Origin of the sequence: Bacillus sp. AFS040349, assembly GCF_002577655.1 — a bacterium.
Lineage (GTDB): Bacteria > Bacillota > Bacilli > Bacillales > Bacillaceae > Metabacillus.
This window is the reverse complement of sequence record NZ_NUMC01000021.1, coordinates 1-57,671: the sequence shown is the minus strand read 5'-3', so window position 1 is coordinate 57,671 and position 57,671 is coordinate 1. Positions and strand designations below refer to the sequence as shown.

Here is a 57,671-nt window from a genome sequence, read left to right as displayed (position 1 = left end):
TGAATTTTGCCTTTATTTGTTCTAATCATTCTTGCTTCAGGTTGAAGTTTGCGTAGTACCTTTTCTAGATGTGTTAATTCTTCTTCATTTACAAGATCACATTTATTGATAATCAGAACATCACAAAATTCAATTTGATCCAGCAGTAAATCTGCAATTTCACGATCGTCTGCTGCACTCAGTGCTTCTTTTCTATCAAGCAGACTTTCTCCTGATCTAAAATCCTTCCAAAAGCGGTTCGCATCAACAACAGTGACCATCGTATCAAGCTTACAAAAACGGGTCAGATCAATACCCAGTTCCTCATCTATGTATGAAAAGGTTTGAGCAACAGGAACAGGCTCGCTTATCCCTGTTGACTCGATCACGATGTAATCGATGTTCCCCTCTAACGCCAGTTTTTCAACCTCTACAAGCAAGTCTTCTCTGAGGGTACAGCAGATACAACCATTTGACATTTCCACCAATTTCTCTTCTGTTCTTTTTAATCCTCCGCCTTGCTTGATGGTTTCCGCATCAATATTTACTTCACTCATATCATTTACGATAACAGCTACTTTCAAGCCTTCACGATTTTGAAGAATGTGATTTAGTACAGTTGTCTTTCCGGCTCCTAAATAACCACTTAAGACTGTTACAGGAATTTTTTTCATGTATGTAACCTCCTAAATATTTTTATAAACAATCTCCTCTGCAAGAAAAAATCTCTCCTTAAGTTTGTTTCACTCAAGTTTTGAATATATATCAAGATAAAAAAAGCAACTCTTCAAACCTATCTTGTTACGTCATGTAGAGACGTTTCTTTCCTTAAATAAATAGTAGATTTACCTTTACCTTTACAAATCGTTATAATTACGTTTTAAAACCGATGAGTATTTACTCTCTTTCATTATCCCGGAGCTACTTATAAAATGATTCTTCCAATCAAACTACTAAAAAAAAATTAATAGTTTAATTGGAAAAACATTTCGCATGACTCCTGCTTCTATTGACTTACACTTTGGCAACTCTTTTTAGCTATTTATGATACTTCCATACCTTACCTGACAGTTGAGAAATCGATTTATTTGAAGGGGAATCACAAGAAAAAGCATGCGAAGAAATCATTTATTCTCATTTTATTAAAAGTTTATACTATTTATTTACCAGCTTTAAGACAGAAATAACCTGTACTCTTTATCCTCATTCCTAACCCACAAATATTTTTCTACGATCATACGCAAAAAAAATCATCATCACACCTAAGCCGGCACAAATCATGTACATAAATGAATAAGAGTATATATCAGCTATCGGTCCCATTATGAAACTGCCTAATGATACACCTAGGTCTGCCATCGCAATAAATAACCCCAATAACACATTTCGATTATTATGAGGTAATACAAAGCTTAAATACGTGGTTAACGTAGGATACAAAAGAGCCTGAGCAATCCCCATTAAACAAGCACCTACATAAAAAAGAATAGTTCCTCCATTTAAAGCTAATCCCACACACAGTGACGCTATTACTAATAGAAGCATATTTCCCATGATAAAAGATGAATGCCATTTCCCATCAGAGGGGATTTTTTTTCTTAAAGTAAAACGGGAAATGACAACAGTTCCAGCCATAAGCATTAAAAAAACACCAGCGCTACTGCTTTTTAGTTGTGCAGCATATAAAGGTATAAAGGTAGTTATTGCTCCAAATACAATAGAACCTACTAACATCAGAACACTACATTTTAATAAATAAGGATTTTTCACTAACTGACCAAATGAACTGAACATGTTAACGCCATGAACAGGATCTTCTTTTTTCGTTTCTGTCTTGGCTTTATCTATTTTTGTACTATAGCCCACAACCCCAGTAAAGACCGCAATTGATACCATCACTATTGGAAAGTATCCCATTCCCCCGTGCCAAATCCCCAATGCAAGTAGAGGGCCAATAATCCCCGGTATATAGGAAAATAAAGAATAAAGGGAAATTCCCTGAGAGCGATCTTCTTCCGGCAATGCATCAATAATCCCTACCTGTAATGCCATTGAAAAAAAAGCTGTTGAAACACCTTGCAACATACGTGCGACCAAATATCCACCTAGTCCAGTTATCGTATATAAGATTAAAGCTAAACCATTGATAATCAGTATAATTCGTAATATTTTTATCGATCCATGCTTTTGAATAATATGACCTGCCCATGGTCTAAAAAACATGGTCGTAAACATATAAGCTCCCATAATCAGCCCGATTGTTGTATTAGTAGCTCCTAATGATTCTCCTTTTAAAGGAATAAGGACATTTAATAGAGAATTTGCACTAAAATAAAGAAGCACCAATATATACAATCTTAAAAAAGGCCAAGATAATGCTCCATTCACAATTGGTTCCCCTCCGGTTCTATACCAACTCAGACTAGACAGTTGCCACAATTAAATCGTTATAATGGATTGTACTAGTTTTTTTGCATACGCTGACTTAACATCCTTTAAATGTTCAGTTTTAATTATTTCTTCAATCTGACCATCCTTAAAAATGATGACTCTATCACAAATGTAGGCAGCAGCCTGTATATCATGCGTTATAAAAATGTAGCTCATGTTATATATTCTTTTTAAATCCTTTAGTAAGTCAAGAACTTGTATTTGAACTGATACATCCAGAGAACTGATTGACTCATCTAATAAAATGCAGGCTGGTACTGTTGAGATGGCTCTAGCAATACATACCCTTTGAACCTCTCCTCCTGATAGTTCATGGGGGTATTTGTCTCGATAAGACGAAGGCAACCCAACTTGCTTTAGTAGATTAATAACTTTTTCTCTCATCTCTTGTCTACTCTTGTTTTGAATTTTCATCGGCTCCATTATGGCCTCTTCAACAGTAAAGAATGGATTAATAGAAGATTTGTAGTCTTGAAAGACAGCACTTATATAACCTGATCTTGCTCTTCTTTCTACTACATTTTTTTCATTTTAAAAAACATGTCCACGATCAGACCTTTCAATTCCCATGATCAAGCGCCCTAATGTTGATTTTCCGCTTCCACTTTCTCCGATAATACCAAGACATTCGCCACTGTAGCATTCAAAGCTGACATTCTTTAAAACATTTTGCCTTTTTACAGAAAACAATCCACCCTTTTTATAGGATTTCTCAACAGAATCAACTCTGAGCAACTATAACGCCTCCCCCATTATCTTCTTAAAGTGATTGCTTAGAGACACTCTTGTAGATATCAAATATTTCGTATATTCATGTTCGGGTTGAACAAATAAAGCCTCGGTTTTACCTCTTTCTACAATTTCTCCATTCCTCATGACTAGCATGTCATCCGCGATTTTCCTTACAACACCCAAATCATGGGAAATAAATATCATTGAACAACCCATTCTTTCCCGCAATTTCATCAATTGCTCAACTACTTCAAATTGTGAAATTGTATCAAGTGCTGTTGTTGGTTCATCAGCAATAATAATATCAGGCTCCAAGCAAATAGCTAATGCGATCATGATGCGTTGCAGCATTCCACCTGATAATTGATGTGGATATTTGTTCATAATATCTGTTGGATTTTTCAACATCACACTCTTCATAGCAGCTGTTATGTTTTCTTCTATTACTTTTCTACTCCAACCGAAATGTTCTGTTAAGGTTTCTCTTAGATGAACACCAATCACACAGGAGGGATCAAATGCACTCATTCCATTTTGTAAAATCATGCAGAGGTTTCTTCCCCTTTTCTTTCTCATCTCTTTTTCAGAAAGCTGACTGATGTTTTCGCCATTTAACAGGATGTCTCCTGATTGGTGGATAGTGGGCCTATTTAATCTCATGATAGCTCGACAAGTAATAGACTTTCCGCTCCCACTTTCTCCTACAATTGCCAGGCAGTTTCCGCGCTTCAAGTGGAATGAGCTATCTTGGATAATCTTTTTACCAGAATGAGCGTCCCATACTTTCAAGTTGTTTACCTCTAAAATATCCATGATCTAATTAGCCACCTTTTTTTCTTGAACATTCATCTTAGATAACCGCAATTTATGTTTATTAGTGTTTTTAGAGTTTACTAATTTCGGATCTAAAACAACTTGAAGTGCATCAGAAAAGAAATTAAACACAGATACGACAATTATAATAGCTAAACCTGGGGCTATCATTAATTCTGGTCTAGTAAACATTACTTCTCTGGCCTCATTTAACATCATACCCCATTCAGCATGAGGGGCTTGAATTCCTAACCCCAAGAATGAAAAGCCGGAAATTTGCAAAATCATCGATCCCATAGATCCACTAGAAATCACAGCGATATCAGAAAAAGTAACCGGAATAATATGTCTGTAGATAATGTTGATTTCACTTAAACCTGATGCTTTGGCAAATTTGATATAATTTAATTCTGAATATTGCATAACAGAGGTTCTAATAATACGAGCAAACCAAGCCCATTTGATTAATGCAAATGCAATAAGGATGTTTTCAAGACCTACTCCTAAAATACCAATAACAGCCAGCGCCATAACATAACCTGGAAAAGAAAGCATGATATCACATAATCTCATAATGATACCATCAACTTTCCCTCTAAAATATCCAGCAACAAAACCTAAGATTGCTCCGATTAATACGGATATAAAGAGAACAACCAAAACCCCTATTACACTTGGCCGAATACCATAGATTATTCTGGACAGGACACACCTGCCTAGGTGGTCATTTCCAAACAAATATTCCCACGAAGGAGATGCATAGCGCAAGCTCATCTTGACTTCATTAGGATCATGCGGAGCAAATACCGGGGCAAAAATACCAACAATAATGGTCATCAAAATAACAATTAAGGATAGGAAAGCTACCTTATCCTTACGAATGTTTTTCAATATTCTCATTTACACATCATTCCTTAGCTTAGGATTCATTGCAACATTGATAATGTCGGAAAGTGTATTAAACAAAACAAAAGATGCCGCTAGAATGAGAACATACGCCTGAATAATAGGGAAGTCCCTGCTTAGAATGGCATTCACACTCAACGTTCCTAATCCCGGCCAGGCAAAAACATTTTCTACAACAACGGTACTTCCTAATATAATAGGTATGGCCATACCAAATATAGAAATGGTTACTTGCAATGAATTCCTAAGAATATGACTCGTGATTTTCTTCTCTGATAGCCCTGATGCCCTTCCATACAAAACATAGTCCTCATTTAAATTGCTCAGCATAGAGGTTCTTATATTTCTAAAGTAAATACCCGCATAACTAATGGTGATGACAGACACTGGTAAGATATAACTTTTATAAGAATCCATTCCATTTGTTGGCAATAAGTCTAATTTGACTGAAACACACCAAATCAGAATGGATGCTAACAAATATGAAGGCATTGCGGTTAAAAAAAATGAGAATCCTCTGATCGATTTGTCAATCATTTCCCCTTCTTTCAATGCACATGTAACACCTAATAGAATAGAAATAAAAATGATTAAAGACGATGATACGATTGTTAATTTTAACGTGTTTAAAAATGCAGGACCTATTAATGACCACACTGATTCACCATTAATATATGAATCTCCAAAATCCAACTGTAAGGAAGCAAAAAGCCAATCAAAATATTGAAGGATAAATGGCTTATTCATCCCAAACTCTTCTCTCGTTTGCTCTAATAATTTATCTGTTATCTGTGGCACACCTTGAGCTTGTAATACAACTTCAGCAGGATCTAAAGGAGAAAGATTCATTAATACAAACGTCAAAAACGAGATGATAAAAAGTAAAGGTACAGACATGAGTAACCTTTTTATAATATAACTTCCCATAGACAACCTCCTTTTCCATTAAATCTCAACATTTAAATGTATTCGTTTTCTAAATATAGAGAGGGGAATTCCCCCCCTTTCTATTTAAACTCCATTAACTCAAACGGCAGCTCATATTGAGTTTGTTTGAATGATAGTCCATGTAAGCTTTTTGGAGCAACTACGGTCACACTTCCATTTGAAATAGGAATAAAAACAGCTTCTTCATGTACCATTTTAAAAATATCAGCATACAATGATTTTCTTGTTTCCTCATCTGTTGACACCATTACTTCATCAATTTTCCTATACAGTTCGTCTGCATTTTCCATACCTTTGGTCGTATGTAAGTAGGAAGAAGGAGATGTAAAAGCAGCAATTGTACTTTGCGGATCGTAAGCTAGTCCCCACGTCTGATTGAATAATAAATCATAGTCACCCGTTGCCCTTCTATTCGCAATCGAGGTTGACTCCTCACCAATAATCTCCAATCCAACACCAATTTCTTGTAATGAAGCTTGGATAAATTCAGCCTGAGTTTTTTGAGAAGACGAATTGCTATCATAATAGAGGTTCATCACTAACTTTTTGCCAGCTTTTGTTCGAACAACACCACCATTTTCTATTTTCCATCCAGTATCTTCGAGAATCGTTTTCGCTTTTTCTACATCATAGTCTCGTTTCTTTAAATCAACATCAGCATAATTGACGTTCTTAGAAAATAATGTATTGGCTACCGTTTCAGTACCACTCAATATATCCTTTGCAATGGTTTCTCTATCAATTGAATACCAAATTGCTTCACGAACAGCTTTTTCCGTAACAGGATGATCCTTTTTACTACTATTGGCTACAATCATTTTCGTATTCATTGGTTCACTTCTAACAAGTTGGTAATCACCTGAATCAACTAATTGATTCATAGCTTCAACATCAAGGCTATCTGCACCCCGATCATCCGTAAAAGCAAAGTTGACTTCTCCTTTTTTCAAGGCTAAAAACGTCGTTTCCCCTGCTGGAAGAACTTTAGATGTGATCGTCTTTATTTTTGGTGCTCCACCCCAGTACTGTTCATTTGCTTTAAATGTTGCATACTCATCTGTTTTATGTTCAGCTAGAATGTATGGTCCTGTACCGTTAAAACCACTTACCCCATCTTTCGTTCCATCATTAATGAAATCTTTAGGGGATATAAATACATAAGGCCTTGTCATTGATAATTCGACCAAAGTAGGGTAATAAGATTCAGTTAGAACAAGTTCAACTGTATACTCATCTACCACATTCACACGTTCAATTTTTGTAGATAACTTTATCCAAGCATGTTTTTCTGCATTATTTTGTACAGCATCGAAATTTTTCTTCACTGCCTCTGCGTTAAACGGTTCGCCATCATGAAATGTGACATCTTCTCTTAAATGGAATGTGTATGTTTTTCCATCATCTGAAATCTCCCAAGATTCAGCCAGCAATGGTTTGATCCCGTCTTCTGTATTTTCAACCAATGATTCATAGACCTTTCCTTGAGCAGGCATTGAACCAGTGTACAAATGTGGGTTCATATCGTTAACATCTTTTGCAGAAGCATAGACTAGTTCTGCTAAGCTATTATCATCCTTAACACCTTCCTCTTTCTCACTAGAAGAATTTTGTGCAGAGCAGGCAACTAGATTAGAAAAAAACAATACTATTATGGATGCAATCTTTAATTTTTTAACTCTCAATATACTTCTCTCCCTTTTATCGTGGCAAGCTTTAGAGTGATCACTAAAAAATTTACACTAGTAAGAACCCATTCACCTTTATTAAGTAGCAATTACATCTTTAACCTACTTATTATTCCTTTCATAGCCCTCCTTTTCATTCCTTAAACCAAAATCATTACGATTTACCTTATAAAGATCGATAATTATCATAGGTAATCTACAGAATAAATCGTAATGATTACTATTAAAAATGGTACTAATGAATAAAAAATACGTCAACTACTTTTTGTTACTTTTACCATTTATAACATTTAAAGGGATATTCCATGACCGGTAAATTTTCTAAACTATAAACTCATTAACAATTCGTTCTGCTGCTTTTCTTGCTCCTGAAATATTTCTTGATACCGGGCCAATTTCCAGTTCTGCTAATGGTCCTGAGACAAATAGATGAGAACACCATTCGAGCTTTTGATTGACAATTGGATACCCACAAGTAGCACATTTCAAATTTTCTGTTTCAATCAATGATTTTAACCAGCCTTCTTCCGGAAGATTGGAATCGAATCCCGTGGCTAGTAAGACTGTTTGAGCAGCGAGCTGAGTACCGCTTTTAAGGTGTAAAACACTAGTCTGCTCCTGGGAACTAGTCGTTAGCACTTCATCATACATCACTTGTAATACCCCTTCTTTTTCTAGTCTGATTATTTTTTGATAAACATCATTTGGCATGGAGCCTCTGTTACGAGCATGCCTAATATGTTCTCTACGCAAACCATAGTCAGTTATCTTTAAAAATGAATTCATATACTTTGGACCTAACCATCCCGGATCACTATCAAAACCGTGAACACGTATATTATGCCTGCTAAGAAGTGTAACTTTTCCTGGAAACATGCTACAAAGACTAATAACTGTGTGTGCTGCTGTAATTCCTCCACCCACTACAACGATAGATGGTGTTAATTCACTTAGGTTCTTAAGTTCCTCACTAAAAATATGTAGAACGTCATTCGATGATGCTTTTGCCCACTCAGGCATATGCAATTTTTCATTCACGCTCACACTAAGAACAAGATTTTTCGTCATAAATGATTCACCATCATCTGTTTGAACGATCCAGTTATCAGAATCTCGATAAACAGAAATCACCCTTCCTTGCTTCCAAGCTTTTTTTAACTGAACTTCCTGAAAAACCATATCACAATGTTCATCAAATAAATGAAGTGAAGGCCGTTTATATTGACCATAAAAAGCTCTATAGTCATTTGGTTTCTTAAAATGTTGCAGACTAAATACAGGAACATCAATATGATGGACAGATGGTGAACGCAAATACTCCATACCAATTTTTCGAGTATTTGTCCTCCATTTCTCCATCGGCTCTTGATGAGGATCAATGATAAGAAGTTTTTCAATTGTTGTTTTTTTATTTTTAATTAAGTAATTCCCAATTGTACAACCATGAATTCCTCCACCTATAATTATCCACTCATACATAATAATTCTCCTTTAAATTTAAACCGTAATCATTACGTTTTGAATTGTACTATATTTGTTAAGATAAGAGCAAATTTTTATCATCAACTCCTAAACGATGTCTATAAAAAATTGGCTCTGTTGATTCCTATTCTTGAGGTACGAAATGTTATATTTGCATTTTGTTCAAAGATAGAATAAGATAAAACTCAAATCGTAATCATTACGTTTTAATAAGTTGTATAAGGAGTTGTTTACTAATGGCAAAAAAGTCGAAAATTGCAAAAGAAAGAAAACGGCAAGACATGGTTAAAAAATATGCAGAAATACGAAAAGAGTTAAAAGAAAAGGGCGACTATGAAGCATTAAAAAAGTTACCAAGAGACTCAGCCCCTTCCCGATTGCATAACAGATGTGAAATTACCGGAAGACCTAGAGGTTATCTTCGTAAATTTAAGATGTCTCGAATTGCTTTTCGGGAATTAGCTCATAAAGGTCACCTACCTGGCATCAAAAAATCAAGCTGGTAACATCAATTAAAAAGAATTTAATTAATAACTCTATTAGAAACATTCTAAAATTCGTACTAACAGCTACTGTTATGGAGGTATATATTTATGGCAACATGGAATTTAAACAACACTATTCATCATGTTCTTATTTGTAATGGTAGCAGTTGCACTCATGTTGGCGCTGAGGACCTAACCCAGGAAATACGAAGAGAAATTTCTGAAAGAGGCTTAGATGATAGAATTCACACAACACGAACTAGATGTAATGGGAGATGCCACGATAAGTGTGTTGTTATTAACTACCCTCATGGACATTGGTATAAGGACTTGCTACCAGATGATGCTCCTTTGTTTATTGACTCCCTGCTTTATAATGAGGATTATACAGGAAAAATTAGTCATTCTTATAATGGTCAAGGATTTGACCGTTCACCGGAAGTAGTGACCGGTATTTCTAAAGATCGGGAAAAAGCAAACAAAATGTCAAAATAACAGAAAGAATATGAATCGTTATCAGGAAGAAGGTGAAGACTTTTCATGCTCGACCAAATGTATCGACAGGTTATCTTAGATCATTATCGACAAAAACGCAATTTCAAAGAATTATTAAGTGAAAATGTTCTTAAAGTGCATTATAAAAACCCAACTTGTGGGGATGTGATCACCCTGTTTATTGAAATCGAACAGTACTTTATAAAAAATGTAACCTTCCTTGGTGAAGGGTGCAGCATAAGTATGGCATCTTCTTCTATGATGACAGAGTTGATTCAAAACAAATCAATAAGAGAGATTACCTTAATAAGAAGAGAATTTGAAGGGTTGATTCGTACTGGAAAGTTGACAAATGAACAAATTGATTTTGGAGATAGTATCTCCCTGCAGGGTGTTCATCAATTTAAGGCAAGACATAATTGTGCGTTAATGCCTTGGCAAGCATTAGATAAAGTTTTTAAAGATGAGGCGGAATACCGTCCGTTCCAATAAACCATGAAACAAGGACAGTCCCACAGGTATTCTTATAGACTGTCCTTTGAAAAAACTATGAAAAAATATAGGGGTTTTTGGGCGAATCTATGTTATTCACCGCTTTTATATGAATAACTGGTATATACTCTTGATTCTCTTCCAAGACCTTCAATGTCCCCTTTATCCGAACCCATGTATTATTCATTAGGTCAAACTCATTGCTATTCTCAAGAATAAATCCACTTGCATGTGCATCAGCTACACAGTGTGTAACTTGAAATCTAGCAATCACTTTTTCTCTTTTGGACATGAATTGATCTTCTGCTATAAACCCTTCTATCTCTATTTCCTTTCCCTCAAAAACTTCAGGGTATTCCGATATCACCCCCATATATTCAGTAAAACCGGTATGATCCATACGAATGAGATGCTGACTCATAAGAGTTTTTATGCGACCATTCGCTAGTTCATTTCCACTAGGCCTCTGATGATCAAGACCGGAGTATTGAATGCCACGCTTCAGTGCTTCCTCAGCCCCAAAGGTTTTATAAGGCATCATAAACCCTGTTAAAAGTGGAATCGAAATAATTCCTATAGACAATATCATTTTAAGAGAAACATCCTTTTCTTCGTGTTGACATCCCCAAGGGCCGCAATTACTATGATCATCCTCAGCTTCAAGTGGTCTAAAAATACGGGGAACTTGAAAGAAAAAAAGAATCAAAAAGATAACAGAAACGAACTGACTAAAACGAAGATAATTAGGATGGATAAAATGAGTCACTTCACCCGATTGATGCAAAATGAAAATAAAACTGGCAAATAGCAATAGAATAATAGCCTTTATTGCTTGTCTCTTTTGTAGGGTCATGAAGTAGCCTCTCCTTTATATAAATCGGTGTGCTAGTAATAATACAGCAAGCACAGTAGCCGAAATGAGTATCGTCAACGTTATGACGAAACGAAAGTTAAAAACAGACATTAACATGATTGTATTCTTTAAATCTAGCATGGGACCATAGATTAAAAAGCCAAGTAAAGAGGTTTTCGGAAGAAGGTGATCAAAAGATGCTGCAATAAATGCATCCGCTTCAGAACATAGAGATAATAGATAAGCAAGTCCCATCATGACGAGAGTTGATCCTACTAAACCATCTCCTAGTTCTACAATAGACTTTGTTGTAATAAACGTTTGAACAAAGGCTGCTAATACTGCTCCAATAATTAAAAACTTCCCCATATCAAAAAATTCATCAATAGCATGTTCGACCATAGACCGTAATCGCATTAGTAATGGTTGCTTTACCTGTTCTTGAGCTTCAGAATGAAAAGAATTCTTCGTTATTTTCAATTGATTTTTTTTAAACAGTACACAGATCATAGCTGTTATCATTATAGCAGTGATTAATCCTAATACCATTCGTAATAAAGCCATTTTTGGATCCTCACCAAAAGCCATATAGGTAGAGAAAATAACAATTGGATTAATTAATGGTCCTGTAAGCAAAAAACCAACACCCGCAAAAAGAGGCATTCCTTTTCCAACCAACCTGCGAACAATTGGAACAATTCCACATTCACATGCGGGAAATAATGCACCTACAAGACAACTCATGATAATTGCTAGAAACTTGTTACGAGGGATGAATCTCCTAATTTGTTCTTCTGATACAAATACCTGAATAATTCCTGAGATCATAACACCAAGTAAAACAAACGGAAGTGCTTCTAGTAAGATACTAATAAAAACTACATTGAAGGTTAGTAAAGAGTCTAAAAAAAAAGATTCACTTAGCTTTATCCCCTTTTGAAAATAAAAGAGCAAAAAGCAAGAGCCAAGAAAAGCAAAGCCTATTAATTCACTATTGGCTTTTGTCCTCATTTTATAAGTCCTCTGCTTATTATCTTCACAGATAATACCTCCCTAATTTCATCCTCTATTCGCCCCGATTACTGCGAACTATAAAAGAAGAAGCCAACCATTTTATGTTAGCTCCCTTTTGTCTCGTAAAGCTCTAGTCACTTTTATTTTTCAACATATATCGGTTCTTTAAATGATTTTTCCCAATCTTGTTTTATTTCTTCCGCATTAAGATTGACTCCGATCATGACTAGATAACATTCACCACTAAATGTTGAAGGCTCCCAATTCACTCGGTTCATAACACATTGCATTAAATATGTGCCTTCTTTAACAGAAAGGTATCCCTTTGCTCGAAGCAACTGATTTTTCCATCTTTTTAAAAACTTCTCTATTTGTTTTGTTGTTGCTTGTGTTGTAAGTGGAAGAGAGATGCTTTTAATTCGGGAAAAGGATGGTCTTGTATCGTTTTCATTTTGCATCTCTTCATTTCTTGTTATTTTCTGCCTCTTTATTCCCGAACTGTTACTGAAAAATAATTCGTTTATATCTACTTTACTAAAAGTTGTGTAAATCATAGGTGATGTTGTATTTTCCTTTCTTACAAGCTTTTCTACCTTTTTCTTCTTAGCTTCCGATACTAAATCCGTCTTATTGATAATAAGAGTATCAGCCACATTTATTTGTTTTCTTGTTGTTCTAACAAGATCACGGTCCGACTCAAACACATTATTATAAGCAAGTACATTTTCCGCATCCACAATAGTTATGACTTTTTCTAAGTAAAGAAGATGAAGAAGATCGGGCTCTGTTAAAGAATCTACAACCTCTTCTGGATCTGCCACTCCTGTTAGCTCAATAAAGAGCACATCTGGTTTACGACTAAGAAGAGTCTTTAGATAATCAGTTACTTCATTTTTTTTATTACAGCACATACAACCATCTAGTAATTTTTCTAGATGACTATTTTTTAACATAGTTGATATACTTTCTCCATCTGTATCTGTTTTACCAATTTCATTCATTAAAACTGCTGGGTTTATATTCTTTTCACTGCATGTATGTAGTAATCGCTTTAACAAAGTTGTTTTTCCACTTCCTAAAAATCCACTTACTATATAAACTGGTATTTTCCCCATCACTTTCCCTCCTATCTAACACTCTACATATATACCAAACACAAATCGAAATTATTCCTATTAGAGTAAAGTTTCTGTTTAATATTAGAAGAAACATGCTACAAATAAGAATGGAAAAAAAAGAAGCTGATTCACATTAAGGAATCAGCTTCTTTTTAAGAAAGAAAGAGATAATACTTTTTGTCTCTTTCATTATTTGTGTTGAATTGTCGGGTATAATCAATCCACTTGTATCTATTCATTTTCTCTTCTAGTTTAGAGTTTATTTCATCCTCAATTTGATGCATGAGCTTTAGTGTTTCATCAATGGTTAGATGAAAACGTTTAGCTGCTTGATGGTGTGGGGACTGTTCTTTAAGAAGAGTTAAAAACTGTTCCTTTGAATTCGATTGCTGTGCCAAGCTATCCTCTACACCTTCAATGAATTGATATAGCTTTCTTTTCTTGCTTGGAAGAGAAGCAATAATACTTTTCGCAAATAGCTCCATCATTTTATCGTTCATCAATATTTCCCTATTAGTTGTTCTTCTTCATACTGTATTTTTGTAAGAATCGATCCACTCTTCCACCTTTATCAGTGAATTTTTGTACCCCTGTATAAAATGGATGAGTGTCAGAACTAATCTCCACCTTTATTAGTGGGTATGTATGTCCGTCCTCCCACTCAATTGTTTCGTTTGAGCGTTTTGTAGAACCTGTTAAAAATTTAAAGCCACTGTTCGTGTCCATAAATACCACTTTTTGATAGTCAGGATGTATATTTGGTTTCACTATAATCACCTCATCTATTATTCAAATCGAAATCGTTACGATTTAATTAAATTATAATACCATGCGATCCTAAAGTCAAATGTCCTTAGTTGTAAAGTTCCAGCTCCCGTGACAATGTCATAACTACATTCACTACACACTTAAGGTTCTGTTTTTTATAGCAGTGAGAAAATGAATCATACTTATATTGTTTACATAACCGAATTTTGAGTGTAGAATACAAATCGTAATCATTACTATTTACAAACATTAAATAAACTATTAACTGTGAAGTAGCTATCAATTCTTCAATTTTTGAAAGCTAGTATGTTATCCAAGACATATAAACCAAATTATTTTACAAAACCAAATGTTAGGAGTTTTAACCATGCATACAAAACCTTATTTATTAACCTCGATGCTGACAGTAGGTCTTCTATTAACAGGATGCGGCAATCAAGAAAATCAATTAACAAACGCTACAGAAAGCAACGATGATAACAGTAATAAAATTGAAGTATACACAACCATTTTCCCATTAGAGGATTTCACGAAAAAAATTGGTGGGGATGAGATTACAGTCACTAGTGTTTACCCTCCAAATGTTGATGCTCATATATATGAGCCAACAGTTAAAACAATGAAAAACATCGCTGACTCTGATCTATTTGTCTATACAGGTGCTGGTGTAGAAGGTTTTGTCGAACAAGCTGAAGAGGCGTTACAGAAAGAGGACGTTCTCATATTAAAAGCAGCCGAGGGTATTGAACTACTTAAAACAACTGAACACTCACATGAAGATAACGCTACTCATGAGGAAGAACATTCACATGAAAATGAAGCTGCTCATGAGGAAGAACATTCACATGAAGAGGATGCCGCTCATGATGAAAAACATGCACATGAAGAGGATGCTGCTCATGATGAAAAACATGCACATGAAGAGGATGCCGCTCATGATGAAGAGCATGCACATGAAGAGGATGCCACTCATGATGAAGAGCATCACCATCACGGAGATCAAGATCCACATGTTTGGCTTGATCCAATGCGCTCTATTAAACTAGCAGAAAACATTAAAAATGCACTAATAGAAATAAAGCCAGAATCAAAGGAAACATTTGAGGAAAATTTCACAAAACTAAAAGCCGATTTAACTGCTCTAGATCAAACATTCCATGAAACTCTCGAAAATTCAAAAACAAAATACATTTTAGTTTCTCATGCTGCTTACGGATATTGGCAGGATCGATATGGCCTTGAACAAATTGCAATAGCTGGTCTTTCTCCTTCCCAAGAACCTAGTCAACAACAACTTACGGAAATTATTACAGAATCCGAAGAACATGGTCTAAAATACGTTTTATTTGAACAGAATGTACAATCTAACGTAGCAAAAGTCATCCAAGATGAAATCGGTGCTAAGTCGCTTACCCTTCATAATCTTGAATCCGTTACAGAAGAAAACATAATAAATAAGGAAGATTATTTTAGTATTATGGAGAAAAATGTTGAAATACTTGAAACAGTGTTAAATTAATAAAGTGATGAATTATTAAAATTATGCCTAGATACAATATTTATTTATTATCCATGTTTATATAAGTCACTATTATCCTATTCAAGAATGGGAGATTTAATTGTTAAATTAGTGAACTGTATATTTCTAATAACTTAAAAAAGCTTTAGTTCCTTACATACCAAGGAACTAAAGCTTCTCACTCTGATGATTCGAGAGGGATTCGAACCCCCGCCCCTACCCTGTCAAAATTGGGTGGGGAATTAATAGAGTTAAATGTAGTAAAACTTAGTTAAATAAGTATTGATATATCAACGTTTTGGCTGGTGGTTATAAAATAAATTAATTAAAATCAATGAAATAAAATAAGTCTGTGCAATTTTTGTGCAATTTGGAGTATGTGGTCAGAGCTCAAATTTATCTACTAGCATATAAGCGAAGCGCCTTGCATAATTGGGAGCACTCTTTACAACACAAACTACTTATAGATAGACAAAAATATTCAATTCATATAAAAACACAGTAACTTCCTCAAAAACTTAGTAAAAATATTTAATATAAAAATGAAGAAGCTGCCCAAAATAGGCAGCCTTTTCCATTTTCATACTTGAACTTGAAGTTCATGAAGTTCATTCTGTTTTTGTTCATGTCTAATCTTAGCCTGAGCCGCTGCTAGGCGTGCAAGCGGTACACGATATGGTGAACAGCTTACATAATCCAAGCCTACATCATGGCAGAATTGAATTGATTTCTTTTCTCCTCCATGTTCTCCGCAAATACCTGTTTTTAATTCCAGCTTCTTTCCCCTTCCTAGCTTAACACCCGTTTCAACTAGTTTTCCTACTCCTTCTTGGTCAAGGGAAACGAATGGATTTGCTGGAAGTACCTTGTTTTCAATATAAGTTTGTAAGAATTTTCCCTCTGCGTCATCACGACTGTATCCAAATGTTGTTTGCGTTAGGTCATTTGTTCCGAATGAGAAAAAGTCTGCTTCTTCAGCAATTTGGTCTGCAGTTAAGGCTGCACGTGGTACTTCTACCATCGTACCGATTAAGTAGCTAAATGTTAGCCCCTTTTCTTCCTCAACTTGCACTCCAGCATTGACCACTAATTGCCTCATTTCTTTTAACTCATTCACATGACCAACTAATGGAATCATGATTTCTGGTTTTACATCGATTCCTTTATCCATTACGTTCGCAATGGCATAAAATATCGCTTTTGCTTGCATCACGTAAATTTCCGGAAAAATCATTCCTAATCGGCATCCACGATGACCTAGCATCGGATTAAATTCATCCAATTGTCGTACTTTTCTTAATAACTGTTCTTTTTCTTTTAACTCCCTTGAACTTGAATTGGTTAATTGAAGTTTGGTAACCTCAACTAACAGTTCTTCCTTATCAGGTAAAAATTCGTGAAGAGGCGGATCTAATAAACGAATGGTGACAGGATTTCCTTGCATCGCTTCAAAAATTCCCTCAAAGTCCTCTTGTTGCATTGGTAATAACTTGTCTAATGCATGTTCGCGTTCCTGATTAGTTTCTGCAAGAATCATTTCTTGGACAATTGGGATTCGACTAGCATCCATAAACATATGCTCTGTTCGGCATAATCCAATTCCACCTGCTCCAAATTCAAGAGCTTTTTTGGCATCAACTGGATTGTCCGCATTTGCTCTAACACCAAGTTTTCGTTCCTGATCTGCCCATGAAAGCAACAATTGAAATTCATCTGAAAGCTGTGGTTCGATCATCGGAATTTCTCCTAACATGATTTCACCTGTTGAACCATCAATTGTAATGATATCACCTTGTTTTACAATCGTTTCTCCTACTTTAAATTGCTTTGACTTTAAATCAATCTTTAATGATTCACATCCACAAATGCATGCTTTTCCCATACCTCTTGCCACAACGGCTGCATGGCTTGTCATTCCTCCGCGGCTAGTAACAGTGGCTTCGGCTGCAACAATTCCATGAATATCATCAGGTGTTGTTTCTGGACGAACAAGAATGACCTTCTTTTTCTCATCTTTCGCCATTTTCTCAGCTTCATCTGCATCAAATACGACTTCTCCAGTTGCTGCACCAGGGGAAGCTGGTAAACCTTTCGCTAATTGCTTTCGTACATATGAATCATCGATGCGACGATGGAGAAGTTGATCAAGCTGATCAGGATCTACACGTAGAATCGCTTCCTGCTTGCTAATGATTTGTTCTTTTACTAATTCAACAGCTATTCTAATTCCTGCTTGAGCTGTTCTTTTTCCGGTACGTGTTTGTAGAATAAAAAGTTCTCCCCGTTCCACAGTAAACTCAATATCCTGCATGTCTTCATAATGGTTTTCAAGGAGGTGACATGTTTGGGTAAACTGCTGATATACGTTTGGCATCTCTTCTTGAAGAGAAATAATTGGTTGAGGTGTACGAATTCCGGCAACTACGTCCTCACCTTGAGCATTGATCAAATATTCACCGTAAAGCTTTGCTTCCCCTGTAGATGGATTACGTGTAAAAGCTACTCCAGTGCCAGAATTGCTGCCCATATTTCCGAAAACCATACTTTGAATGTTCACTGCAGTTCCAAGATGACCGGGAATATTCTGAAGACGGCGATATACAATAGCACGTTGATTATTCCAAGAATCAAAAACAGCACGAATGGAAAGGAATAACTGCTCTTTTGGATTCTCAGGAAAGGCCCTTTTCGAATGCTTAGCAACAATTCTCTTGTATCCTGTAATGACCTCTTTCCAATCTTCTGCAGACATTTCAGGATCTGAGTGATATCCTTTTTCTTCCCTAACTTCATCCAAGAATTGTTCAAAATAAAAGCTATCAACTTTTAGGACAACATCACTAAACATTTGGATAAATCGACGGTAAGAATCATACGCAAAGCGCGGGTTATTCGTCAGATTTGCCAGTCCCACGACCGTTTCGTCATTTATTCCAAGATTTAAAATCGTATCCATCATTCCCGGCATCGAATGAACGGCTCCAGATCTTACAGAAACTAGCAACGGATTTGCTGGATCTCCGAACTTTTTACCGGTTTTTCCTTCAAGGGTTGTAAGCGCTTGTAAAATTTGAAAATCAATCTCTGATGAAATTGATTTTCCAGCTTCATAGTAAGTATTGCAGGTCTCTGTTGTAATGGTAAACCCATAAGGAACAGGTAAACCAATCTTTGTCATTTCAGCTAGATTTGCTCCCTTTCCTCCTAGTAGTTCCCTTTTTCCACTATCCCCTTCATCAAACATATACACAAACTTACCCATGAAATACAGCCCCTTTCTTTTTTAACATCTCTAATATCAAATCAGCCGTCTCTTCGATTGCTTTGTTTGAAACATTAATAACGGGACAACCGATTTTTTTCATAATTTTTTCTGCATATTCTAATTCTGTAAGAATCCGGTCATAATTCGCATAATTCGCTTGGGTTGTTAATCCTATATTTTTTAATCGCTCCATGCGAATTTCATTCAGTTTATCTGGTGTTATGATTAACCCAACACATTTGTTCTTGGGAATATCAAAAAGTTCATCAGGAGGTGCTACTTCTGGAACTAAAGGTACATTTGCCACCTTAAACCGCTTATGGGCCAAATACATTGAAAGCGGTGTCTTTGATGTTCTAGAAACGCCAATTAAGACAATATCTGCATGCCTAATTCCTCTAACATCCTGACCATCATCATATCTAACTGCGAACTCAACTGCTTCTACTCTACGAAAATAGTTTTCATCTAATTTCCTCATTAGTCTTGGTTGATGTACTGGGTCTGTATTTAAATTTTTTATAAATGCATCCATTAGCGGATTCATTAAATCAATAGCACGAATTCCTGCTTCCCTTGCTCGCTCATCAAGATACTGCTTCAAAGATGGAATGACAATTGTATAGGCAATAATGGAGTGATTATATTTGGCGGCAATAATGATATTATCAAGATCTTTCATATCTTCAACATAAGAAATATGCTTGATTTCAACTTCTACACTATTAAATTGAGATGCAACTGCTTTTACCATCAGCTCAGCTGTTTCGCCAACAGAATCAGATACTACATAAACTATTTCCTTTTTATTCACATCCGACCTCCTATTCACTCTTTTAATTGTTTAACAGAACAAATGTGTTATACTAATAAATAAATATGTCATACCATTTGATTAAATAGTATTCTACCATTAAAAATAATAAGTTACAATCCTTTTCTTTCATTCTAACTAAGAAAATTCATAATTATTTTTCAAGTAATAAAAGAAGTAAATAAGCGACATTGAGATGCTAATACAAATAACAAGGTCGCTTATTGTTGTTACTATTTTTGTTTTATTATGAAATGTAAAACCTCAAAAGCTACCATATAAATTTTCATAACCAATCTCGCCGTTATTTATCGTTAACTAAAATATACGTTGCTTTAATTGGCCCATGAACGCCCACTACTAAGTTCATTTCAATATCAGCTGAGTTACTTGGTCCTGTTATGAAATTTACGCAAGAAGCAATTTCTTCCCCCTTGTTAATGTTCTCATGAATTTCTTGGGAAACTTGAGTTATTCTTGGCACAATCGTACTCTTCGGTATGATTGCAATGTACGTAGCCGGTAACAGGCTTACGGAACGACCCTTCCCAGTGTCGCTAAATAGGACAACGGTTCCTGATTCTGCAAGTGTTTTATCACTGAAGGTAATCCCCACGTTTGCTTGTTCTGCTAACTCGATATTTTTCTTTCCAAGCGATGGATTCCATAAACTAACATCGACATCTTCACTTGGCCACTCCTCATGTAGTAAATGAGTCAGCCCAAATTCAGTAAACCGATCGTCATTCCACGTTATAATAGGACCTCCTCCAAATTCTTTAACAACGTTTTTTAAAACGGTTACTAAATCTACTGACGTTGTTTCAACAAATTGAGTTTGGATCCGCCGGCACTGCTCCTTTAAAACATCAACAAGCTGATCTTGTGACAAACCTTGTAAAACATCCCATTGCGGTTGATGCTTCCATTCTGGTAGCGTTACACCTTCCGTTCTTTGCTCTCGTCCAAGCTGTGAGGCAATCTTATTTAAAAAAGTTTCTTGATTTTGAATTGATCCTCCTGTCATTGCTCGCCCCCCTCCTTATCACGGTTCTTAAACCAGTCACGGAATCTCTTATTTTCAGGAGCCGGAAAATCCCGAATCTCAGTCCACGCCTTTAGTGGACCAGGACCTTTCGAAATTTTTGCATTCACTGCAAAAGGGCTCATTGCAGTAGGTGCTAGTCTTGAACCTAAATTGTAAAGAGGAGTTGACGCAGAACCTAGTCCAAAAGCCTTCATCGCAAATTTTTCAGAAATCGGTGCTTTCCCTTCTCTTTCAACAATAACCTGACGATGTTTGTGGAGTAATTCGTGCAATGGAATCTTGACTGGACAAACTTCTGTACAGGCTCCGCAAAGTGTAGATGCATATGGAAGCTCCTTATACTCTTCGTAGCCACCGAGTAGCGGTGAAAGAACCGCTCCAATTGGTCCTGAATAAATTGAACCATAGGAATGCCCTCCGACATGACGGTAAACCGGACAAACATTCACACATGCAGCACAACGGATGCATTGTAAAATAGATTGGAATTCTGTTCCTAATATTTTTGAGCGACCATTATCCACAATGACAACGTGAAAATCTTCAGGTCCGTCTACATCTCCAGCTTGCTTCGGACCTGTTAATGCGGTTACATAACTTGTCAATTTCTGCCCTACAGCACTTCTGGTTAACAAGCTCACTAAAACTTCAAATTCAGCAAAAGTTGGTACAATCCGCTCCATTCCCATAACAGTAATTTGTGTCTTAGGAAGGGCTGAGACTAGTCTTGCATTACCTTCATTTGTCACAAGACTTATCGAACCTGATTCCGCTATCGCAAAGTTACAACCAGTCACACCGATATCAGCTGATAAAAATTCTTTTCTTAACATTTCACGTGCATGTAATGCAAGCTCCTCAGGCTTTTCTGTTTTTGTATAGGCTAATTTTTCTTTAAATACATCACGGATTTGTTCTTTGTTTTTATGTAGTGCAGGAGTAACTATATGGGAAGGCGGATCATGGTCATCCACCTGTAAAATATACTCTCCTAGGTCTGTCTCAATGACTTCACATCCCTCTTCTTCTAAACATTGATTCATATTAATTTCTTCCGTTACCATTGATTTGGATTTAACAATCTTTTTACCATTCTTTTTCTTAATAACATCTTTTATATATTGATTTGCTTCATCAGGAGTTTCTGCAAAAAAGACATGTCCTCCACGTTCAGCAACCTTTTCACTAAATTGCTTTAAATAGTAATCAAGATTATCGAGCGTATGTTGGCGAATTTCTTCACCAAGTGCCCGCCACTCTTCCCAGTTACCGAGTTCTTTTGCCGCTTCAATTCGTCTTGTGCTAAGGCGTTCTTGTGCACCAGAGACTGCCCCGCGCATAAACGTATTATTAATGCCATTCTCAACACGTTCTTTAAACTCGCCTGTTCCGATTTTCATCGCCATTAACTTCCATCTCCCTTCTTATTTGCTATTCAAAACTTCTGCGATATGCATTACCTTAATTGGCTTGCCTTGTCGTTCAATTCGTCCGCCGATGTTCAGCAAACACCCGCAATCTGCGCCAATTAAATAGTCTGCTTCAGTCTCCTCAACCTTTTTAACCTTCTCATCAACCATTTGCTCAGAGATATTACCCATTTTCACTGAAAAGGTACCACCAAACCCACAGCAATCATGACTATTACTTAGTGGTATGTATTCTAAGCCTTCTACATTTTCTAAAAGTTTAGTAGGTGCTTCCCTTACTCCTAATAAACGAGTCATATGACATGATTTGTGCAATGTTGCTTTCCCCTTGAGCTTTGCCCCAACATTTTCTACTTTCAGTACATCAACAATAAACTGTGTCAGCTCATACGTTCTATTAGCAAGTTTGATGGCTCGTTCCTCCCACAAAGCATCCCCTGCAAAAACATGTGGGTATTCACGAAACATTGTTGCACATGATCCAGAAGGGGTTACAACATACTCCGAATTCTCAAAGGTTTGTATCATTCGCTTCATCGCTTCCTTCGAATCTTTTACATACCCACTGTTATATGCCGGTTGTCCGCAGCATATTTGTTTTTCTGGAAAATCAACCTCACAGCCTAATCTCTCAAGCAGTTCAACGGTTGCTCTTCCAACCGATGTTTCAAACATATCTACTAAACAAGTAACAAATAATGTCACTTTCATGATTATCACCTCACCAAAATAGAAAACGCTTTCTATTAATCAATTTAATATATTGATAATGATATGTCAACCGGTCATCTGATGACCTGAAATTTCAGTACAAAAAAATAAGAAGCTCCTCTACAATTAGGAACTTCCTTTTTTGTCTTGATAATATTTTTTCAACACGTTTTCAACATTTTCTAAGTGCTCAATGATAAGCTTTTGAGCTTGAATTGCATCCTGATCCTTAATGGCTTGATAAATTCTCGAATGGTCTTGATACAGCCGTTCAGTCGTTGCTTGCTTTGAAAAAAGCCACAATCGACGCGTCTCCCTCATAGATTCAACCATCATTCCAGAAACATTGCTCATTAATCCTTTTAATATTGGATTATGCGTTGCATCTGCTATGGCAAGATGAAACTTAAGGTCCGCTTTTTCACCGAGTTCCTCATCACTGAGTCCTTCTCTCATTACTTCTATTAGCTCAGACATTATTTTCAAATCTTCTTCTTTCCGATTTATAGCTGCTGAACCCGCTGCACCAACCTCTAAAATTTTACGAACCTCTAATAAATGAACGATATCTGTTTCATTCATTAGAACTGCCGTTGATAAAGGCAACGTTAGCATCATCGGATCAAACTCTCGAATATATGTGCCTTCCCCTTGCTTCATTTCAACTAAACCCATCGCTCGTAATGCACTAAGTGCCTCACGAACTGCTGACCGTCCCACATTAAAGCTTTCAGCCAACTGTTGAACAGAATTCAATTTATCTCCAGGTTTTAGCTCTCCATTTTTGATCATTTCTAAAAGAGCTTCTGCAACTTCTTCATTTATCTTTCTAGGTTTAATTTGTTTATATTCCATTACTTCACCCCTGTTAAAATCCACAATTATACCAACTATTTAAATTATACTATTAAATTGTTACTCAAATTAATAATATGAGAAAAAATTTTACCTATTCAATAACTACGATAAGTTTACACTATCATTATTTTTAAAAATTTTTGTTGATTTTTGGTTACGCTTACATTAATATTAAGTCATCCGATGACTCTATGATCAGTTATTTACATAACGATAATTATCTTATTACATTTTTGACCTAACAGATTTTAAATCAAGGTAAGATTAAAGGAGGTAAGATGGATGAACGTTGGAATTTTATCTTTAATTGCTTTAGTACCTATTTTTTCGATTTTTTTATTTCTGGTTATTTTGAAATGGCCAGCAACTCGCGCAATGCCTATTTCACTTATTGTAACCGCTTTAACAGCTGTGTTTTTCTGGGGAACAAAAGCAAATGTTGTAGCCGGAGCAGCTCTTAATGGTGTTGGTACCGCGATAGATGTCATGTTTATTGTATTCGGTGCCGTTCTTTTATTAAACACAGTAAAGGAAAGTGGAGCCATTTCTACAATCCGCCAAGGATTTATTACGATCTCTCCCGACAGAAGAATTCAAGCAATCATTATCGCTTGGTTGTTCGGGGCATTCATCGAAGGTGCAGCAGGTTTTGGTACACCTGCAGCTATTGCAGCCCCTCTACTAGTAGCCATTGGGTTTCCAGCTATGGCAGCTGTTTTAGTTGCTTTAATCATCCAAAGTACACCGGTGTCTTTTGGAGCAATTGGAACACCGCTTCTTGTCGGTGTTAACGGTGGTCTAATTGATCAACCCACAGTATTAGCATCAATTGGTTCAATGGAATATAGTGAATATTTATTACAAATTGTCGCTAATGTAGGACTTTTTCATGCCATTGTAGGATTTTTAATTCCACTTATTATGGTTGGAATGTTAACTCGTTTCTTCAGTAAAACCCGTTCGTTTACGGAAGGCTTAAAGGTATGGAAGTTTGCTTTATTTGCTGGAATCGCTTTTACGGCTCCATATTATTTTATTGCCCTATTCCTTGGTCCAGAGTTTCCCTCTCTAATAGGGGCATTAATTGGATTATTAATCGTCATTCCATCGGCAAAAGCTGGTTTATTTATGCCAAAGAAGGAAGAGATTTTTGATTTTGAAGATCGTAGTCAATGGGAAAAGGATTGGATTGGTAAATTAAACCATGAACAACCAAAAGTCATAGAAGGTAATAAAAAGATTTCGTTAGTAATGGCTTGGGTTCCATATTTGTTAGTTGCCGTTTTATTAGTTATGACAAGGGTTATCGAAGAAGTAAAAGCTTTAATTACACATACTAATGTAACGATTTTAATTGAAGATGTATTTGGTTCAGGAATTGCAATTAAATCTACTCCGCTATATTTACCGGGTGCTATTTTTATCGTCGTATCTATCATTACATATTTCTTACACGGTATGAAAGCAAAAGATTATATGAAAGCATGGTCAGATTCGTTTAAAACAGTTGTAACTGCTGGAGCGGCCTTAATCTTTGCTGTACCAATGATTAAAATCTTTATTAATACACAAACAGAGGAATTAGCAAGTATGCCACTTGTTTTAGCGGAAGGTGTATCGAATTTAACCGGTTCATTATGGCCTGTATTCGCTCCAACAATAGGGGCACTTGGAGCTTTCATAGCAGGAAGTAATACCTTTAGTAATATGATGTTCTCATTATTTCAGTTTGGAACTGCTGAGAGCATTGGCCTATCCGCTGATGGGGCAAGCTATGTGGTTGCCCTTCAAGCAATTGGCGGTGCAGCAGGAAATATGATTTGCGTTCACAATGTAGTAGCTGCATCTGCAACAGTTGGTTTAGTCGGTCAAGAAGGGGCACTAATTCGAAAAGCACTGATTCCAATGACATACTATGTATTGGCGGCTGGAACACTGGGTATGGCGGTGATTGCAGGAGGCTTCAGCTTCTGGTTCTTTATCTACGGAGCAGTCGTAATTGGTTTTATTCTTCTAATGATCTCAAATAAAGGAAAACGTACAAAAGATGCAAAAAGTCCGAAGTCATTCACGGCGTAGAAAAAAAATAAATAAAAACGATATATAGGACACACCTATATATCGTTTTTTATTATTAAAAAGCAATATTTAATAGATATGGAGAGTGAACAATGTTACGACCTTCATTAGCCAAAAACATAATTTCAGAAGTAAGAAGGTTACTAGATGAAGATTTAATAGTTGTTGATATAAATGGCATTATTATTGCTAGTACTGATGAAAGCAGAATCGGTTCATTTCATGAGGGGGCCCTTGCCTCTTATCGTGAACGAAATAAAGTGATTATAACAGAAAAAGATCAAAGTATTTTAAAGGGCGTTAAGGCTGGTATCAATTTACCTGTTTTCTTTCAGCAACAAATTGTCGGTGTAATAGGAATTACAGGAAATCCGAAAAAAGTTTCACAGTATGGTGAAGTTCTAAGAAAAATGACAGAGTTACTCATTAAAGAAAGTTACTATTCAGAACAAATAGAATGGCAGTCACGCACACTTGAAGCTTTTGTTTTTGATTGGATTCAACAAAAAGAATGGTCAAAAGCTTTTAAAGATCAAGCAGAATTACTTGGGGTGGATTTAAGTATCGATAGACAAGTAATTATGGGTCATTATTTGCATGATAATGAAAACTTAATCCAGCGAAATGTCTGGCAGGATGTCATGCAGACATTTATGACGGACAGCAAGGATGTCTTTGTACGATGGGGCAATGAACGATTTATTTTATTACATGGAGTAACAGGAAAAGAAAAAAAAGAAAAAATCCTTTATTACACTCAACAACTAAAAACATTTTTCAAAGAAAAATATAACCAATCTATTTCAATCGGAATTGGTCATGTTGTCTCAGCAAGTTATGTTTATCAATCATTTGAGCAGGCTGAAAGAGCCTTAGCTGTTGCTAAGCGAACAACTGGCATTGTTTTTGATGATGATCTGCGATTAGAAATGTGCATACAAGATATTAAAGAGCAAACGCGTATTGAATTTGTTAACCGTACAATTGGAACGATCGTAGAAGACAGTGAGTTATTAGATACGCTCAAAACTTTCATCGTCAAGAATCAATCGTTTAAAAATACGGCGGATGAGCTTCATATTCATATCAACACCCTTCACTACAGATTAAAAAGAATTGAACAAATAACAAATCTAAACCCGAGAGATTTCCATGATATGACAACATTATACCTTGCTACTATATTTTTGGATAATCATCCAAAAATAAGTTTTGAAAACGTTTAAATTTAAGAGGATTAACTATATTTAATTATACTTTTTTCTTTTATGATTTAATTAAGCTATTTGAGAAAAAGTCGTAATTTCTTCACTTTACTACCGGAAGGATTGGTTTTTTTGATAACAAATGAAATAAAGTTAAAACTATGTAAAATAGTAGGTTCCGAAAACTATGATGACTCAAAAGTAGGCAGACTCGTTTATTCCTATGATGCTACTCCACAATTTCAGTCAATGCCTGACGCGGTAATTGCCCCTCGGAATACTCATGAAGTTTCTGAGATTGTTAGAATATGCAACGAAAATAGCATTCCTATTGTCCCAAGAGGATCGGGAACAAATCTTTGTGCAGGTACTTGTCCAACAGAGGGTGGAATTGTCATCCTTTTTAAACATATGAATTCAATTGTAGAAATAGATGAGGAAAACCTTACTGTAACAGTACAACCCGGGGTCATAACGTTAGATATGATTCATGCAGTTGAAGAAAAAGGCTTATTTTACCCGCCTGATCCTAGCTCTATGAAAATATCAACGATTGGCGGCAACATTAATGAAAATTCTGGAGGGCTTCGTGGTCTTAAATATGGTGTAACACGCGACTATGTGATGGCGTTAGAAATTGTATTAGCAAACGGAGAGATCATCAAAACTGGAGGTAAGCTTGCAAAAGATGTTGCTGGTTATGACTTAACCCGTCTATTTGTAGGGTCAGAAGGTACTCTTGGGATTATTACGGAAGCAACACTTAAACTAATCCCAATGCCTGAAGCTAAGATGACGATGCTTGCACTTTATCAAGATCTTGAAGCTGCAGCAAAAACAGTCTCAAAGATTATTGCAAGTAAAATCATACCAACAACACTTGAATTCCTAGATCAGCCAACACTGGAGGTAGTCGAGGCGCACGCTCAAATTGGCCTACCGACAGATGTAAAAGCTGTCCTCTTAATGGAACAAGATGGTCCAATCGAAGTTGTGAAACGTGATATGGAAAGAATGGCGACTATATGTGAACACGAAAATGCTGTATCTGTAAAAATAGCTGAATCTGAAGCAGAAGCTGACGGTCTTAGAACAGCACGTCGATCTGCACTTTCTGCTTTAGCAAGGCTGAAGCCAACAACCATTTTAGAGGATGCAACGGTTCCACGCTCTGAAATTGCAAAAATGGTAAAAGCTACAAATGAAATTGCTGAAAAGTACAACGTCAACATCTGTACCTTTGGTCATGCTGGTGACGGAAACCTCCATCCTACATGTTTAACAGATGTTCGTAATCATGAAGAAATTGAACGTGTTGAAAAAGCATTTGAGGAAATTTTCCAAAAAGCTATTGAGCTCGGAGGAACGATTACAGGTGAACACGGTGTCGGGGTGATGAAAGCACCATACTTAGAATTAAAGCTTGGTGAGACTGGCATTGCAGCAATGAGGGCAATTAAAGATTCCTTTGATCCTAATAATATTATGAATCCTGGTAAAGTATTTGCAAAAGACACAAGAAAACGAGTGGTGGTTACAAGATGACAACAGTAAAAGAACGCGAAAACATTCAACAACAATTCAAAGAGAGAATGAATGAAGACGACCTTCTAAATTGCATGCGTTGCGGCTTTTGTTTACCTACTTGCCCTACTTATATTGAATCGGGTTATCAAGAGTCACATTCACCGAGGGGACGTATTGCTGTAATGAAAGCAGTTGTAGATGGGATCATCGAACCTGATGAAGATGTAGAACGTTCACTTAACATGTGTTTAGGCTGTAGAGCTTGTGAACCGGTTTGTCCATCAGGAGTAAACTACGGCCATTTACTTGAAGAAGCGCGCGATATTATTAATCAAAACAAAAAACACTCTTTACCGGTCAGAACGATTCGCAAAGCAGTATTTGAAGGACTTTTTCCTTTTCCAAACCGTATGCGTACATTAACAGGACTAATCGGCTTCTATCAGCGCTCTGGCTTACAGCGTGTTGTCCGGACTAGCGGAATGATGAAGGTATTACCCGATAGCTTGTCATCAATGGAAAAGGTTCTACCGGAAATTCCAACTATAAAAGAGATGAAGAATCGTCCTTCTTACCTTCCAGCTCAAGCATCTGTAAAAAAGCGTGTTGCCTTTTTCTCTGGCTGCTTAATGGATACAATGTTTATGAGAACAAATGATTCTACAATGAAGCTTTTACAGTTAGTAGGTTGTGAAATTGTCATACCTACAGAACAGGCATGCTGCGGAGCCTTGCACGGACATAGCGGGGAAAAAAACACAGCAAAGGAGCTTGCAAAACGTAATATTACTGCCTTTGAAGAGTTGAATGTTGATTACATTATTACGAATGCCGGCGGCTGCGGCGCATTTTTAATAGATTATGGTCACCTTCTAAAAGACGAAACAGAGTGGGCAGAACGGGCTAAACAATTTTCAAGTAAGCTAAAAGATATTTCAAGTATTTTAGTTGACTTAGAGTTCCATAAGCGGAATTTAAGTCTACCTTCACAGGTGATTACTTATCAAGATTCATGCCATTTAAGGAATGTGATGAAAACATCATCACAACCTCGTACCCTATTAAAATCTATAAATAATATTGAATATCGTGAAATGCAGAACGCTGATCAGTGCTGTGGTTCAGCTGGAATCTATAATATTGTTGAATCTGAAATGTCGATGAAGATTCTTGACTCTAAAATGAAAGCAACTAAACAAACAGAAGCAGCGACAATCGTCACCGCAAATCCCGGATGTTTACTGCAAATGAAACTCGGTATTGAACGAGAAGGCCTTACAGGTAAAGTGCGTGCCGTCCATATTGCGGACCTGCTGCTTGAAGCCGAGCAGTCTTCTGTCAGATAAGAAAGATGTCATATTTAGTTCTGGTGTAATGAAAACATAGAATTGATAGATCATTTGCGCCAGAACTAAATAAAGAATTCTGTTAAACATCTATAGATAAAATGAAACATCTTGATTTCCTGTCTTAAGTGAGTGTTCCCCATCAAAATTATTTAGAGACTTAACAAAAATGAAAATAACACTGGAGCAAAAATAGATGTGAAAATCGCCGCTAATACCATTGCCATACCTGCAACAGCGCCTTGTAACTGTCCTTCCCTGGCAATTTCTGCTGTTCCTTGTCCATGAGCAATCGCTCCCATAGACAATCCACGTGATAATGGATCTGTAATTTTCGTTGCATCTAAAAACCATGGCCCAATCATTCCACCGATGATTCCAGTCGCAACAACAAAGGCTGCAGTCAAGGATAAATCTCCATATATCATATTCGCTACTTCAATGGCAATTGGAACAGTTGCTGACTTTACACTAAGAGATGCAATGATCGTATCCGTCAACTGAAATTGTTTGGCAATCCACACAATTGATAAAATCGTCGCGACAGTTCCAAGTACAAGCCCAGCACCAGCTGCAAGGCTATATCGTATGATCAATTTTCGATTTTTATATAATGGAACAGCTAAAGCGACTGTTGCGGGTCCTAAAAGGTATGTAATAACCTTCTTTGCCGGTTCATATTGTTCATATGGGATTCCTGTAGTAAGCAGAAGCAAAATAATCGTCGATGCACTAAAGAAAACAGGTGTTGTAAAAGGTAGTGGATATTTTCTTGCAATTATTCTTGAAAGTAGGTAGACCCCTATAGTAATAGTAATAAAAATTGGGGTTACAATCATCATCATAAACTTTTCTCCCCCTTCCTTTTAGATAAAAATTGAGTAACAAAACCTGTTACATATATTCCAACCAATGCACTTATCGTAATGGCAATCCCCAACAAAATACCGTACTCTAAAAATAAATCACCAAATTGGATTAATCCAACTGCTATTGGGATAAAAAAGAAAGCTAAATGTTTGATTAGAAAAGTTGCTGCTTTTTCTATAAGTGATAACGGGAAAATACCAGTCCCTAACAAGATAATTAGAATAAGCATCCCCATCACATTTCCTGGTAATGGAAGCTTAGTCCAACTTACTATGAAATAGCCGAGTTGATTAATTCCCCACAATATAACAAGTTGAAAAATAATGCCTCCAATATTCCGTATCAACCCGTTCTCCTCCCAATATAAATGTAATAATTTTGACTCTATAACAACATTTTCTTTAAAGGCATAATGGGTTGAAAAAGCCGTTTAAAGAAACGGAATGTTTCCAGCCTATTATGCCTAGCTAAAAGTTTCTCTACGTACACTTTGTATTATTTTAGTTACCAAGATATCCCCATCATTTGCTTCAATTGTTGTTAATTGGATCCGACAAAACGGTTTCACCCTGCATTCCAAACAACGCCTAAAGCAATCGACGACGACGACATCTACTTCGTCTTGATAATCACGCCGAAGAATATCTTTTACTTTACCAGCATCAGTTACTTCAATATTGCGTTCACAAAACTTAGCTACTTTCATTTTCATTCCTCCTCTTTAGAAAAGCGCAAGGCGCCCCTAATCGTCGACAAGCATAAGCCGAATAGGAATAAAAGGTGCTCAAATTTACCTTCAATTCCTATTTGACTAGACCTAGAGTCGATGGCGCCTGGAGCTAGACACCAAAACTAAGTTGAAAATTATATACTTTCTTACCTCTCTAAAAAAACACCCTAAAGGGTGTTTTTGGTGTCTTTATCCTTGATCATAGTGAGTAAATTGGATATCCAACGTACGAAGATATGTTTGCAGACCTGCATCTTGGATTGGGATAATGTAGGCAGGCTCCCCGGATTCATTGTGATGAGAGTGCCATAATCCCGGCGGAGTAACAAACGCCTTTCCTGTTTCCCACTCGATACGAATAGGGTCAATAATTTGTTTTGTAACAGGATCAATCTTATCTCCAACTAATGTATAAGTTCCCGGTGCAGCATAAGCAACAAAATCAAGAGCTACCGACTTATGGCTATGAGGAGCTTGATTGGATCCGACAGGCACAATACCAAACATTGCCCATAATACATGTGTAATCGTTAATGTTTGATCAAATTTTTGGTTGTTTAATAGGATAGAAATACGATTTTTCAAATGAGCATCTGGTGCATTCGCAACTTCATTCAATTTTTCCTTCGCTTGTTCAGCGGTAAATACCGTTGGCTTAAAACGTGCATCTGTAGCTTTTACCCCTAAATAATCAAGAAGTGGAGTATCTAAAATATAGTAAATCGTTGTATCTTGCATCGCTGTGTGAGTACTTACTGAACCAGATGGAAGAGTTACGAAATCTCCTTCCTTCCAGTCAATTGATTCTCCATTTACCTCTGTTGTGCCTGCACCAGAAATAATATAATATAATTCACTAGTTGCATTCGGTTGTGTTTTGATGGAATCTCCAGCATTAATTCGAATAAAGTTTGCTAGAAGTGATGGACTTGTTGCTGGGTATTTTGTTCGTAAATCACTAGATAGATCCAATTGAATGATACGTGTTTCACCTGAGTTATATATTTGAGGTCCAAACTCCTTAGCTGGGATCGGACTAATGATACTGCTTCCAACCGGATCAGCAGCTGTCGTATATTCATAAAAACGAGCATCACCAGTCCAGTTTTCATTGATCGTTCCAACAGAAAATTGTCCAGGTTGTTTATTTGTAGTCATATGTAATCCTCCTCATCACCTTTATGCTTTAATTTTATCCCGGTAGAATATATTTGTAAAATATATAATTTATATTACAATGATATAAAAAACATATAACTGTAAAGCAGGTGATAATCAATGGAGCTCCGCCAACTGCATTATTTTCTTACTGTAGCTGAAGAATTAAATTTTAGCCGCGCGGCTGAACGTCTTCGTATCACACAACCGCCCTTAAGCTTACAAATCCAAAATTTAGAAAAAGAGCTAGGGATTGACCTTTTTTATCGAAATAACCGACATGTAGAGTTAACTGATGCTGGGAAAATATTTTCAGAAGAAGTTCGCAAAATAATCGACCATATTGATCATGCTGTGGAGATTGCCCAACGTACACATCGCGGAGAAACCGGAAAACTCAGAATAGGCTTTGTTGGATCTGCAACCTATGACATCCTTCCTTATGTTCTACGAGAATTTCGAAGTTTGTATCCAGATGTCCAAGTACAGCTTCATGAAATGGCCACACCCGTCCAAATTGAGGCATTACGACAGGAGGAAATTGATGTAGGTTTTGTACGTCCTCCTGTTAATTACGATATAATACGTACTGAAATTGTATCCACTTCCCCTTGCGTGTTGGCGGTTCCTAAACAACACCCATTATTGGAGAAGAAAACCATTTCCCTTTCAGATCTTAATCACTACCCATTTGTCATGCTATCTCGGAAAACATGGGACGGACTCTATAACGACATTCTGAAATTATGTAACCCTGTCATTCACCAAGAAGCCCTCGAGTTCCAAACCGTCATTGGTTTAGTTGCAGCTGGTTTAGGAATCGCAGTGGTTCCAAAATCGGCAATAAACTTGCATACTCAAGATGTTGTATACATGGATCTCAAAGATCAATTACCTGTTGCTTCCATGGGTGTTTCTTGGCGACGAAACGATCAATCACCTTTAGTGAAAACCTTTATTAAGATGGCGAAGGAAATGGGGTGAAATATTGTATATTCCTAGTTTTGTACAATTTAAAATATTAGGTGCAATTTTACCTATTGCTCCCCGATACTAACGGTATTTTTTCATCCGAACTAAACACTTTAATCCCAAATTCATTAAGCGACGGACTGTTTTATGATTTAGGATGATTTTCTGATTACGTAATGCCAACGTAATACGACGATAGCCATATCGCCCTTAATTTTCTTCATAAATCTTTTGAATTTCTTTCTTTACTTCACTATATTTATCTGGACATCTATTTGTTTTATCCAATAATAATAATATGTGCTACGTGGAATATCAGCGATTTTTATTAATTCAATAATTTTATATTCATGCCTTAATTCATAGATCACTTGCGCTTTGTCTTTATCTGTAAGTTTTTCTTTATTAAGGCTTGTAACTTTTTTAAATATGCATTTTCCATCTTAAGCTTTTCTATTTCAGCACGTAGTGCTTCTTCTGATCCCTCTACTGGTTTATTATTAGATTTTTTCCACATAGATGTTGAACGCTCCTTTTCCTTTTGTTGAAGAGCGTCAATTCCCTGTGTTTCAAATAAAACCTTCCACCGGTACACGGCAGAAGAGGAAGAAACATTAAATACTGCGGTAGCTTCTTCGATGGACGCTCCCATCTCGTTCATGTAGTTAAGTACGTTCATTTTAAACTTAACAGAATAATTTGTATAGGATTCTTGTAAGCCAGCTACGCCATGAATTTCACTACCCACCTATGCAACATGGATTTACTAACGTTGTACTTTTTAGCTATTTTCCTTATAGATTCTACACCTTCAAGGTAGGTAGTAACAGCTGCTAGTATTATTTCTAAGGGATATTTCTTCATGAAAAAAAGCACCTCCAATTGTTAAGTGTATCAAACAATTGGGGTGCACTTCAGGTAACTGTCCCTATGTCCCTCTATAGGATGGTCGGCAAAAAAACGCCTCAAACCCTTGCATAAAAATGATTTTAGACGTTTCATTTATATCCGTTTAGTTTGGCCCCTCCTCTTTTAAAATTGGGTAGCGATAAATATGGATTAAACTAATGAAAAATCAACGTTTTCGACTTTTTATAGAAAATAAGTTAATAAAAATTAAAGTAATAAATTCTGTGCAATTAGGAGTATGTGGTCAACTACTTAACATTATCAAATAGCGCAATATTAATATAGTTATTAGAATAAAACGGTCTTATTATTAGGTTTGACTAGTTTTACCGGTTAAATTTTTTATATTTCCAGGTAAGCCCTAATTTGTTGTAGTTGTTATTCAACAAAACTCCGTATCAACTTTTTATACCTCCTTAATTAAAAAACCGACCTTTTCTCGTTCGAAGGTCGGTTTATCTACATGATTAATTTTTGGAATTATCTATTTTATTTTGATTGAGCGTTTTCATTTACAATTTGTGTAAGTGCCTCTTTGATTGGCGTAATTGGGCGACCAAGAACTTTTTCAAAATCATTGCTTTCAATTTCAAGTGAACCATTTCGAATGCTTTCTTGAATTCCTACTACAATCGGAATGACAAATTCAGGTAAACCTAAGCCTTTCATCATTTCGGCATATTCTTCGTCACCAACTTGTTGTACCGGTATTTCTTTGCCTAATACAGCACCAATAGCTTTTACTAATTCTTCTTGAGTTAAAAGAGGGCCAGAAAGTTCATAAACTGTATTTTCGTTCCCTTCACCTAAAAGAACTGCTGCCGCTGCATCTGCATAATCTTGTTGTAGTGCCCAACCAACTTTACCAGCTCCAGCAGAAGTTATCCATGGAGCTCCTGCCATAACACCTTGAATGCTACCAATTTCGTTTTCCAAATACCAATTATTACGCAAGAAAGAATACGGAATACCTGACTTCATGATGGCTGCTTCTGTCGCAACATGAGGTGGAGCCATTAAATTTTTGCTTTCTGTTGCATTTGCGATACTCGTGTATGCAATAAATTTTATCCCTGCACGTTCAGCTGCTTTCACTGCATTTGTATGTTGACGAATTCTTGTATCATTATCACCATCTGCAGAAATAATTAATAAACGATCAATCCCTTTAAAAGCATCATCTAATGTTTCTGGATGGTCAAAATCACCTTTTCGAACCTCTACTCCACGAGCTCGAAGTCCTTCTGCTTTCTCAGGATCTCGAACACTCACCGCCAGCTCACTCGCAGGTATGGATGTTAATAATGTCTCCACAACCTTAGATCCTAATTTTCCAGTAGCTCCTGTAACTAATATTTTCATTTATATTCCTCCAGTTCGGTCTCACTTGTAACAAATTTGATTACATGTATTTATTTTAGTTACATGTAATCATTTTGTCAACAGGTAAGGTTCCATATATTATTTTCTTCGTAATTTGGTATAATAAACTTGTAATCAAATTAATTACACTTAAAATTAGTAAACAGATTTGTTCGCAAGGGTGGTGACTGAACATGTCCATCAGCAGCAGATTCGCTGTCGGCATTCATATATTAGCTTTAATTGAATTAAATAAAGAAGGGATAACGTCTTCTGAATTTTTAGCATCCAGTGTGAACACAAACTCAGCAGTGATCAGAAAACTCATGGGAATGTTAAAAAACGCTGGTTTAATCGAGGTAAAACCAGGTATTGCAGGGGCTAAACTCTCAAAAGAATTATATGATATTACACTGTTTGACGTTTATAAAGCAGTGAATGTAGTACAGGAAAAAGAGCTATTTAGCATCCATGAAAACCCAAATCCAAAATGTCCTGTAGGTAGGAACATTCAGAATACAATCGAACCATTGTTCACATCAGCTCAGTTAGCTATGGAGAATATGTTGAGGAGCGTAACACTAGAGGATGTTGTGAAGGATATTGCTACGAATGAGAATAACTAGTAAAAAGGCATTCCAAAAATGGGATGTCTTTTTTAGCAGAGAGTTTGACCTATATTGAGTAAGAATACTTGAAATATTCCCCGCACCCACCTAGTTTGGCATCCATGATATCACTCTTTTGCATATAATAAACCTCAACTAATCCTTATTTTAGTACAATATAAAGCCCAGAAATAGCATTAAAAAAACCGCCAGAAATTAATCCCTGGCGGTCTTCGATGTAAAAACTTAATTTGTTTTTACAGGTGATTTTTCAAGATTCACCCACTGACCTTTTTCAGCTGATTCAAGAATCGCATCACTAATAACAGCAATTCGATATCCATCGTCAAAGTTAGGAGAAACTGTTGTATCATCCACAATTGATTTAATAAAGTCATACGCTTCAATAATCTTTGTTTCACCGTAACCAATCCCTAATGCAGGAATTGGCCATAAGCCTTCACCGTATGGATGAGCTGGTCCAGTGTAAACTGTTCTGAACCCTTTTGCATCTCCTGGATCGTCTGAGAAGCATACTTGGAGCTCATCACGACGCTCATAGTTAAAATAGATAGAACCCTTATCACCGTGGATTTCAAATGTTAGGAAGTTATTGCGTCCCCATGCATTACGAGTTGCTTCAATGCTTCCAACTGCACCATTTTCAAATTTGACTAATGTTGTGATTTCATCATCTACGTCTACTTTACCTTTAGGAACATCTCCTGCACTTTTTACTGTACCTAATTTGTCTGCGCCGCCTGATTGAACTGGTCTTTCTGGGATCCACGTTTTTGATACGGCATTGACATCTGTGATTTCCCCAACTAAGTAGCGGGCAAAATCAATAACATGTGTACCAATGTCACCTAGTGCACCTGATCCGGCAATTTCCTTTTGGAAGCGCCATGATAATGGTGAGTTAGGATCTGCAGACCAATCTTGAAGATATGTTCCACGGAAGTTTAAAATGTTTCCAATTCTACCTTCTTCAATATATTTTTTCGCAAGTGCAACAGCTGGTGTTCTTCTGTAGTTAAAAGCGACCATATGCTTTACACCTGCTGCTTCTACTGCATCTAACATTGTTTTTGTTTCGTCAGCATCTCTAGCTAAAGGTTTTTCACAGATTACATGTTTACCAGCTTTTGCTGCAGCAATGGCAATTTCAGCATGTGAATTATTTGGTGTCACTATATCAATAATGTCGATCTCTGGATTTTCAACTACCTCTCTCCAGTTAGATGAGTAGTTATCAAAACCTAATTTCGCTGCTGCTTCTTTTGCAATTTCATCTGTCACGTCAACAAGCGTGTGACGATGCGGGACAGCAGGTGCCGGCCAAAAAAACATTGGCATTCCCGCGTAAGCAAGAGCATGTGCCTTTCCCATAAATCCTCCGCCAATCATTCCTACGTTTAATTTTTTCATATTTATTCCCTCCAATTATTTAGTCTTCTATTATTTTGCAGCTTCTTGAATCGTATTTGGAGCTTCTTTTGAATATACAAGTTTCCAGGAATCTAATACATTATCCGGTGTTACTTTTAATGCGGGAACTGCTACATATGCAGGTGCTTCTTTTCCAAGCAAACCATATCCAGCTAAGATCGCTTCTGAGATTCCTTGATCATATGGAAGTTGTGCGCCTAAGCCTTTAATCATTCCATCTGATGCAATATCAATGGCAACTGTTGTTCCTAAGTCAATTGTTGTGATTACTAGGTCATTCCTTCCAGCGGTACGTGCTGCTGCTAATGCCCCTTCAGCAGGAACATCCCAAACGACGAACATTCCATCAAGATCTGGATTTTTTGTTAACATACCTGAAGCAACCTTCTCTCCATCGTTAGGTGCCACAATTCCTCCACGCTCTACGATCTTTATGTCAGGATATTTTTCTGTTATTGTTTTCTCAAATGCTTCAACACGTTGCTTTGTAACAAAATAATCTGCATCATGATAAACAACACCGATATTTCCTTTTCCACCTAATTCTTCTGCCATGATTTCAGCTGCTTGAACTCCATTGCCATAGTTATCAGCAGATACAACACTGACATAATCTTTACCAGCTTCTAAATTATTTGGCTTATTATCCATAAAGACTACTTTGACACCCGCATCAGCCGCTTTCTTAAATGCCGATGCTGTAGACACAGGGTCAACAGGGATCCCAACGATGATATCTGGATCTTTAGCTAATACTGTTTCAATATCTGATACTTGTTTTTCTGCTTTAAATTGCGCGTCTGTTACTGCTACTATCTCAATTCCCATTTTGGAAAATGTTGCTTTCAACCCTTCAATTTGTGCTGTAGCCCAGTCATTTCCAGCATAGTGCATGACAATAGCTGCCTTATAGTTACCATCTTTAATCTTTTGAACTTCCTCTTCTGTTAGCTCAAGTGTTTTTGCGGAGACAGCCGACTCTCCATCAGGCCCTTTACTTAAGATTTCTTGATCAGGAATTTCCTGGTTAATGACGATAGGACCATATGCTTCTGTTGTGTCTTGTTCTTCTGAACCTTGATCTTGATCACTTGTTTCAGAGGTAGTAGAACTTCCTTGACTGCATCCTACAAGACCTAGCATTGTTGCTAACAAAACCATAGATAAAATAGAAAGTAACTTTTTCATATCGAGTCCCCCTTGTTTTGGACAATCTTTAATTTGATGTCAAAGATTCATATTTTGAAAGATATTTACGACTAATTTCTGCACCAACCTTTGGATCTTGGTAGCTATCAAGTTCAACTGTTATCCACCCATCATATTGAGCTTCGTCTAATACTTTAAGCATTGCATCAAAGACTTGATCTCCATCCCCTAATGGTAAAAACTCTCCGTTTTGATAATCTTTAAGATGAACATATTTAATACGATCGATGTATTTTCTCATGACCTCCACTGGATCTCCTCCACCCGCTTCAATATGAGCTGTGTCTGGGCATAAGTTAATCATGGTTAGAGGCATTAATTTTTCTAATTGTTCCGGTGACTGAACACAAGTACCTAAGTGTGGATGGTAGCTAGCAATGAGACCATATTTTTCCGCAATATGACTGACTTTATCTAATGCTTCACCTAAATCTTTGTAATCGCTCTCTAAAATACCTTTAGCTCGAACGGCTCCTCCACCAACAACTAGGTGCTCTGCTCCTAGAGTAGATGCTAGAGCAGCAACTTCTTCAATTTTCACTAATTCATCTTCTAAAATGTCCGGAAAGATAAAGTTCCCACCAGTATAAACTCCGATAAAGTCTAACGAATTTTTTTCAACGAGTCTCTTAAACTCTTCTTCTTTTCCTTTATATTGCATTAGATTTCCATCAAAAAGCTCAAAGCCCTGATAGCCTGCTGCAGCAATATCTTCCAACGCTTCCTCCGTTGAGCCATTTGCAAGATAGTATGCATCTTTTACTGACGTTACACCTGCAGGATGGCCAACTACGCCTCCCCAAGTGTTCGTTTGATAACCTAACTTCATTATGTTCCTCCTAATTCAAATGATGATATTGAACAATACTCCCGGCCAAGAAATGAAACTGTAGACTTACGGTGGATTCTAACCATTATAGAATCCACACCTTAGTTCTTAGTAGATTTCAGATATCTTTTGTTTTAAGAATTCAATTGATGTTTTTGCGTACCAATCTGGTTCTGATTGTCTAGAATGGAAACCAACTTCCATTGAAAGATATCCATCATAATTAATGTCCTTTAAAGCTTTTAACACCGCATCGAAGTCACATCTTCCTTCTCCTGGAGGAAGGCGATCATTATCCGAAATATGAACATGGTGTAATTTTTCCTTCATGCGATAAACATAATCACTAGGTACTTCATTTCGATAAAGTGCATGGAATGTATCAAACATTACTTTCACATTATCCATTTCTGATTCCTCGGCTAAAAGAAGTGCATCATCAGCAGTTTCTATTAAATTACTATCAGCAGGAGTAGGTTCAACAACTAACGTGATGCCAAAATCTTTTGCATAATTTGCAACTTCTCTTAAACCTTCTAAGCTATAATTCCAAGCATCCTGCTGTGATGTTCCAAATGGTACCCATCCAGCAATCCACATAACAGTTGGACATTCCCAATCATGTGCTAATCTAACAACATCTTTATAATGCTGAATCGTAAATTCTCTTTCCTCTTTAATTGGTGAGCTTGGATTCATACCAGGACCACCACCTGGAGCTGGTAGCATAGCTGAAACTTTTAAGTTCTTTTCTTTTAATAGATTAAATATTTCTTGTCTTCTCTCTGGTGATAAATAATCTGGCCAAGCATGAGGACTTGCGCAGCCAATTTCAATTGCATCGTATCCAAATGATGATAAACGGTTAATTACTTCCTCTAGAGGATAAGAAGGTACCCAAGCTGGAAAACTGCTATAAACCCATGTATTGAAAGAAATGCCCTTTAACATACAACATCAACTCCTATTTTTTGAGAATCGTAGTAAGTAACTATCTTCTCTGTTATCACCAAACAAACACAGCTTTTTCTGTTTTTCTTTCATCGAACATACGGAATGCATCTGCTGCTTCTTCAAGTTTGAACGTATGTGTAACTAGTTTTTCAACAGGTAGATTTTTTCTCACAATAAATTCTGTAATTTCATCAAATTCTTGAATCGGGAAATACCAGGAGCCCATAACAGTAATTTGTTTACGAATTAATTGCTGACTTGGTTTAATGGTTGTTTCTTTGCTTTCACCGATGAACGCAACTCTTCCATGAGCTTTCACACAATCTAGCGCATCATTTTCAGCATAAGGACTTCCAGAGCAATCGATTGCTGCATCAGCACCTGCTCCATTTGTAATGCGATTAATCTCTTCTTGTACGTTAAATTCTTTTCCATTAATTGTGTAATCAGCAGCTAGATCTTTTGCTAATTCTAGGCGTTCATCAAGCATATCAACGGCAATAACAGTTGCGCCTAAGCCTTTTGCAATCATAACGCCAGCCCCACCCATAGGACCCATTCCAAAAATAACGAGCGTATCTTTTCCAGATATGTTCATTCTTCTTTGAGCATGGTAGAGAGTACCAACTGCATCCGTCGATACAGCAGCTGTAACAAAACTCATACTATCAGGTAATCTCATGCAATTTTCAGCTGGAACTACCATATAATCTGCGTCACCACCATGAGAGTCAAAGCCAATACATTTAAATTCCTTACAGAACATTTTGTAGCCACTCTTACAATGTGCACATTCACCACAGCCTAGTGCTAAATAAACAGCTACGCGATCTCCATCTTGGAATTTTGTCACTCCTGGACCTACACCTGTAATCACACCTGCCGGCTCGTGACCTGGAACCGTACAACCTGTTTTTGTCCCTTCAAATACAGACGTACCATGGTATAAGCTCATATCACTACGGCATATAGCGGATGCTTTTAACTGAATTAACACTTCTCCCTGACCAGGAGTTGGAATGTCTACCTCACGAATTTCTACTTTTTTATCTCCTGGGAAAAAAACAGCCTTCATTGACATTGTTGTTTCGCCTCCATTGTTGAATTGTTTGCTTTTATTAAGCCCACCACATTTCAGTTAGCTCTTCTTTAAACATGGCTCCTTTTAATAGAGAGATTGCTTTTTTTAGTCCTTCATCAGTCGAAGCCAGCATATCTTCATGTTCAATTGAGATCACATAATCATAACCAACTGCTCGCAATGAACTAATCATGTCTTTCCATAATTTCTCTTCATGTCCATATCCAACTGATCGAAATGTCCATGATCGGTCTAAAATCTCACTGTAGTGCTTCGTATCTAAAACACCGTTTACTTTTATGTTTTCTTTATCCAAATAGGTGTCCTTTGCATGGAAATGGAAGATCGCATTTTCACGTCCAAGCTTTTTAATCGCTGCAATTGGATCGATTCCTTGCCAAACTAAATGACTTGGATCAAAATTTGCTCCGATGTTATCTCCTGCATGTTCTCGTAACTTTAGCAATGTTTCAGGGTTATAAACGACAAATCCAGGATGCATTTCAAACGCAACTTGAATACCACGTGATCTGGCAAACTTCGCTTCTTCCTTCCAGTAAGGAATCACTACTTCATTCCACTGCCAATTTAAAACTTCTGTAAATTCTGGCGGCCACGAGCATGTTACCCAGTTTGGATTTTTTGCTTCATTATGATCTCCAGGACATCCGGAGAATCCATTTACAACAGGTATTTCTAATTTTTCAGCTAGAAGAACTGTTTTTCTCCACACCTCATGAGAATCATCTGCTAACTTTTTATTAGGGTGCAAAGGATTCCCATGGAAACTAAGCCCACTAATGGATAATCCTCTGCTTTCAATCGCTCTCATGAACGCCTTTGCTTTTTCAGGTGATTGAAGTAATTCATCTGGATCACAGTGATGGTTACCAGGATAATTTCCTGTCCCAAGTTCAACCGTTTCTAATCCCATTTCCTTCACTTTATCTAGCATCGTTTCAAATGGGAGGTTTTGATAAAGTGGTGTAAAAACACCTAGTTTCATGAATAGACCTCCTTTTCTTGCTTGACCTTCACCCATTTCTGCTGTTGGTGACTTTCTAAGATAGCATCAGTAATACACATTGATAAGTGACCATCTTCAAACGTGGCAAAGTTAGGTTTATCTGTTTTAAGACTTTTTTCTTCTCTAACAAACGTATAGAAATTTAGCATCATATTTTTTAATGCATCTGGCCAGCCTTCATTATGTCCACCCGGATGATGAATGGCCGATTTTGCTTCTGCCGAGAATAAGCTCGGATCTGCTAATAGAATTTCGTTTGGTTTATCGCGGTGGCCAATCCACAATTTCTCCGGTTCCTCTTGATTCCAAAATACTGAACTCTTACTAGCATCTATTTCAAAACTCAGTCTATTTTTTCTTCCTGCACTTACTTGTGAAACGGTGAAAACACCTCTTGAGCCATCCTCAAAACGAACCAGTACTGATGCATAATCCTCTGTATTGATGGCAACATCCTCATACTCCTGCTCCTCATGATTGACCGCGCTGAACGTATTACTGCCAGATATTGCTTTCTTTCTTACAGGGATAACCGTGGCAAGATCAGCGAAAACTTCTACGATTTTTTTCCCTGTTACATATTGAACCGTATCACACCAATGTGAGCCAATATCTGCAATAGCACGGGATTTCCCCCCTACCTCTGGGGCTAATCTCCAGTTAAAATCCGTTTCATATAACAACCAATCTTGTAGATAGCTCCCATGCACCAAGTTGACTTTTCCTAGATCTCCTCTTGAAATCATCGCATGTAAATTTTGGACACTTGCATGCTGTCTATAATTGAAATTCACACCATGAACAACATCTTTTGTTTTAGCTAGAGTCAACAATTCTGCTGACTCTTCACTGTTCATTGCTAACGGCTTTTCAGATATCACATGTTTACCGGCTAAAATGATGTCCTTATTTATCGCAAAGTGAACATGATTTGGCGTACAGTTATGCACAACCTCGATCTCATCATTTTTAAGCATTTCGCGGTAATCTCCATAAGCAAGTGGAATACCAAGTTCAGCAGCTTTTGTTTCCGCTTGCTCCTGGCTTGTTTCTGCTAAAGCAACCACTTCTACAAATCCAAGTCTTCTAATTGCTTCGATATGAGTTGGCCCAATAAAACCTGTACCAATAATCCCGACCTTTATTTTATCCATGTTTCATCCTCCTGCTCTGTCATTTCTTCTTGATGATTCCTTTTCTCTATTTATCTCTTAATTGCTTTTTTACCGAAAGCTACAGCTAAAATGATGATGATTCCTTTTATAATCATTTGCTGACTAACATCCAGCCCCATAATGATAAGTCCATTATTAATTGTCCCAATCATTAAAGATCCTACGAGTGTTCCAATAATTGTCCCGACTCCACCAAAAAGACTTGTTCCACCTAAAATGACAGCAGCAATAACAGAAAGCTCATCTCCTTCACCGAATGAAAATCTTCCTGCGTTCATACGGCCTGCATAAAGTAATCCCGCTAAACCAGCCATTGCACCTGTTCCTAAGAAAACGAGCAACTTAATTTTCATCGTCTTTACACCTGAGAAACGTGCAGCGCTTTCATTACCACCAGTTGCTAATACTTGTCTTCCAAAAGACGTCTTACGTAGTAAAACATGAGCAATGATTGTAAAGACAACCGTCCATAAAAGTAATACCGGAATTGGCCCAATATCACCAGAACCAAAGATAAAGTTGAAATTTGAGTTAACAATTGGAACTGGAGCTGTATCTGTTACCCACATCGCAACACCTTTTATCGCTCCCATTGTCCCTAGTGTTACTAGGAAGGATGGAATTGCTACTTTTGTAACGAGTAAACCGTTAATTAGGCCAACAACAATACCTGTACCAACACCACCGATTAATCCGCCAATGATACCGTAGCCTGCCTGTAGTGCTAATGCTCCAACTAATGAAGATAAAGCGGCTATCGAACCAACAGAAAGATCAATTTCACCTGTACTGATAACAAATGTCATTGCAAGTGCCATTAAAGAAATGGTTGCTGTTTGTCTCACAATGTTTAATAGATTGCTTGAAGATAAAAACCCTTCATCATATAAATTGATAGAAAAGTAGATTAACACTCCTACGAAGGCAAAATAGACGATATAGTTACGCCATTCAAATTTCTTAAACATAGGTAATGCTGGTTTTTCCACTTTAGAAACCTTGGATTGCATATTGTAGATCCTCCTCTGATTTAATCTCAGTTCGTTGTAGTTCCTTTTTTATCTTGCCTTGATGCATCACAAGAACACGATCACTCATAGCAAGAAGTTCAGGGATTTCTGATGAAATGACAAGTATGGCCTTGCCGCTAATAGCTAATTCTCTAATAATGTCGATAATTTCTGTTTTTGCTCCAATGTCTACACCAATTGTTGGTTCATCAAGCAATAAAACGGTTGGGTTATTTGCTAACCATTTTGCAAGAACAATTTTTTGCTGATTTCCACCTGACAATAGGCCTGATTTTTTAAAGATATCATCAGTTTTAACATTTAACTTTTTGACAAGTTGATTGCTTATTTCATTTGCTTTTTTGTTATCAATAAACAATCCTTTATTCACTTTAGATAAGATTGGTAGAATCATATTGTCTTTCACACTATGTTCTAGAACCAATCCTTGCACACGTCGATCCTCGGGAATTAATGCAATCCCTGAGTCTATTGCATCCTTAGCCGAATTAATTGAACGTTTTTGACCATCAACGTAAATTTCACCACTTTCTATTGAGTCAATTCCAAATAAGCAACGAACTAATTCCGTTCGGCCACTCCCCATCAATCCAGCAATTCCTACTATTTCTCCAGGTTGTATTTTAAGATTAATATTTTGAACCTTATCTCCAGCGCTTACATTTTTTACCTCAAAAATCGGCGGTGCTTCTTTCGAGTATTCCCTCTCTTGATATTCAAAGGCTTGGTCAAATTCTTGTCCTACAATATGCTGAATAACTGTATCAAGATCAGTTTCACTACAATCCTCGGTTGTAATATATTGACCATCACGCAAGATCGTGATGCGATCACAAATTTCGAAAATCTCATCCATTCTGTGAGATATATAAATAATCGCATAACCCTTTGCTTTTAATTGATTGATAAACTTGAATAATACTTCCGTTTCCGTTTGAGTTAACGAAGAGGTTGGCTCATCCATTATCAATATTTTCGCTTCCTGAGATAGTGCTTTTGCAATCTCAGTCATTTGCCAATAGCCAACTCCTAGATTTTGAACAACATCAGATGGGCTGATATCAACCCCAAGTTCCTTTAATAGAACCTCTGTTTTCTTTTCACATTCTTTATCATTTAAAAGCCCAAGTGATGTCTTATCTTCTCTCGTTAAAAAGATATTTTGGGCAACTGTAAGGGTTGGTACTAAGCTAAACTCTTGGAAGATCATTGAGATCTTATTTGCCTTTGCGTCATCAAAGCTTTTAATGCTTACAGGTTTTCCTTCAATTAAAATGTCTCCACTGTCTGCAGTATAAACGCCTGTAAGAATTTTCATTAATGTAGATTTTCCTGCACCATTTCCACCCATTAAGGCATGTACTTCTCCTTTTTTCACTGAAAAGTTAACCTGGTCTAGAACCGTAATACCATTAAACGCTTTATTTATATTCTTCATTTCAAGAATAGGTTGATCCATTGTTTGTTCACCTTCCTTTGGTTATAGAGGCTTTAAGAAATTGATAGCCTCTATACACTTGTTACTAGTCTCTTATTTCAATGCATCTTTAACAGTTGAAGGAGCTTCAACCCCATAAATTAATTTCCAAGAATCAAGAACATTTTCTTTTGTTACTTCAATGGCAGGAGAAGCAACATAAGGAGGAGCTTCTTTACCTAATATCGCATATCCTGAAAGAATGCCCTGTGCTACACCTTGATCATAAGGTAATTGAGCACCTAGTCCTTGAACGATTCCATCAGATGCGATTGAAATCGCTACATTTGTACCTAAATCAACTGTTGTCACAACTAAGTCATCTCTTCCGGCTGTACGAGCTGCTGCCATTACACCTTCTGCGGGTACATCCCAAGGAGCGAAAATACCATCAATGTCTGGGTTTCTTGTCAGCATTGCTGAAGCAACTTCTTCTCCTTTATTCGGGTCTGTAATTCCACCTTGTGCTACGATTTCAATGTCAGGATATTTCTCTTTGATTGTTGCTTCAAAAGCATCTGAGCGGTTTTTGGTTACGAAGAAGTTAACATCGTGATAAACGATACCTACTTTCCCTTTGCCACCAATTTTTTCTGCCATAATGTCCGCTGCTAGAGCACCGTTTCCATAGTTGTCACCGGAAACAATACTGATATAATCCTTACCTGCTTCAAGACCTTCTGCTGCTCCATCCATGAATACTAGCTTAACGCCTTGTTCTACTGCTTTTTTATAAGCTGGTGCAGTTGATACTGCGTCAACCGGAACCGAAATCATAATATCTGGTTTTTTTGCTAAAACCGTTTCAATGTCGTTTACCTGTTTCTCAGCCTTAAATTGTGCATCTGTAACAGCTACAACTTCAATTCCCATTTTTTCAAATGTATCTTGCATCGCTCCAACTGCCGCATTCATATAATCTGTACCTGAATAGTGCATAACAATGGCTGCTTTATAATTTCCATCCTTAATTTTTTGAAGCTCTTCTTCAGTTAACTGTAAAGACTTTGCAGAAACTGCTTGTTCTCCATTTGGTCCTTTATCTAGAACTTCTATATCTGGAATCTCAGGGTTTATTGTTAGTGGCCCTGATTCAGAGAGGTAATTTTCATTTTTTTCTGTGCTTCCTTCTGTTGTCTGTGCTTCTTCCTTATTTCCACATCCGATTATTACGCTAAAAACGAGTAGCATTAATACGGAAATTAATAGATTCTTTTTCATTTCATAACCCCCATGTTTTTCATGTAGTTTAATCTTTTGTATGGTTTAACTAACGTTTACAACCACCTCCTTTAAAGTTCAATTGGCAGGAATTTGTAATCGTTTACAAATCAACTGCAATACAAAGCTATAAATTATCGCTTTCTTAACTTTTAGAGAAAATGAATGAAAATCTAATTTCTTTATTTTGTAATCCATTACATTTTCTTTATTAAAATAAACTTTTCACCCCTGTTTACTAGGTTTAAAAGTTATGAGTGAACTGATAGTTGTAACCGATTACATTAATCTTGTAATGATTTATTGATTTTTGAGCACGATTCTCTTATGACAAGACTGTCATCTAAAATATATTGATTTTTCTCGATTCTCTTTTTATCCATTAGCATAATTAATAGTTCCATCGCTTTAGACCCTATTTCAAAAGCTGGTTGTGAGATTGTGGTCAAAGCAGGCTCGAAAATAGAAGAAAAATGAATATCATCGAATCCAATAACCGAGATGTCTTCAGGTACTCTAAGGTTCATTGTTCTTATGGCTCTAATGGCACCCAAAGCCATTTCATCATTCGCTGCAAATACTCCGGTTGGGATTCTATTGAGCGCTAAAAACTTCTTCATTAAATTAAATCCGCTTTCATAATTAAATTGGCCTTCTTGTACTAGTACTGGATCTATTGATAAGCTATACCTTGCCATCGCCTGGTAAAAACCCTTTAATCGATCCTGTCCTAATACACTATCAAGTGGCCCAGAAATAGTTCCTATTCTTCGGTGTCCTAACTGAATTAAATATTCTGTTGCTTTTCTAGCACTGCTAACATTGTCGATTGAAATGGTTGGAATAGAAGAGCCTTCAATATATTCACAGGCAAGTACTACAGGAAATTCATTTGCCATTTCTTCGACAAGCTCTGCTTTCATCTTTGCTGTTAATAAGATCATTCCGTCTGCTTTTTTTTGACGGAGCATATCTAAATACCGACTTTCCTGTTCACTATCATTCCCAGCATCACCAAGTAAAACTTGATATCCATTAGCTGATGCAAGATTTTCTATTCCTCGTAGAACCTTCGAAAAGAAAGGATTAGATATATCCGGAATCACAACAATCACTGTTTTAGTTTCTGAAGTCCTTAGCTGACGTGCTAAAACATTTGGATGATAGTTTAATTCTTTAATGGCTCTTAATACTTTGTTAATTGTTTCCTCTCTTACAGTATCAGGCTTACTTATGACTCTAGAGACTGTAGCAGTGGAAACATTTGCCTTCTTTGCAACATCTACGATTCTAACCATCTAAGACTCTCTTTTCTATGAACTTATTAATGTAAAATTGTAATCGCAATCATTTTCGTTTAGATAAAATGTATTGCTTGTTTATTTCTTAGTTTTATCTTACCGGTTATTGAAAATCGAAAAAACATGGTTAATTTAATTTTTCACCATGCATTTTTAGTGTAGATGTAGAGATGAGTGATTACGCTTTCTCTGTTGGAAATTATAGGTTTTCAACAACAAAAAAACCTCAGAAATCTGAGGATCGAGGAAAATTTTAAATTATCTCAACAAATTATTTACAGCTTCATCAGCCTTCATTAATGCTTCTTCAACTGACATTTTCCCTAGCTGGGCATCGTGTAAATAACCGGTTACAACACTTTCCCATTGTTCTTCCTGTGGGAAAAATGGACGAGCTTTTGCTGTCTTCATTGCTTCATTTACTGCTTCGTATCGGCGAAATTTGTTAACATCAGTTCCCTCAACTTTCAACTGCTTAAGAGTTGGGACTAAATAGGAAGAGAGTCGGACTGGATCTCCCCCGCCCATCTGAGCTTGTCTAACATCATTTTGTTTACTTTCTAACCAAACCATAAATTTAAACGCTTCTTCAGGATACTTTGACGTTCTAGGAATAACAATTGACCAGCCAGCAAGGTGTGGGACAGATGATTTCATTGCAGGTGTTTGGACAAATTCCCATTGACCAACAGTATTAGAATATGCCCGATCGTCTACCTTATCAGCGGCCCAAGACCAGTGTATAGCCATTGCAACATTTCCTTCTGCAGCATCAGCTGATACTTCTGAAAAGGTATAATCATTTATACCTGGAGGAGAGAATTGGAGTAGGTCAATCCACGTCTTTGTCGCCTCTATGACTTCTGGAGTTGATAATGATGATGTCATCTTATTCCAATCAATAACATCTCCGCCGTTAGAGTAGACAAATGTTAACCATGTATGCACATTGCCGAATCCTTCACTAGCTTGTCCAGCCCAGCCATAAATTTTTTTCCCGTTCACCATTTTCCCATTAAAAAATTTAGCCATATCACGAAATTGCTGCATTTTTTTGGGCGGAGATAAGTCATACCCGTATATGGCTTTAAACTCTGATTTCAGTTTTTCATGCTCAAATAAATCAGATCGGTACCAAAGGATATGAGGGTGTATCGTCTGTGGCAATCCATATATATTGCCGCCCTCACCATATCCACCGTTTTCTCCATTCCATTGTGTAAGAGCTAGTGCTCTAGGCAAAAAACCTTCCATATCTACTATGTTTTTTTCTATATAGGTTTCTAAGGGTAGTAAGCTATTTGTAGAGACAAGTTCAGGCACCCAGTTGTAATCAACATTAAAAAGGTCATAATTAGCATTACCAGCGATCGAAAGAGCTAATTTTTGAAAAATCATGTCACGTCCTACTAACTCAATATTGACAGATACTCCTGTTTCGTTCTCATATTCTTCCGCTAACTTTTGGGTTACCTCTCCCCATGTCGTATTAAGAAAAACACCATTTAAGGATATCTGTTCTTTCACTTCGACTTCTTTATTTTCTTCTTTAGCCTCTTCTCGCTTTCTTAATTGTTGACTGCAAGCCGTTAAAATAATAGAACTCACAATAATAAAAATCAAGAGAGTATAGTGCTTAGTCAATTATCTCCCCCCCTTTTAGCTCATTATTCTTCCTCATGAACCGGATGCCGCAAGATCACTCTAAAGCCTTCATGATGATCTTCATCAACTATTATTCCATACTCAGTTCCAAAATGAAGTTGAAGTCGTTTATGAACATTTTTCAACCCAATTCCATGATGCACATGATTTGAATTTCTTTCTTTATCCACTAGGTTACTATTCAGCCCTGGACCATTATCTTCAATAATAAAGATAATATCCTGTTCAATGCGTTTAACGGTTAACAGAATTTTCCCCTTACCTTCTGGCAAGTTACTAATTCCATGCTTGATGCAATTTTCTACGATTGGTTGAAGGATTAGCTTGATGACCTCTAATTTCAAAATCGTTGGATCTACCTGAACAAATACTTTAAATAAACGATTACTTCTGAGCTTTTCTATGTCTAAATAATTCTTAGCATGCTCAATTTCTCTTTCAACCGTTGTCCACTCGTTATTATTATTTAAACTGAATCGAAGTAAGTTGGCTAATTTCGTTACCATTAAAGCGATATTTTTTTCATCTACCTTTTCTGCTCTCCACTTAATCGCATCTAATGTATTATAAAAAAAATGTGGATTTATTTGATGATTTAATGTCTGAAGCTCAAATTTTCGCTTGTCTGATTCCATCTTTTTTGTTTGTTCAATAAGTTCAGACATTCCTGTAATCATTTGGTTAAACCCACCAACTAGTTGCCCAATCTCATCTTTTTTAGACCTGTCCATATGGAAATGCTTTAATACTCCACTTCGAACTTTTTCCATATGTGTGACGAGTGCTTTAATTGGTATCGTAAAATTACGAACAATAATAGCAAGATAGATCGTAACAACCACTATACTGATTATGACAATCCACATAGTAAAATTTTTTATTTGTTCAATATTGCCTGTCACTTCTTTGTTTGGCAGAGCAGTAATTAAATTCCATCCCTGATCATTTAATTGAGTTTCAGCTGTATTCCAATCCCCTTCTGGTATAAATTTTTCATTATAAAGCAAAGAGTTTTCACTTGAAATAATGTTCTTATCTTGATCAACAATCATTGTTTTGTAGTTTTTAAAAGAAGAAGGGAAGGATAATTCCTCTCGTACAAGTGAATCAGGAATCTTAAGAACAATAACACCTAGTGGTTCGTAATAATAGGATGAACGAACCGCTCTTATATAAGTTAAAACTGGCTTCTTTGAAGTTTCATCCCAATAATGGTACCAAACCCCTTTTTCTTTCAAATTAAAGGCTTTTAACATCAATTCAGTGCTTGGCTTAAAATCACTCCCATTAATTAGCTCCAAATAATTCGGGTAATATTTCATTTGTTTTGGAAAGACATATACTCCGTACGTCCCTTTTAATTGGGCAATAAGTTGACTGATCCGATTGATAAAAGCCTTTTCTTCTTCATAAGATGTTGGCGGATGACTTTGCAAGAGCTTTTGTAACTGTATAGATGTCACCATTTTTTCTGATTCATTTTCTGCATCTTTTAATAAACGATTAACCTGCTTTTTATTCAATTCTAAATTGTCTTGAAGAAGCTGAGAGGTAACCTTTTCTAACTGAGACTTAGATCGATCATATGATAAATAACCTAATAATGCTAATGGAATAATAATGGATAAGGTAATAAAGACAAACATTTTGTTAAATAAATTATCTTCTATTCTTACCTTTCTAACTTTCATTTTCCGTACCTATACTCTTTGGGTGTTTGACTTGTTCTTTTTTTAAAAATAGTACCGAAATGCTGTAAATTTTGATAACCTACAGCTTCCGCTATCTCATACACTTTCATGCTTGTTTCTCTTAGAAGTGTTTTCGCTTTTTTAATCCGCGTCTCTGTTAAAAAATCCATATATGTTTGTCCAGTTTCTTTTTTAAACAACTGACTTAGCCAGACTGGATGTAAGGATAGCTCGTCTGCGATCATTTGTAAGCTCAAATCCTCCATGTAACTAGAATGAATTATTTGAATGGCTCTTTCAATGATTGAATTGGTAGCATGTGTTGAAACCTCATGACTAACACTCGTTAAATACTCAGATAAGACCTTTTCATATTCTTCTAATGTAGTGCATTCATCCACCTTTTCCCATACACTCATTGGGATTTCTTTAAGTTCCTTTGAGGTTTGTTCACTTATACTTGCAAGGATTTGTGACAAGTAGTTTAATGTTTTTCGCGTGATATCGTCTCTTGATTCAAGTCCATCGAGTAATATGACCTGTTGAAAAAAAACTTTTACCACCTGACGAATGCTTTCTTCATCCTTATTTATAACTAAAGATGCTAAATGGTTAGCAGTGGTAAGGTCTGTAGACATTAGATGATCAGATTTTACATATTCCTCGCGATTTGTTAGAGAGCTTATTTGAAATTCTTTTAGTGTAGAGCTGTAAGCTGCATGCATTTCCTCAAATGATGATACCTTTGTGCTAATGCCTATTGCTAACTCGATTTTTTGATATTCCTTTAACTTTTTTTGAATGGATCTAGCCATTTCCTCGGTATCGTCAATAGTGGTTAATAATACACATCGATTTTTAGGATCTTTAAAAAGGAGTGAGTGCATTTGATCTCGGATAACATCCTGCATAATATTTCCTATAACAAAAGTCTTTAATTGATTTTCTTCTGTAAAAGGTTTTCCGTCAGGATAGCCCTTTACATCAAAAATAAGGAGTGAAAAGGATTTATTCGCTAACCAATCAATATCCCATAAACACAGTCTATGATAGAGATGTTCTTCAAGAGGTGTTCTTTTTAAACAAAACTCGATTAAATAGTTGTCCCTCATGGAACGTATTCCAATCTCTGCAAATGATTTCTGCTGCTCAGTATACTGAAGTTGTTCTTTTTCCTCTTTTATCATTGAAAGAGTCCTGTTTACCTTTTCTATAAACTCCTCTGTGCTATATGGTTTCAATAAATAATCAACCGCACCAAAGCGTATACTTCTCCTTGCATAATCAAAATCATCGAAACCGCTTACAACTATAACCTTTGGTTGGTAGTCACTATTTACAACTTCTTCAACTAAATCAAGACCAGATATACCAGGAAGCATAATATCAGTAATAATTAATTCAGGATAGTGTTTAAAGATTACCTCTCTTGCATCTTCCGCATTATTTGAGGTAAGCAATTCTACTTCAACATTATATAGAGAATCAATAGCCATTTTCATACCTATTAAGGAATCTGGCTCATCTTCAATTAATAATAACCTCAATCTTTTACCCTCCATTCAGTGGGAAATTATAATTATATTAACCAGAACAAGTTTTAGTGGTCAATTAAAATATAAATATGTTCTAGAATTGATGAATTTATGGGGAAATTTGGATGAAACAATTCATTGATTTAGATAAGAGTAACACAGGGGGGTAGTCCTTATAAAGAAGAACCAAGGCTTATTCAAAAAGCCTTGGTTTCCTACAGAATACTAGATGGTCAGGAACAGATGTAAGTATAATACCTGAGATCCACTTAAAAAACTGGCGTCACTTCAACATAAGCTCCCAATAGATTAAGTGAAACGGTTCACAATATAATTGATCAGAATAGAGCCTTGTTTATACATTACGGACTTATCTAATTTTGCAATGTCCTTTGTATAACCCCCTGCATGAAGGATAACCTATCTTTGTGGAGGTGCTAGACAATGGGTCAAAAATTTGAAATAAATCTTATAAAATTCCTTTATTTTTTTGGTATTAGCTCTTTTATATATTTAATAAAAAAACCACTTGCAAAGGACTGGCTCCTTACTTTCTTTATAAAAAGTTACTATGCATCATTGGTCGATAATCTGGTTGTAAATAAAGGCTATGTTCAATATCCGACCCGATTTCCAAAACAAGTTAAAACAAGTGTGTTGTTCGATTACTTACTTTTCCCAATTACTTGTGTCTTTTATAATCAACATACTAAAGATTCTCGCCTTATTAAGTGCCTTATAAAAGTTCTGTTTTTCAGTGTACCAATGACTATTGCCGAGCTATGGCTAGAAAAAAATACACAACTTGTTAAATATAAAAATGGATGGAACTGGAAAACCACTTTTTATTCTCTCTCATTTTCCTTTTTAATGGTTAGATTTACAATGTCTGTTATAAGAAGAATTTTCAATAATAAGTACGAGTTATCATAGATGGGCATTTGATGTTAATGTATAGTATTTATTAACTTTTTGGTGTAGGAAAGATTGCAATTGCTTAAATTTGGCGAAGATTTCATTGCTACTATTTTATTTCCCACTGATTACTCATCATTTTTCACTACACATATATTGTCTACTACTCGCGAAATAAGGTATAGCATTGAATAACATTCCTAATCTTTAATTTTCATAGGGGTTCTCTACTTAGGAAAAAAACAAAGAAGCTCCACCCTTTAAACCAAGGAACTGAAGCTCACATCTGATGATCCGAGAGGGATTCGAACCCCCGACCCCTACCCTGTCAATTCAAAGACCCTTTTTTCCTCTAATGCTTTTTCATTCTTAAAAGTGCTTTAGAATTGGGATTGTGACAACACAGGGAAAATATCTTATCCTCTAGTTCTTTTGAAAAATTTCTAATCAGTGACCAACTCTGTGACCAATTCCTTAATAAAAGAATTAGCCACAAGATGGTTTTAATCTGATTACCCCAATTGAGAAATTTATATAATGTCTTTAAGATTACTTTCATTTTGTTTTACAATGCTTGCAGTAATCCCATTTAGCAATGTTTCAAGCCACTCTTCATCTTCAATTTGACTGTTAAAAACATGATGTACAATCCAGCCATGAGGTTCAACCGATTCCGTTTTCTTATCAATTCCCTCTATTTTCTTTGTGTCCCCATGCACCTCAATTGCGTGTTTCTCACCCCCGTACCAAACAGCAATATCAATAAATACAACGCCATCATCATCAGTCTTTACGCAAACTTCTAATGCCATCTCAAAACCAGTAATAAGCTTTGATAATCGTTTCTTTAATTCTCCGAAGAAATACATTGCGTGTACTGTTGGCTTTGGTGGATATACCCATTCACTATTAATTCGATTAGGGAAATAAGGATGCATCCCTTCTTTAAACTTCTCTGGTTCAAAATTTTCCCATGTTTTATAGTTATCGTAAATAGCTTTTTCAAAATCCCTATTAATCATTTCATCACCTCTTTACTATTTTTTTCCAATTAATATTGAATTAATACAACCTTATATTCAACAGGAAAGTTGCACCTAAAGTTTTTCAAAAAAAAGCACCAATTTGATTAAATAATAGCTAATGGCGATATTGGAAATTATTTTAGATTGCAGTAAAATTATAATGACAGGGAAAACTTAACAAAAAGGTAGTGTGATGCAGGTTCTTTGGGGTGGGGAGAACCATGGAGAAGAGAAAAAGATTGGAGAAAAAGTTTTATCACGGATGAAGCACCAGGAATTATTAATTGCTTCAAAATGTTCTTTTGGTCTTAGTTGCATTTGCAACATTAGTGGTGTCTTTGATAATCGTTAAAATTTGTCGAAAGAAAAATTGGTCCGAAACGGTACCAATAATATGGACGACCTTTGTTTTCGCGATTTTCAGTATTTTTACAGATGAAGCAGAATCAGCTTTAAAGTCCATAATTAATTTTCAAATCATTACTCAGTTTTTGGTGAATATACAGGACGGATTAACCATCCTGTATATTAAAGTAGAAAGTTATCTACAGTTTATTAAAATTTTCATTAAAATTCACAACGAATTTTTTAAGGCTATATTTTTAAATTAGGAAACCATTATAAGGAACGCTATTATCAAGTGCCCAAATTAACCTGTTCAGGAGATAATAGCTGGTAATTATACAGCCGAAAGGCTGTTTTTTGTTATTAAAGAAGTATTTCGGTAAATAGATGTCTCTTCATTCTTATGTTTCTAATCTGGACTTTTGCAACCTACTTCATCAAATTCCGCGTCAACTCTAATACCAACAAATTATGGTATTCTTTACTACCTTTGGATTAAAAATTCACCATTATATTTATGACTTAAGTTTGGAAGTATAATAAAGTGTTAAAACGAAAATTGATAAAAAAGTATAAGATTTATAAGTTTTTTTAATATAAACATCGGTATTTTCATTTAATTGAAATTAAATGAAAATAAAACATTATTTGTTTCCATTTGTTATTGCCCCTAATATTAACATCTTTTTGACATTCCAAGGGATTTTCCGCGTCACCTAATATTGGTTTTCAATAAACCAAACATGTCCATCTTCGCTTATCATTATGTCATTTTCCTCTTTATTTATTTTAGAAGCAAAAGAATTAAGGTAATTTAAACAGTAATCTAGAAGTTCTTGATGTTCCGCGCTTAGCCTTTCCTACTCATCAGTTAAACGATTGATTTGTTCACATTTGAAATCTAATTCTGCTCTCATTTCTCTTAATTTATCAGAGTCTGATTTCTTTAAACATCCCATATAAACTCCGTATTTCACAGTTAATTCGTCATTTTTTTGGTAGTCCTTAGCCGATAGTTCCGCGTATGGTCTTTGGGTGAAAATATCAATAATATTTGTGTTTTTCATTTTTTGCTCCCCCCATTTATTTTCGTATTGTCAAAACTT

52 protein-coding genes and 2 pseudogenes (1 of these 54 running past the window's edge) are annotated in these 57,671 nt (G+C 36.3%); 11 read left to right on the top strand and 43 right to left on the bottom strand.

All coding sequences use genetic code 11. The features are described 5' to 3' along the window. From COD11_RS05855 to COD11_RS05820, 8 genes and pseudogenes are all read right to left on the bottom strand, one after another. Window positions 1–653, bottom strand: partial view of a GTP-binding protein gene (locus COD11_RS05855; RefSeq protein WP_098795825.1) — the 5' portion only. 547 nt of this gene lie to the left of the window's left edge; only the first 653 of its 1,200 coding nucleotides appear in the window; its start codon is at window positions 651–653; its stop codon lies off the left edge, out of view. A gap of 535 nt (window positions 654–1,188) precedes the next feature. Then, window positions 1,189–2,367, bottom strand: coding sequence for a staphylopine family metallophore export MFS transporter CntE (cntE, locus tag COD11_RS05850; protein WP_098795824.1), 1,179 nt, complete (start codon window positions 2,365–2,367; stop codon window positions 1,189–1,191). 51 nt (window positions 2,368–2,418) lie between these two features. Next, window positions 2,419–3,165: pseudogene (locus COD11_RS05845) on the bottom strand (ABC transporter ATP-binding protein). Further along, the gene (gene cntD, locus COD11_RS05840; protein WP_098795823.1) at window positions 3,166–3,975 is read right to left on the bottom strand and encodes a staphylopine uptake ABC transporter ATP-binding protein CntD; all 810 of its coding nucleotides are present in this window, start codon (window positions 3,973–3,975) and stop codon (window positions 3,166–3,168) included. Between the two features lie 3 nt (window positions 3,976–3,978). Further along, window positions 3,979–4,875, bottom strand: coding sequence for a staphylopine uptake ABC transporter permease subunit CntC (gene cntC, locus COD11_RS05835; RefSeq protein ID WP_098795822.1), 897 nt, complete (start codon window positions 4,873–4,875; stop codon window positions 3,979–3,981). Then, entirely contained in the window at window positions 4,876–5,808 is a 933-nt protein-coding gene (gene opp1B, locus COD11_RS05830) for a nickel/cobalt ABC transporter permease (protein WP_098795821.1), read from the bottom strand. Between the two features lie 80 nt (window positions 5,809–5,888). After that, window positions 5,889–7,511 (bottom strand): staphylopine-dependent metal ABC transporter substrate-binding lipoprotein, encoded by a 1,623-nt coding sequence (cntA, locus tag COD11_RS05825; RefSeq protein WP_098795820.1) that lies wholly within the window; start codon window positions 7,509–7,511, stop codon window positions 5,889–5,891. A gap of 324 nt (window positions 7,512–7,835) precedes the next feature. Then, window positions 7,836–8,993 (bottom strand): FAD/NAD(P)-binding protein, encoded by a 1,158-nt coding sequence (locus COD11_RS05820; protein ID WP_098795819.1) that lies wholly within the window; start codon window positions 8,991–8,993, stop codon window positions 7,836–7,838. 239 nt (window positions 8,994–9,232) lie between these two features. On the opposite strand from COD11_RS05820, the gene rpsN reads away from it, so the two are divergent. The 3 genes from rpsN to sufU all read left to right on the top strand — a co-directional run bounded on the left by rpsN (window position 9,233) and on the right by sufU (window position 10,468). Next, complete coding sequence (gene rpsN, locus COD11_RS05815; RefSeq protein ID WP_098795818.1) at window positions 9,233–9,502, top strand: 30S ribosomal protein S14; 270 nt, start codon at window positions 9,233–9,235, stop codon at window positions 9,500–9,502. Between the two features lie 87 nt (window positions 9,503–9,589). Beyond that, window positions 9,590–9,976, top strand: a complete 387-nt coding sequence (locus COD11_RS05810) for a (2Fe-2S) ferredoxin domain-containing protein (RefSeq protein WP_098795817.1) — start codon at window positions 9,590–9,592, stop codon at window positions 9,974–9,976. A gap of 45 nt (window positions 9,977–10,021) precedes the next feature. Next, entirely contained in the window at window positions 10,022–10,468 is a 447-nt protein-coding gene (gene sufU, locus COD11_RS05805) for a Fe-S cluster assembly sulfur transfer protein SufU (protein WP_098795816.1), read from the top strand. Between the two features lie 55 nt (window positions 10,469–10,523). Here the strand turns inward: sufU and COD11_RS05800 are convergent, their stop codons facing one another. From COD11_RS05800 to COD11_RS05780, 5 genes are all read right to left on the bottom strand, one after another. Beyond that, entirely contained in the window at window positions 10,524–11,321 is a 798-nt protein-coding gene (locus tag COD11_RS05800) for a TIGR03943 family putative permease subunit (protein ID WP_098795815.1), read from the bottom strand. A gap of 15 nt (window positions 11,322–11,336) precedes the next feature. Then, a complete protein-coding gene (locus COD11_RS05795) occupies window positions 11,337–12,332 on the bottom strand; it encodes a permease (protein WP_098795814.1) in 996 nt (331 codons plus the stop codon). A gap of 143 nt (window positions 12,333–12,475) precedes the next feature. Continuing rightward, complete coding sequence (locus tag COD11_RS05790; RefSeq protein ID WP_098795813.1) at window positions 12,476–13,450, bottom strand: CobW family GTP-binding protein; 975 nt, start codon at window positions 13,448–13,450, stop codon at window positions 12,476–12,478. Window positions 13,451–13,605: 155 nt separating this feature from the next. Then, entirely contained in the window at window positions 13,606–13,953 is a 348-nt protein-coding gene (locus COD11_RS05785) for a hypothetical protein (RefSeq protein ID WP_176550994.1), read from the bottom strand. A gap of 13 nt (window positions 13,954–13,966) precedes the next feature. Beyond that, window positions 13,967–14,221 carry a type B 50S ribosomal protein L31 gene (locus COD11_RS05780; protein WP_098795812.1) on the bottom strand — a complete coding sequence of 85 codons (255 nt, stop codon included), beginning with the start codon at window positions 14,219–14,221 and terminating at the stop codon, window positions 13,967–13,969. Between the two features lie 367 nt (window positions 14,222–14,588). On the opposite strand from COD11_RS05780, the gene COD11_RS05775 reads away from it, so the two are divergent. Then, entirely contained in the window at window positions 14,589–15,740 is a 1,152-nt protein-coding gene (locus tag COD11_RS05775; protein WP_098795811.1) for a metal ABC transporter solute-binding protein, Zn/Mn family, read from the top strand. A gap of 580 nt (window positions 15,741–16,320) precedes the next feature. Here COD11_RS05775 and ppdK read toward each other — a convergent pair. From ppdK to COD11_RS05745, 6 genes are all read right to left on the bottom strand, one after another. Beyond that, window positions 16,321–19,002, bottom strand: a complete 2,682-nt coding sequence (ppdK, locus tag COD11_RS05770; RefSeq protein ID WP_098795810.1) for a pyruvate, phosphate dikinase — start codon at window positions 19,000–19,002, stop codon at window positions 16,321–16,323. Beyond that, complete coding sequence (locus COD11_RS05765; RefSeq protein WP_098795809.1) at window positions 18,995–19,819, bottom strand: pyruvate, water dikinase regulatory protein; 825 nt, start codon at window positions 19,817–19,819, stop codon at window positions 18,995–18,997. Before COD11_RS05765 ends, ppdK begins: the two co-directional genes overlap by 8 nt. 304 nt (window positions 19,820–20,123) lie before the next feature. After that, window positions 20,124–20,846 (bottom strand): LutC/YkgG family protein, encoded by a 723-nt coding sequence (locus COD11_RS05760; RefSeq protein WP_098795808.1) that lies wholly within the window; start codon window positions 20,844–20,846, stop codon window positions 20,124–20,126. After that, window positions 20,843–22,273 (bottom strand): LutB/LldF family L-lactate oxidation iron-sulfur protein, encoded by a 1,431-nt coding sequence (locus COD11_RS05755; protein WP_098795807.1) that lies wholly within the window; start codon window positions 22,271–22,273, stop codon window positions 20,843–20,845. The genes COD11_RS05760 and COD11_RS05755 overlap by 4 nt, the downstream gene beginning before the upstream one ends. 18 nt (window positions 22,274–22,291) lie before the next feature. Next, window positions 22,292–23,008 carry a (Fe-S)-binding protein gene (locus tag COD11_RS05750; RefSeq protein ID WP_098795806.1) on the bottom strand — a complete coding sequence of 239 codons (717 nt, stop codon included), beginning with the start codon at window positions 23,006–23,008 and terminating at the stop codon, window positions 22,292–22,294. Between the two features lie 126 nt (window positions 23,009–23,134). Continuing rightward, window positions 23,135–23,863, bottom strand: a complete 729-nt coding sequence (locus COD11_RS05745; RefSeq protein ID WP_098795805.1) for a FadR/GntR family transcriptional regulator — start codon at window positions 23,861–23,863, stop codon at window positions 23,135–23,137. Window positions 23,864–24,148: 285 nt separating this feature from the next. Here COD11_RS05745 and COD11_RS05740 point away from each other — a divergent pair, with 285 nt between their 5' ends. The 4 genes from COD11_RS05740 (at window position 24,149) to COD11_RS05725 (ending at window position 30,023) form a co-directional block, all read left to right on the top strand. Then, a complete protein-coding gene (locus tag COD11_RS05740; RefSeq protein WP_098795804.1) occupies window positions 24,149–25,945 on the top strand; it encodes an L-lactate permease in 1,797 nt (598 codons plus the stop codon). 92 nt (window positions 25,946–26,037) lie between these two features. After that, the gene (locus COD11_RS05735) at window positions 26,038–27,171 is read left to right on the top strand and encodes a CdaR family transcriptional regulator (RefSeq protein ID WP_098795803.1); all 1,134 of its coding nucleotides are present in this window, start codon (window positions 26,038–26,040) and stop codon (window positions 27,169–27,171) included. A gap of 111 nt (window positions 27,172–27,282) precedes the next feature. Continuing rightward, a complete protein-coding gene (gene glcD, locus COD11_RS05730) occupies window positions 27,283–28,695 on the top strand; it encodes a glycolate oxidase subunit GlcD (RefSeq protein WP_098795802.1) in 1,413 nt (470 codons plus the stop codon). Next, window positions 28,692–30,023: a (Fe-S)-binding protein gene (locus COD11_RS05725; protein ID WP_098795801.1), complete on the top strand. Its 1,332-nt coding sequence runs from the start codon at window positions 28,692–28,694 to the stop codon at window positions 30,021–30,023. The genes glcD and COD11_RS05725 overlap by 4 nt, the downstream gene beginning before the upstream one ends. 152 nt (window positions 30,024–30,175) lie before the next feature. Here the strand turns inward: COD11_RS05725 and COD11_RS05720 are convergent, their stop codons facing one another. The 4 genes from COD11_RS05720 to COD11_RS05705 all read right to left on the bottom strand — a co-directional run bounded on the left by COD11_RS05720 (window position 30,176) and on the right by COD11_RS05705 (window position 32,781). After that, entirely contained in the window at window positions 30,176–30,868 is a 693-nt protein-coding gene (locus tag COD11_RS05720; protein ID WP_098795800.1) for an LrgB family protein, read from the bottom strand. Further along, window positions 30,865–31,239, bottom strand: coding sequence for a CidA/LrgA family protein (locus COD11_RS05715; RefSeq protein ID WP_212136230.1), 375 nt, complete (start codon window positions 31,237–31,239; stop codon window positions 30,865–30,867). Before COD11_RS05715 ends, COD11_RS05720 begins: the two co-directional genes overlap by 4 nt. 117 nt (window positions 31,240–31,356) lie before the next feature. Continuing rightward, window positions 31,357–31,599 carry a DUF1450 domain-containing protein gene (locus tag COD11_RS05710; protein ID WP_176550993.1) on the bottom strand — a complete coding sequence of 81 codons (243 nt, stop codon included), beginning with the start codon at window positions 31,597–31,599 and terminating at the stop codon, window positions 31,357–31,359. A gap of 213 nt (window positions 31,600–31,812) precedes the next feature. After that, complete coding sequence (locus COD11_RS05705; RefSeq protein ID WP_098795798.1) at window positions 31,813–32,781, bottom strand: cupin domain-containing protein; 969 nt, start codon at window positions 32,779–32,781, stop codon at window positions 31,813–31,815. Window positions 32,782–32,901: 120 nt separating this feature from the next. Between COD11_RS05705 and COD11_RS05700 the strand changes: the two genes are divergently transcribed. Next, complete coding sequence (locus COD11_RS05700; protein ID WP_098795797.1) at window positions 32,902–33,765, top strand: LysR family transcriptional regulator; 864 nt, start codon at window positions 32,902–32,904, stop codon at window positions 33,763–33,765. 69 nt (window positions 33,766–33,834) lie between these two features. Here COD11_RS05700 and COD11_RS27955 read toward each other — a convergent pair. The 4 genes and pseudogenes from COD11_RS27955 to COD11_RS05680 form a co-directional block, all read right to left on the bottom strand. Continuing rightward, window positions 33,835–33,951, bottom strand: a pseudogene (locus tag COD11_RS27955) (IS3 family transposase); the annotation flags it as partial. 169 nt (window positions 33,952–34,120) lie between these two features. Further along, window positions 34,121–34,501, bottom strand: coding sequence for a helix-turn-helix domain-containing protein (locus tag COD11_RS05690; RefSeq protein WP_098795795.1), 381 nt, complete (start codon window positions 34,499–34,501; stop codon window positions 34,121–34,123). Beyond that, window positions 34,477–34,617, bottom strand: coding sequence for a transposase (locus COD11_RS27950; RefSeq protein WP_098795794.1), 141 nt, complete (start codon window positions 34,615–34,617; stop codon window positions 34,477–34,479). Before COD11_RS27950 ends, COD11_RS05690 begins: the two co-directional genes overlap by 25 nt. Before the next feature lie 534 nt (window positions 34,618–35,151). Beyond that, window positions 35,152–36,024: an SDR family oxidoreductase gene (locus COD11_RS05680; RefSeq protein ID WP_098795793.1), complete on the bottom strand. Its 873-nt coding sequence runs from the start codon at window positions 36,022–36,024 to the stop codon at window positions 35,152–35,154. 194 nt (window positions 36,025–36,218) lie between these two features. Here COD11_RS05680 and COD11_RS05675 point away from each other — a divergent pair, with 194 nt between their 5' ends. Beyond that, the gene (locus COD11_RS05675) at window positions 36,219–36,650 is read left to right on the top strand and encodes an Rrf2 family transcriptional regulator (protein WP_098795792.1); all 432 of its coding nucleotides are present in this window, start codon (window positions 36,219–36,221) and stop codon (window positions 36,648–36,650) included. 228 nt (window positions 36,651–36,878) lie between these two features. Here the strand turns inward: COD11_RS05675 and COD11_RS05670 are convergent, their stop codons facing one another. From COD11_RS05670 to COD11_RS05605, 14 genes are all read right to left on the bottom strand, one after another. Continuing rightward, the gene (locus COD11_RS05670) at window positions 36,879–38,063 is read right to left on the bottom strand and encodes a levoglucosan dehydrogenase (protein WP_098795791.1); all 1,185 of its coding nucleotides are present in this window, start codon (window positions 38,061–38,063) and stop codon (window positions 36,879–36,881) included. A 30-nt stretch (window positions 38,064–38,093) separates the two neighbouring features. Then, window positions 38,094–39,272: a substrate-binding domain-containing protein gene (locus COD11_RS05665; protein ID WP_098795790.1), complete on the bottom strand. Its 1,179-nt coding sequence runs from the start codon at window positions 39,270–39,272 to the stop codon at window positions 38,094–38,096. Between the two features lie 28 nt (window positions 39,273–39,300). Beyond that, a complete protein-coding gene (locus COD11_RS05660; RefSeq protein ID WP_098795789.1) occupies window positions 39,301–40,122 on the bottom strand; it encodes a sugar phosphate isomerase/epimerase family protein in 822 nt (273 codons plus the stop codon). Between the two features lie 108 nt (window positions 40,123–40,230). Beyond that, window positions 40,231–41,073 (bottom strand): sugar phosphate isomerase/epimerase family protein, encoded by an 843-nt coding sequence (locus COD11_RS05655; RefSeq protein WP_098795788.1) that lies wholly within the window; start codon window positions 41,071–41,073, stop codon window positions 40,231–40,233. Window positions 41,074–41,128: 55 nt separating this feature from the next. After that, window positions 41,129–42,157 carry a zinc-dependent alcohol dehydrogenase family protein gene (locus tag COD11_RS05650; RefSeq protein ID WP_098795787.1) on the bottom strand — a complete coding sequence of 343 codons (1,029 nt, stop codon included), beginning with the start codon at window positions 42,155–42,157 and terminating at the stop codon, window positions 41,129–41,131. A 37-nt stretch (window positions 42,158–42,194) separates the two neighbouring features. Continuing rightward, window positions 42,195–43,163 (bottom strand): sugar phosphate isomerase/epimerase family protein, encoded by a 969-nt coding sequence (locus COD11_RS05645; RefSeq protein ID WP_098795786.1) that lies wholly within the window; start codon window positions 43,161–43,163, stop codon window positions 42,195–42,197. Next, window positions 43,160–44,338, bottom strand: coding sequence for a Gfo/Idh/MocA family protein (locus COD11_RS05640; protein ID WP_098795785.1), 1,179 nt, complete (start codon window positions 44,336–44,338; stop codon window positions 43,160–43,162). Before COD11_RS05640 ends, COD11_RS05645 begins: the two co-directional genes overlap by 4 nt. A 50-nt stretch (window positions 44,339–44,388) precedes the next feature. After that, window positions 44,389–45,369, bottom strand: coding sequence for an ABC transporter permease (locus COD11_RS05635; protein WP_098795784.1), 981 nt, complete (start codon window positions 45,367–45,369; stop codon window positions 44,389–44,391). Further along, window positions 45,350–46,849 carry a sugar ABC transporter ATP-binding protein gene (locus COD11_RS05630; RefSeq protein ID WP_098795783.1) on the bottom strand — a complete coding sequence of 500 codons (1,500 nt, stop codon included), beginning with the start codon at window positions 46,847–46,849 and terminating at the stop codon, window positions 45,350–45,352. The genes COD11_RS05635 and COD11_RS05630 overlap by 20 nt, the downstream gene beginning before the upstream one ends. Window positions 46,850–46,921: 72 nt before the next feature. After that, window positions 46,922–48,088: a substrate-binding domain-containing protein gene (locus tag COD11_RS05625; protein ID WP_098795782.1), complete on the bottom strand. Its 1,167-nt coding sequence runs from the start codon at window positions 48,086–48,088 to the stop codon at window positions 46,922–46,924. A 284-nt stretch (window positions 48,089–48,372) separates the two neighbouring features. After that, a complete protein-coding gene (locus COD11_RS05620; protein WP_098795781.1) occupies window positions 48,373–49,386 on the bottom strand; it encodes a LacI family DNA-binding transcriptional regulator in 1,014 nt (337 codons plus the stop codon). Between the two features lie 261 nt (window positions 49,387–49,647). After that, window positions 49,648–51,033: an ABC transporter substrate-binding protein gene (locus COD11_RS05615; RefSeq protein WP_098795780.1), complete on the bottom strand. Its 1,386-nt coding sequence runs from the start codon at window positions 51,031–51,033 to the stop codon at window positions 49,648–49,650. A 23-nt stretch (window positions 51,034–51,056) separates the two neighbouring features. Then, complete coding sequence (locus tag COD11_RS05610) at window positions 51,057–52,745, bottom strand: cache domain-containing sensor histidine kinase (RefSeq protein ID WP_098795779.1); 1,689 nt, start codon at window positions 52,743–52,745, stop codon at window positions 51,057–51,059. Further along, the gene (locus COD11_RS05605) at window positions 52,742–54,292 is read right to left on the bottom strand and encodes a response regulator (protein ID WP_176550991.1); all 1,551 of its coding nucleotides are present in this window, start codon (window positions 54,290–54,292) and stop codon (window positions 52,742–52,744) included. The genes COD11_RS05610 and COD11_RS05605 overlap by 4 nt, the downstream gene beginning before the upstream one ends. A 432-nt stretch (window positions 54,293–54,724) precedes the next feature. On the opposite strand from COD11_RS05605, the gene COD11_RS05600 reads away from it, so the two are divergent. After that, window positions 54,725–55,213, top strand: coding sequence for a CBO0543 family protein (locus COD11_RS05600; RefSeq protein WP_176550990.1), 489 nt, complete (start codon window positions 54,725–54,727; stop codon window positions 55,211–55,213). Window positions 55,214–55,725: 512 nt separating this feature from the next. On the opposite strand, the gene COD11_RS05595 is transcribed toward COD11_RS05600, so the two are convergent. Beyond that, complete coding sequence (locus COD11_RS05595; RefSeq protein ID WP_098795777.1) at window positions 55,726–56,217, bottom strand: hypothetical protein; 492 nt, start codon at window positions 56,215–56,217, stop codon at window positions 55,726–55,728. Window positions 56,218–57,425: 1,208 nt separating this feature from the next. Further along, a complete protein-coding gene (locus COD11_RS05585; RefSeq protein ID WP_098795775.1) occupies window positions 57,426–57,632 on the bottom strand; it encodes a hypothetical protein in 207 nt (68 codons plus the stop codon). Window positions 57,633–57,671: the final 39 nt, after the last annotated feature.

Bases quoted from the DNA above. Each gene is read 5' to 3' on its own strand.
- cntD (WP_098795823.1), bottom strand. From the start codon at position 3,975: ATGGATATTTTAGAGGTAAACAACTTGAAAGTATGGGACGCTCATTCT.
- cntC (WP_098795822.1), bottom strand. From the start codon at position 4,875: ATGAGAATATTGAAAAACATTCGTAAGGATAAGGTAGCTTTCCTATCC.
- opp1B (WP_098795821.1), bottom strand. From the start codon at position 5,808: ATGGGAAGTTATATTATAAAAAGGTTACTCATGTCTGTACCTTTACTT.
- COD11_RS05820 (WP_098795819.1), bottom strand. From the start codon at position 8,993: ATGTATGAGTGGATAATTATAGGTGGAGGAATTCATGGTTGTACAATT.
- rpsN (WP_098795818.1), top strand. From the start codon at position 9,233: ATGGCAAAAAAGTCGAAAATTGCAAAAGAAAGAAAACGGCAAGACATG.
- COD11_RS05810 (WP_098795817.1), top strand. From the start codon at position 9,590: ATGGCAACATGGAATTTAAACAACACTATTCATCATGTTCTTATTTGT.
- sufU (WP_098795816.1), top strand. From the start codon at position 10,022: ATGCTCGACCAAATGTATCGACAGGTTATCTTAGATCATTATCGACAA.
- COD11_RS05800 (WP_098795815.1), bottom strand. From the start codon at position 11,321: ATGACCCTACAAAAGAGACAAGCAATAAAGGCTATTATTCTATTGCTA.
- COD11_RS05795 (WP_098795814.1), bottom strand. From the start codon at position 12,332: ATGAGGACAAAAGCCAATAGTGAATTAATAGGCTTTGCTTTTCTTGGC.
- COD11_RS05790 (WP_098795813.1), bottom strand. From the start codon at position 13,450: ATGGGGAAAATACCAGTTTATATAGTAAGTGGATTTTTAGGAAGTGGA.
- COD11_RS05785 (WP_176550994.1), bottom strand. From the start codon at position 13,953: ATGAACGATAAAATGATGGAGCTATTTGCGAAAAGTATTATTGCTTCT.
- COD11_RS05775 (WP_098795811.1), top strand. From the start codon at position 14,589: ATGCATACAAAACCTTATTTATTAACCTCGATGCTGACAGTAGGTCTT.
- ppdK (WP_098795810.1), bottom strand. From the start codon at position 19,002: ATGGGTAAGTTTGTGTATATGTTTGATGAAGGGGATAGTGGAAAAAGG.
- COD11_RS05760 (WP_098795808.1), bottom strand. From the start codon at position 20,846: ATGACAGGAGGATCAATTCAAAATCAAGAAACTTTTTTAAATAAGATT.
- COD11_RS05755 (WP_098795807.1), bottom strand. From the start codon at position 22,273: ATGGCGATGAAAATCGGAACAGGCGAGTTTAAAGAACGTGTTGAGAAT.
- COD11_RS05750 (WP_098795806.1), bottom strand. From the start codon at position 23,008: ATGAAAGTGACATTATTTGTTACTTGTTTAGTAGATATGTTTGAAACA.
- COD11_RS05745 (WP_098795805.1), bottom strand. From the start codon at position 23,863: ATGGAATATAAACAAATTAAACCTAGAAAGATAAATGAAGAAGTTGCA.
- COD11_RS05740 (WP_098795804.1), top strand. From the start codon at position 24,149: ATGAACGTTGGAATTTTATCTTTAATTGCTTTAGTACCTATTTTTTCG.
- COD11_RS05735 (WP_098795803.1), top strand. From the start codon at position 26,038: ATGTTACGACCTTCATTAGCCAAAAACATAATTTCAGAAGTAAGAAGG.
- COD11_RS05725 (WP_098795801.1), top strand. From the start codon at position 28,692: ATGACAACAGTAAAAGAACGCGAAAACATTCAACAACAATTCAAAGAG.
- COD11_RS05720 (WP_098795800.1), bottom strand. From the start codon at position 30,868: ATGATGATGATTGTAACCCCAATTTTTATTACTATTACTATAGGGGTC.
- COD11_RS05710 (WP_176550993.1), bottom strand. From the start codon at position 31,599: ATGAAAGTAGCTAAGTTTTGTGAACGCAATATTGAAGTAACTGATGCT.
- COD11_RS05705 (WP_098795798.1), bottom strand. From the start codon at position 32,781: ATGACTACAAATAAACAACCTGGACAATTTTCTGTTGGAACGATCAAT.
- COD11_RS05700 (WP_098795797.1), top strand. From the start codon at position 32,902: ATGGAGCTCCGCCAACTGCATTATTTTCTTACTGTAGCTGAAGAATTA.
- COD11_RS27950 (WP_098795794.1), bottom strand. From the start codon at position 34,617: ATGAAGAAATATCCCTTAGAAATAATACTAGCAGCTGTTACTACCTAC.
- COD11_RS05680 (WP_098795793.1), bottom strand. From the start codon at position 36,024: ATGAAAATATTAGTTACAGGAGCTACTGGAAAATTAGGATCTAAGGTT.
- COD11_RS05675 (WP_098795792.1), top strand. From the start codon at position 36,219: ATGTCCATCAGCAGCAGATTCGCTGTCGGCATTCATATATTAGCTTTA.
- COD11_RS05670 (WP_098795791.1), bottom strand. From the start codon at position 38,063: ATGAAAAAATTAAACGTAGGAATGATTGGCGGAGGATTTATGGGAAAG.
- COD11_RS05665 (WP_098795790.1), bottom strand. From the start codon at position 39,272: ATGAAAAAGTTACTTTCTATTTTATCTATGGTTTTGTTAGCAACAATG.
- COD11_RS05660 (WP_098795789.1), bottom strand. From the start codon at position 40,122: ATGAAGTTAGGTTATCAAACGAACACTTGGGGAGGCGTAGTTGGCCAT.
- COD11_RS05655 (WP_098795788.1), bottom strand. From the start codon at position 41,073: ATGTTAAAGGGCATTTCTTTCAATACATGGGTTTATAGCAGTTTTCCA.
- COD11_RS05650 (WP_098795787.1), bottom strand. From the start codon at position 42,157: ATGTCAATGAAGGCTGTTTTTTTCCCAGGAGATAAAAAAGTAGAAATT.
- COD11_RS05645 (WP_098795786.1), bottom strand. From the start codon at position 43,163: ATGAAACTAGGTGTTTTTACACCACTTTATCAAAACCTCCCATTTGAA.
- COD11_RS05640 (WP_098795785.1), bottom strand. From the start codon at position 44,338: ATGGATAAAATAAAGGTCGGGATTATTGGTACAGGTTTTATTGGGCCA.
- COD11_RS05635 (WP_098795784.1), bottom strand. From the start codon at position 45,369: ATGCAATCCAAGGTTTCTAAAGTGGAAAAACCAGCATTACCTATGTTT.
- COD11_RS05630 (WP_098795783.1), bottom strand. From the start codon at position 46,849: ATGGATCAACCTATTCTTGAAATGAAGAATATAAATAAAGCGTTTAAT.
- COD11_RS05625 (WP_098795782.1), bottom strand. From the start codon at position 48,088: ATGAAAAAGAATCTATTAATTTCCGTATTAATGCTACTCGTTTTTAGC.
- COD11_RS05620 (WP_098795781.1), bottom strand. From the start codon at position 49,386: ATGGTTAGAATCGTAGATGTTGCAAAGAAGGCAAATGTTTCCACTGCT.
- COD11_RS05610 (WP_098795779.1), bottom strand. From the start codon at position 52,745: ATGAAAGTTAGAAAGGTAAGAATAGAAGATAATTTATTTAACAAAATG.
- COD11_RS05600 (WP_176550990.1), top strand. From the start codon at position 54,725: ATGGGTCAAAAATTTGAAATAAATCTTATAAAATTCCTTTATTTTTTT.
- COD11_RS05595 (WP_098795777.1), bottom strand. From the start codon at position 56,217: ATGATTAATAGGGATTTTGAAAAAGCTATTTACGATAACTATAAAACA.
- COD11_RS05585 (WP_098795775.1), bottom strand. From the start codon at position 57,632: ATGAAAAACACAAATATTATTGATATTTTCACCCAAAGACCATACGCG.